Origin of the sequence: Parasynechococcus sp. (genome assembly GCF_045559935.1) — a bacterium.
Lineage (GTDB): Bacteria > Cyanobacteriota > Cyanobacteriia > PCC-6307 > Cyanobiaceae > Parasynechococcus.
Map to the genome: position 1 here is coordinate 1 of NZ_JBJLJL010000005.1, position 52,417 is coordinate 52,417.

Annotated in this window: 65 protein-coding genes, 1 tRNA gene and 1 pseudogene (1 of these 67 cut by a window edge); 35 read left to right on the plus strand and 32 right to left on the minus strand. The window is 65.9% G+C overall.

Translation table 11 applies throughout. The annotated features are described in order from the left end of the window. On the plus strand, positions 1-165 hold a 165-nt coding region (locus tag ACJ0G7_RS02270), incomplete at its 5' end, for a glycerol-3-phosphate acyltransferase (protein WP_407395106.1). Then, on the plus strand, positions 96-332 hold the full coding sequence (locus tag ACJ0G7_RS02275) for a hypothetical protein (RefSeq protein ID WP_407395054.1): 237 nt from the start codon (positions 96-98) through the stop codon (positions 330-332). The genes ACJ0G7_RS02270 and ACJ0G7_RS02275, both read left to right, overlap by 70 nt. On the opposite strand, the gene pyrF is transcribed toward ACJ0G7_RS02275, so the two are convergent. Beyond that, entirely contained in the window at positions 316-1,047 is a 732-nt protein-coding gene (pyrF, locus tag ACJ0G7_RS02280) for an orotidine-5'-phosphate decarboxylase (protein WP_407395107.1), read from the minus strand. The genes ACJ0G7_RS02275 and pyrF overlap by 17 nt on opposite strands. A 135-nt stretch (positions 1,048-1,182) precedes the next feature. Between pyrF and ACJ0G7_RS02285 the strand changes: the two genes are divergently transcribed. Beyond that, positions 1,183-2,121: a helix-turn-helix domain-containing protein gene (locus ACJ0G7_RS02285; RefSeq protein WP_407395056.1), complete on the plus strand. Its 939-nt coding sequence runs from the start codon at positions 1,183-1,185 to the stop codon at positions 2,119-2,121. A 3-nt stretch (positions 2,122-2,124) separates the two neighbouring features. Here the strand turns inward: ACJ0G7_RS02285 and tyrS are convergent, their stop codons facing one another. Both tyrS and ACJ0G7_RS02295 read right to left on the minus strand, forming a co-directional pair. Continuing rightward, positions 2,125-3,372: a tyrosine--tRNA ligase gene (tyrS, locus tag ACJ0G7_RS02290; RefSeq protein WP_407395057.1), complete on the minus strand. Its 1,248-nt coding sequence runs from the start codon at positions 3,370-3,372 to the stop codon at positions 2,125-2,127. Between the two features lie 81 nt (positions 3,373-3,453). After that, a complete protein-coding gene (locus tag ACJ0G7_RS02295; protein WP_043692536.1) occupies positions 3,454-3,783 on the minus strand; it encodes a DUF1825 family protein in 330 nt (109 codons plus the stop codon). Positions 3,784-3,919: 136 nt separating this feature from the next. Between ACJ0G7_RS02295 and ACJ0G7_RS02300 the strand changes: the two genes are divergently transcribed. The 7 genes from ACJ0G7_RS02300 (at position 3,920) to ACJ0G7_RS02330 (ending at position 8,499) form a co-directional block, all read left to right on the plus strand. After that, positions 3,920-4,621, plus strand: a complete 702-nt coding sequence (locus ACJ0G7_RS02300; RefSeq protein WP_407395059.1) for a LuxR C-terminal-related transcriptional regulator — start codon at positions 3,920-3,922, stop codon at positions 4,619-4,621. Then, complete coding sequence (locus tag ACJ0G7_RS02305; RefSeq protein WP_407395061.1) at positions 4,621-4,968, plus strand: hypothetical protein; 348 nt, start codon at positions 4,621-4,623, stop codon at positions 4,966-4,968. The genes ACJ0G7_RS02300 and ACJ0G7_RS02305 overlap by 1 nt, the downstream gene beginning before the upstream one ends. A gap of 54 nt (positions 4,969-5,022) precedes the next feature. Then, a complete protein-coding gene (locus ACJ0G7_RS02310; protein WP_043692539.1) occupies positions 5,023-5,571 on the plus strand; it encodes a hypothetical protein in 549 nt (182 codons plus the stop codon). Beyond that, positions 5,571-6,146, plus strand: coding sequence for a hypothetical protein (locus ACJ0G7_RS02315; RefSeq protein ID WP_043692542.1), 576 nt, complete (start codon positions 5,571-5,573; stop codon positions 6,144-6,146). Before ACJ0G7_RS02310 ends, ACJ0G7_RS02315 begins: the two co-directional genes overlap by 1 nt. Before the next feature lie 4 nt (positions 6,147-6,150). Beyond that, positions 6,151-6,633 carry a hypothetical protein gene (locus ACJ0G7_RS02320; protein ID WP_052378179.1) on the plus strand — a complete coding sequence of 161 codons (483 nt, stop codon included), beginning with the start codon at positions 6,151-6,153 and terminating at the stop codon, positions 6,631-6,633. 147 nt (positions 6,634-6,780) lie between these two features. After that, complete coding sequence (locus ACJ0G7_RS02325; protein WP_407395064.1) at positions 6,781-8,256, plus strand: leucyl aminopeptidase; 1,476 nt, start codon at positions 6,781-6,783, stop codon at positions 8,254-8,256. A 3-nt stretch (positions 8,257-8,259) separates the two neighbouring features. After that, positions 8,260-8,499 carry a hypothetical protein gene (locus ACJ0G7_RS02330; protein ID WP_043692549.1) on the plus strand — a complete coding sequence of 80 codons (240 nt, stop codon included), beginning with the start codon at positions 8,260-8,262 and terminating at the stop codon, positions 8,497-8,499. A gap of 22 nt (positions 8,500-8,521) precedes the next feature. Here ACJ0G7_RS02330 and ACJ0G7_RS02335 read toward each other — a convergent pair whose 3' ends face one another. From ACJ0G7_RS02335 to ACJ0G7_RS02375, 9 genes are all read right to left on the minus strand, one after another. After that, entirely contained in the window at positions 8,522-8,713 is a 192-nt protein-coding gene (locus ACJ0G7_RS02335) for a hypothetical protein (protein ID WP_043696880.1), read from the minus strand. Positions 8,714-8,864: 151 nt separating this feature from the next. Beyond that, positions 8,865-9,503, minus strand: a complete 639-nt coding sequence (gene msrA / locus ACJ0G7_RS02340; protein WP_043692551.1) for a peptide-methionine (S)-S-oxide reductase MsrA — start codon at positions 9,501-9,503, stop codon at positions 8,865-8,867. Continuing rightward, on the minus strand, positions 9,500-10,681 hold the full coding sequence (lpxB, locus tag ACJ0G7_RS02345) for a lipid-A-disaccharide synthase (protein WP_407395067.1): 1,182 nt from the start codon (positions 10,679-10,681) through the stop codon (positions 9,500-9,502). Before lpxB ends, msrA begins: the two co-directional genes overlap by 4 nt. After that, the gene (lpxA, locus tag ACJ0G7_RS02350; RefSeq protein ID WP_407395069.1) at positions 10,681-11,505 is read right to left on the minus strand and encodes an acyl-ACP--UDP-N-acetylglucosamine O-acyltransferase; all 825 of its coding nucleotides are present in this window, start codon (positions 11,503-11,505) and stop codon (positions 10,681-10,683) included. Before lpxA ends, lpxB begins: the two co-directional genes overlap by 1 nt. A 5-nt stretch (positions 11,506-11,510) precedes the next feature. Then, a complete protein-coding gene (gene fabZ, locus ACJ0G7_RS02355) occupies positions 11,511-11,966 on the minus strand; it encodes a 3-hydroxyacyl-ACP dehydratase FabZ (protein WP_043692560.1) in 456 nt (151 codons plus the stop codon). Beyond that, positions 11,963-12,787: a UDP-3-O-acyl-N-acetylglucosamine deacetylase gene (gene lpxC, locus ACJ0G7_RS02360; RefSeq protein ID WP_043692563.1), complete on the minus strand. Its 825-nt coding sequence runs from the start codon at positions 12,785-12,787 to the stop codon at positions 11,963-11,965. Before lpxC ends, fabZ begins: the two co-directional genes overlap by 4 nt. Next, entirely contained in the window at positions 12,787-14,976 is a 2,190-nt protein-coding gene (locus ACJ0G7_RS02365; protein WP_043692566.1) for a BamA/TamA family outer membrane protein, read from the minus strand. Before ACJ0G7_RS02365 ends, lpxC begins: the two co-directional genes overlap by 1 nt. A gap of 43 nt (positions 14,977-15,019) precedes the next feature. After that, positions 15,020-15,772, minus strand: a complete 753-nt coding sequence (gene purC, locus ACJ0G7_RS02370) for a phosphoribosylaminoimidazolesuccinocarboxamide synthase (protein ID WP_407395070.1) — start codon at positions 15,770-15,772, stop codon at positions 15,020-15,022. Beyond that, positions 15,769-16,638 (minus strand): hypothetical protein, encoded by an 870-nt coding sequence (locus ACJ0G7_RS02375; RefSeq protein WP_407395072.1) that lies wholly within the window; start codon positions 16,636-16,638, stop codon positions 15,769-15,771. The genes purC and ACJ0G7_RS02375 overlap by 4 nt, the downstream gene beginning before the upstream one ends. A gap of 57 nt (positions 16,639-16,695) precedes the next feature. On the opposite strand from ACJ0G7_RS02375, the gene purD reads away from it, so the two are divergent. Both purD and ACJ0G7_RS02385 read left to right on the plus strand, forming a co-directional pair. Continuing rightward, positions 16,696-18,003 carry a phosphoribosylamine--glycine ligase gene (purD, locus tag ACJ0G7_RS02380; protein ID WP_407395074.1) on the plus strand — a complete coding sequence of 436 codons (1,308 nt, stop codon included), beginning with the start codon at positions 16,696-16,698 and terminating at the stop codon, positions 18,001-18,003. Further along, positions 18,000-20,051, plus strand: a complete 2,052-nt coding sequence (locus tag ACJ0G7_RS02385; RefSeq protein ID WP_043692574.1) for an ATP-binding protein — start codon at positions 18,000-18,002, stop codon at positions 20,049-20,051. The genes purD and ACJ0G7_RS02385 overlap by 4 nt, the downstream gene beginning before the upstream one ends. Here ACJ0G7_RS02385 and kaiC read toward each other — a convergent pair. The 3 genes from kaiC to ACJ0G7_RS02400 form a co-directional block, all read right to left on the minus strand. Further along, positions 20,048-21,586 (minus strand): circadian clock protein KaiC, encoded by a 1,539-nt coding sequence (gene kaiC, locus ACJ0G7_RS02390; protein WP_043692575.1) that lies wholly within the window; start codon positions 21,584-21,586, stop codon positions 20,048-20,050. The genes ACJ0G7_RS02385 and kaiC overlap by 4 nt on opposite strands. A 65-nt stretch (positions 21,587-21,651) precedes the next feature. Further along, entirely contained in the window at positions 21,652-22,014 is a 363-nt protein-coding gene (gene kaiB, locus ACJ0G7_RS02395; RefSeq protein WP_043692576.1) for a circadian clock protein KaiB, read from the minus strand. Then, the gene (locus ACJ0G7_RS02400; RefSeq protein ID WP_043692577.1) at positions 22,011-22,889 is read right to left on the minus strand and encodes a circadian clock protein KaiA; all 879 of its coding nucleotides are present in this window, start codon (positions 22,887-22,889) and stop codon (positions 22,011-22,013) included. The genes kaiB and ACJ0G7_RS02400 overlap by 4 nt, the downstream gene beginning before the upstream one ends. A gap of 251 nt (positions 22,890-23,140) precedes the next feature. Here ACJ0G7_RS02400 and rplU point away from each other — a divergent pair, with 251 nt between their 5' ends. After that, complete coding sequence (gene rplU, locus ACJ0G7_RS02405; RefSeq protein WP_043696884.1) at positions 23,141-23,518, plus strand: 50S ribosomal protein L21; 378 nt, start codon at positions 23,141-23,143, stop codon at positions 23,516-23,518. A 42-nt stretch (positions 23,519-23,560) separates the two neighbouring features. Continuing rightward, on the plus strand, positions 23,561-23,827 hold the full coding sequence (gene rpmA, locus ACJ0G7_RS02410; RefSeq protein ID WP_043692578.1) for a 50S ribosomal protein L27: 267 nt from the start codon (positions 23,561-23,563) through the stop codon (positions 23,825-23,827). Positions 23,828-23,883: 56 nt separating this feature from the next. Here the strand turns inward: rpmA and ACJ0G7_RS02415 are convergent, their stop codons facing one another. Beyond that, positions 23,884-24,636, minus strand: coding sequence for a bifunctional 2-polyprenyl-6-hydroxyphenol methylase/3-demethylubiquinol 3-O-methyltransferase UbiG (locus ACJ0G7_RS02415; protein ID WP_043692579.1), 753 nt, complete (start codon positions 24,634-24,636; stop codon positions 23,884-23,886). Between the two features lie 57 nt (positions 24,637-24,693). On the opposite strand from ACJ0G7_RS02415, the gene truB reads away from it, so the two are divergent. From truB to ACJ0G7_RS02430, 3 genes are read left to right on the plus strand one after another with little or no spacing between them, the layout of a single operon-like run. After that, positions 24,694-25,578, plus strand: coding sequence for a tRNA pseudouridine(55) synthase TruB (gene truB, locus ACJ0G7_RS02420; protein WP_407395077.1), 885 nt, complete (start codon positions 24,694-24,696; stop codon positions 25,576-25,578). Between the two features lie 58 nt (positions 25,579-25,636). Further along, complete coding sequence (locus ACJ0G7_RS02425; RefSeq protein ID WP_043692582.1) at positions 25,637-26,389, plus strand: YebC/PmpR family DNA-binding transcriptional regulator; 753 nt, start codon at positions 25,637-25,639, stop codon at positions 26,387-26,389. A gap of 22 nt (positions 26,390-26,411) precedes the next feature. Continuing rightward, entirely contained in the window at positions 26,412-27,068 is a 657-nt protein-coding gene (locus ACJ0G7_RS02430) for a L,D-transpeptidase family protein (protein WP_043696887.1), read from the plus strand. 6 nt (positions 27,069-27,074) lie between these two features. Here ACJ0G7_RS02430 and ACJ0G7_RS02435 read toward each other — a convergent pair whose 3' ends face one another. The 4 genes from ACJ0G7_RS02435 to ACJ0G7_RS02450 all read right to left on the minus strand — a co-directional run bounded on the left by ACJ0G7_RS02435 (position 27,075) and on the right by ACJ0G7_RS02450 (position 29,795). Next, positions 27,075-27,242 carry a hypothetical protein gene (locus tag ACJ0G7_RS02435; protein ID WP_156957110.1) on the minus strand — a complete coding sequence of 56 codons (168 nt, stop codon included), beginning with the start codon at positions 27,240-27,242 and terminating at the stop codon, positions 27,075-27,077. A 70-nt stretch (positions 27,243-27,312) separates the two neighbouring features. Then, positions 27,313-27,552 carry a hypothetical protein gene (locus ACJ0G7_RS02440; protein ID WP_043692585.1) on the minus strand — a complete coding sequence of 80 codons (240 nt, stop codon included), beginning with the start codon at positions 27,550-27,552 and terminating at the stop codon, positions 27,313-27,315. Positions 27,553-27,587: 35 nt separating this feature from the next. Then, on the minus strand, positions 27,588-28,361 hold the full coding sequence (locus tag ACJ0G7_RS02445) for a glucosamine-6-phosphate deaminase (protein ID WP_407395080.1): 774 nt from the start codon (positions 28,359-28,361) through the stop codon (positions 27,588-27,590). Between the two features lie 15 nt (positions 28,362-28,376). Continuing rightward, positions 28,377-29,795 carry a SpoIID/LytB domain-containing protein gene (locus tag ACJ0G7_RS02450; protein WP_407395082.1) on the minus strand — a complete coding sequence of 473 codons (1,419 nt, stop codon included), beginning with the start codon at positions 29,793-29,795 and terminating at the stop codon, positions 28,377-28,379. 82 nt (positions 29,796-29,877) lie between these two features. On the opposite strand from ACJ0G7_RS02450, the gene rnz reads away from it, so the two are divergent. Both rnz and psbV read left to right on the plus strand, forming a co-directional pair. Then, the gene (gene rnz / locus ACJ0G7_RS02455) at positions 29,878-30,837 is read left to right on the plus strand and encodes a ribonuclease Z (protein WP_407395084.1); all 960 of its coding nucleotides are present in this window, start codon (positions 29,878-29,880) and stop codon (positions 30,835-30,837) included. A gap of 74 nt (positions 30,838-30,911) precedes the next feature. Then, the gene (psbV, locus tag ACJ0G7_RS02460; protein WP_043692594.1) at positions 30,912-31,424 is read left to right on the plus strand and encodes a photosystem II cytochrome c-550; all 513 of its coding nucleotides are present in this window, start codon (positions 30,912-30,914) and stop codon (positions 31,422-31,424) included. Between the two features lie 40 nt (positions 31,425-31,464). Here the strand turns inward: psbV and ACJ0G7_RS02465 are convergent, their stop codons facing one another. The 4 genes from ACJ0G7_RS02465 to serA all read right to left on the minus strand — a co-directional run bounded on the left by ACJ0G7_RS02465 (position 31,465) and on the right by serA (position 34,885). After that, entirely contained in the window at positions 31,465-31,857 is a 393-nt protein-coding gene (locus ACJ0G7_RS02465; protein ID WP_407395086.1) for a hypothetical protein, read from the minus strand. Positions 31,858-31,956: 99 nt separating this feature from the next. Beyond that, complete coding sequence (locus ACJ0G7_RS02470; RefSeq protein ID WP_043692601.1) at positions 31,957-32,256, minus strand: ferredoxin; 300 nt, start codon at positions 32,254-32,256, stop codon at positions 31,957-31,959. 140 nt (positions 32,257-32,396) lie between these two features. Continuing rightward, the gene (gene prmA / locus ACJ0G7_RS02475) at positions 32,397-33,299 is read right to left on the minus strand and encodes a 50S ribosomal protein L11 methyltransferase (protein WP_407395088.1); all 903 of its coding nucleotides are present in this window, start codon (positions 33,297-33,299) and stop codon (positions 32,397-32,399) included. Beyond that, a complete protein-coding gene (gene serA / locus ACJ0G7_RS02480; RefSeq protein ID WP_407395090.1) occupies positions 33,299-34,885 on the minus strand; it encodes a phosphoglycerate dehydrogenase in 1,587 nt (528 codons plus the stop codon). The genes prmA and serA overlap by 1 nt, the downstream gene beginning before the upstream one ends. A 101-nt stretch (positions 34,886-34,986) precedes the next feature. Between serA and ACJ0G7_RS02485 the strand changes: the two genes are divergently transcribed. From ACJ0G7_RS02485 to ACJ0G7_RS02510, 6 genes are all read left to right on the plus strand, one after another. Further along, on the plus strand, positions 34,987-35,487 hold the full coding sequence (locus ACJ0G7_RS02485; RefSeq protein ID WP_407395092.1) for a hypothetical protein: 501 nt from the start codon (positions 34,987-34,989) through the stop codon (positions 35,485-35,487). Next, entirely contained in the window at positions 35,484-36,263 is a 780-nt protein-coding gene (locus ACJ0G7_RS02490) for a photosystem II S4 domain protein (RefSeq protein WP_043692608.1), read from the plus strand. The genes ACJ0G7_RS02485 and ACJ0G7_RS02490 overlap by 4 nt, the downstream gene beginning before the upstream one ends. Before the next feature lie 81 nt (positions 36,264-36,344). Then, positions 36,345-36,416 (plus strand) — tRNA-Val (locus tag ACJ0G7_RS02495). Positions 36,417-36,441: 25 nt separating this feature from the next. Next, the gene (gene murD, locus ACJ0G7_RS02500; RefSeq protein ID WP_407395094.1) at positions 36,442-37,830 is read left to right on the plus strand and encodes a UDP-N-acetylmuramoyl-L-alanine--D-glutamate ligase; all 1,389 of its coding nucleotides are present in this window, start codon (positions 36,442-36,444) and stop codon (positions 37,828-37,830) included. Between the two features lie 84 nt (positions 37,831-37,914). After that, positions 37,915-38,361, plus strand: coding sequence for an EVE domain-containing protein (locus ACJ0G7_RS02505; protein ID WP_407395108.1), 447 nt, complete (start codon positions 37,915-37,917; stop codon positions 38,359-38,361). Next, positions 38,345-39,064, plus strand: coding sequence for a hypothetical protein (locus tag ACJ0G7_RS02510; RefSeq protein WP_407395096.1), 720 nt, complete (start codon positions 38,345-38,347; stop codon positions 39,062-39,064). The genes ACJ0G7_RS02505 and ACJ0G7_RS02510 overlap by 17 nt, the downstream gene beginning before the upstream one ends. Here the strand turns inward: ACJ0G7_RS02510 and ACJ0G7_RS02515 are convergent. From ACJ0G7_RS02515 to ACJ0G7_RS02530, 4 genes are all read right to left on the minus strand, one after another. Beyond that, the gene (locus ACJ0G7_RS02515) at positions 39,016-39,264 is read right to left on the minus strand and encodes a DUF2811 domain-containing protein (protein ID WP_043692619.1); all 249 of its coding nucleotides are present in this window, start codon (positions 39,262-39,264) and stop codon (positions 39,016-39,018) included. The two genes, ACJ0G7_RS02510 and ACJ0G7_RS02515, sit on opposite strands and share 49 nt — an antisense overlap. A gap of 314 nt (positions 39,265-39,578) precedes the next feature. Continuing rightward, positions 39,579-39,950, minus strand: a complete 372-nt coding sequence (locus tag ACJ0G7_RS02520; protein ID WP_407395098.1) for a DUF1818 family protein — start codon at positions 39,948-39,950, stop codon at positions 39,579-39,581. Positions 39,951-39,954: 4 nt separating this feature from the next. Then, the gene (locus ACJ0G7_RS02525) at positions 39,955-40,182 is read right to left on the minus strand and encodes a DNA-directed RNA polymerase subunit omega (RefSeq protein ID WP_043692626.1); all 228 of its coding nucleotides are present in this window, start codon (positions 40,180-40,182) and stop codon (positions 39,955-39,957) included. A 40-nt stretch (positions 40,183-40,222) separates the two neighbouring features. After that, complete coding sequence (locus ACJ0G7_RS02530) at positions 40,223-40,507, minus strand: hypothetical protein (RefSeq protein WP_043692629.1); 285 nt, start codon at positions 40,505-40,507, stop codon at positions 40,223-40,225. A gap of 63 nt (positions 40,508-40,570) precedes the next feature. On the opposite strand from ACJ0G7_RS02530, the gene ACJ0G7_RS02535 reads away from it, so the two are divergent. The 3 genes from ACJ0G7_RS02535 (at position 40,571) to ACJ0G7_RS02545 (ending at position 43,299) form a co-directional block, all read left to right on the plus strand. After that, positions 40,571-42,124: an Hsp70 family protein gene (locus tag ACJ0G7_RS02535; protein ID WP_407395109.1), complete on the plus strand. Its 1,554-nt coding sequence runs from the start codon at positions 40,571-40,573 to the stop codon at positions 42,122-42,124. 74 nt (positions 42,125-42,198) lie between these two features. Continuing rightward, positions 42,199-43,047: a hypothetical protein gene (locus tag ACJ0G7_RS02540; RefSeq protein WP_043692632.1), complete on the plus strand. Its 849-nt coding sequence runs from the start codon at positions 42,199-42,201 to the stop codon at positions 43,045-43,047. 30 nt (positions 43,048-43,077) lie between these two features. Next, positions 43,078-43,299, plus strand: coding sequence for a ferredoxin-thioredoxin reductase variable chain (locus ACJ0G7_RS02545; RefSeq protein WP_043692634.1), 222 nt, complete (start codon positions 43,078-43,080; stop codon positions 43,297-43,299). Here the strand turns inward: ACJ0G7_RS02545 and pyrR are convergent. Further along, positions 43,283-43,843, minus strand: coding sequence for a bifunctional pyr operon transcriptional regulator/uracil phosphoribosyltransferase PyrR (pyrR, locus tag ACJ0G7_RS02550; protein WP_043692637.1), 561 nt, complete (start codon positions 43,841-43,843; stop codon positions 43,283-43,285). The genes ACJ0G7_RS02545 and pyrR overlap by 17 nt on opposite strands. A 99-nt stretch (positions 43,844-43,942) precedes the next feature. On the opposite strand from pyrR, the gene gpmI reads away from it, so the two are divergent. Genes gpmI through ACJ0G7_RS02565 form a run of 3 tightly spaced genes read left to right on the plus strand, consistent with a single transcriptional unit; the run spans position 43,943 to position 46,661 of the window. Beyond that, a complete protein-coding gene (gene gpmI / locus ACJ0G7_RS02555; RefSeq protein WP_407395101.1) occupies positions 43,943-45,580 on the plus strand; it encodes a 2,3-bisphosphoglycerate-independent phosphoglycerate mutase in 1,638 nt (545 codons plus the stop codon). Positions 45,581-45,585: 5 nt separating this feature from the next. Next, positions 45,586-45,816 (plus strand): preprotein translocase subunit SecG, encoded by a 231-nt coding sequence (secG, locus tag ACJ0G7_RS02560; RefSeq protein WP_043692642.1) that lies wholly within the window; start codon positions 45,586-45,588, stop codon positions 45,814-45,816. Continuing rightward, positions 45,813-46,661, plus strand: coding sequence for a sulfotransferase domain-containing protein (locus tag ACJ0G7_RS02565; protein WP_407395102.1), 849 nt, complete (start codon positions 45,813-45,815; stop codon positions 46,659-46,661). The genes secG and ACJ0G7_RS02565 overlap by 4 nt, the downstream gene beginning before the upstream one ends. A 68-nt stretch (positions 46,662-46,729) precedes the next feature. Here ACJ0G7_RS02565 and groL read toward each other — a convergent pair whose 3' ends face one another. Both groL and groES read right to left on the minus strand, forming a co-directional pair. After that, a complete protein-coding gene (gene groL / locus ACJ0G7_RS02570) occupies positions 46,730-48,364 on the minus strand; it encodes a chaperonin GroEL (RefSeq protein ID WP_043692649.1) in 1,635 nt (544 codons plus the stop codon). 66 nt (positions 48,365-48,430) lie between these two features. Then, the gene (gene groES / locus ACJ0G7_RS02575) at positions 48,431-48,742 is read right to left on the minus strand and encodes a co-chaperone GroES (protein ID WP_043696901.1); all 312 of its coding nucleotides are present in this window, start codon (positions 48,740-48,742) and stop codon (positions 48,431-48,433) included. A gap of 223 nt (positions 48,743-48,965) precedes the next feature. Here groES and atpD point away from each other — a divergent pair, with 223 nt between their 5' ends. Beyond that, on the plus strand, positions 48,966-50,429 hold the full coding sequence (gene atpD, locus ACJ0G7_RS02580; protein WP_043692652.1) for a F0F1 ATP synthase subunit beta: 1,464 nt from the start codon (positions 48,966-48,968) through the stop codon (positions 50,427-50,429). Then, complete coding sequence (atpC, locus tag ACJ0G7_RS02585; protein ID WP_043692655.1) at positions 50,429-50,845, plus strand: ATP synthase F1 subunit epsilon; 417 nt, start codon at positions 50,429-50,431, stop codon at positions 50,843-50,845. The genes atpD and atpC overlap by 1 nt, the downstream gene beginning before the upstream one ends. A gap of 144 nt (positions 50,846-50,989) precedes the next feature. On the opposite strand, the gene ACJ0G7_RS02590 is transcribed toward atpC, so the two are convergent. Further along, entirely contained in the window at positions 50,990-51,517 is a 528-nt protein-coding gene (locus ACJ0G7_RS02590; protein WP_043692658.1) for a 30S ribosomal protein PSRP-3, read from the minus strand. 103 nt (positions 51,518-51,620) lie between these two features. Here ACJ0G7_RS02590 and ACJ0G7_RS02595 point away from each other — a divergent pair. Both ACJ0G7_RS02595 and ACJ0G7_RS02600 read left to right on the plus strand, forming a co-directional pair. Beyond that, positions 51,621-52,332 (plus strand): annotated as a pseudogene (locus ACJ0G7_RS02595) (TIGR01548 family HAD-type hydrolase). Beyond that, on the plus strand, positions 52,325-52,417 hold the 5' portion of the coding sequence (locus ACJ0G7_RS02600) for a calcium:proton antiporter (protein ID WP_052378181.1). Its footprint extends 1,074 nt past the window's final position; the window shows 93 of its 1,167 coding nt (coding positions 1-93); it begins with the start codon at positions 52,325-52,327; the stop codon falls past the right edge of the window. Before ACJ0G7_RS02595 ends, ACJ0G7_RS02600 begins: the two are co-directional and overlap by 8 nt.

Below are 52,417 nucleotides of genomic sequence, written 5' to 3' on the forward strand. Positions count from 1 at the left end.
GTGGTGGCCGCCCTCGGGCTGCCGCTGCTGATGCTGGCAGCCGGCCAGAGCAGCGCCTACGTGGTGGTGTCGTTGGTGGCCAGCCTGATGGTGCTGTGGCGGCACCGCAGCAACATCCAACGGCTGATCGCCGGCACAGAACCACGCATCGGGCAGAAATCCTGATCGCTGGAGCCGATCACGGTGCCCTGATCGAACTCGGCCTCGACTACACCACCTTCAACTTCACCGACACCTCCATGGGCGTCTACGCCCGCAGCGGAGTGGTGCTCTGGGGTGGTGATCGCGGCACCTCCTGGCAGGTGCAGGGCGGACTCAACTTCCGGTTCTGAGTTCAGCGCAGCAGGCGGCAAACGCAGCGCTGGGATCATCCGCCCTGGTGATCGGCCGCCCGATCACCAGCTGGCTCGCCCCAGCAGCCATCGCCTCCGCCGGCCCCATCACCCGGGCCTGGTCGCCCACCGCCGCTCCTTTGGGGCGGATCCCCGGCGTCACCAAGGCAAACGGCACGGGGTGCTGGGCCCGCAGCGCCGCGGCCTCCAGCGGTGAACACACACAGCCGCCGATGCCGGCATTCGCCGACAGCTGCGCCAACGCCGGCACCCGTTCGCCGATGCCCTGAGCAATGGCGAGTTCCCGTTGCAGTCGCTGCTCCTCCCAACTGGTGAGCACCGTCACCGCCAGCAGAGTGGGGGTGGGTTGACCGGCACGTTGCGCACCTTCCACCGCCGCGGCCTGGGCCGCCTTGAGCGCTTCGCTGCCGGCGCAGGCATGCACCGTGATCAGCTCCGCCCCCAGCGCCGCCGCCCGCCGGCAGGCCCCGGCCATCGTGGCCGGGATGTCGTGAAATTTGAGATCCAGAAACACCCGCAACCCCTGCTCGCGCAACCGGGCCACCACCTCAGGCCCCGCCTGCACGAACAGCTCCAGGCCCACCTTCACCCAGCGCAACCCCTCCACCTGAGCCGCAAAGGCCAGGGCCTGCTCCGGATCCATGCCATCGAGGGCCACGATGATCCGATCAGCGGGATCGCCAGAGCCACCCATCAGCGACAACGCAGGTCCATCCACCGCACTTCAGCCCTTGCCTTGATCCTGGCAAAGGGCCGATGACACTTCCATGACACGCATCAATCCATTCCTTAAGGAATGAATAAAGTCGAGTGCTGAAACCCGCAGCAGGTGAATCCACAACAACGATTCAGCTTTCGCTCCGCAGGCGAACTGGTCGACATCGTCAAGCGATTCGGCATTCACTGGCAGGTGGCCCAGATCAGCAGGGGGCCTCTGTTGGGCACCGTGTCGCTGCAGCGCCGCAGCGACATCGCCGTGCTGCAGCTCAGCACCAACCAGATCATCACGGTGTTGGGGGCCAGACCCAGTTCCATCACCTGCATCGCCCTCGAACGCACCAACCATCTGAGCGATCACGCCATCCGCGGCGAAGCCGTCACACCGTTCGCCATTCACGGCTTCACGCCCTCGATCACCGAAAGCTTCTTCAAGATCTCGGCAGGGGCCGAGATGACCATCCTGATGATGGGCCTGGAGCGATTCCTCAAACTGATCGCACTGGACTCCGCCAGCCGCCTGCCGGACACGATCAACAGCAACAACTCGCTCACCCTGCTGCCGGAGCAGTTCCAGCGGCTGATGAACCTGCTGGATCCCAACCAGGAGCTGCCGCCCGCTGATCTGCTGGATGCGCTGCTGGTGGAGTGCTTCAGCCGCGATGCTCACTTTCAAAGCCAGGGCGTGACGCTGTCCACCCGTGCTGCCCTGATGCGCGATCTGCTGGCGTGGGGCCTCGAGCATTCCGACACACCGATCAGCCTTGATCAGCTCACCAGCACCCTGTTCGCCTCACGTTCGTCGATCATTCAGGCCTGTCGTGAAACCTTCGGCGTCGGCCCGACGACCCTGCTCAAGCAGATCCGACTGCACGAGGTGCATCAGACCCTGCGCGATCCGCGCCGCCGCACCCACCTCAACGGCCAAGCCTCCGTTGGCACCATCGCCGGACTGCATGGCTTCAAGAGCCCGAACCACTTCGCCCGCGATTACCGCCTGATGTTCGGAGAGCTCCCCCGCAAGACCCTGCAGCGCGCACGCGCAGCCTGATCCTCAGCCCACCAGGCGACGGAACGTCTTCTTGCCCAGCTGCAGCACCTTGCCCTCCAGGTCCGCTGCGGCGGTGAACTCCTGGTTGGGATCGGTGATCTTCTCTCCCTCCAGCCGCACGGCACCACCCTTGATCTGACGCCGCGCGTCGCTGCTGCTGGCACAGATGCCTACGGCACTGAGCAGGTAGAAGGCCTTGGCCGGGAAATTCACCTCCGCCAGCGACGCCTCCGGCACCTCCGCCGCCGCGTCACCAGCTCCCCCCACCAGGGTGGCGGCATCGGTCTGGGCTTTCTCGGCCACGGCCAACCCATGGCGGCTGGCGGTGACCGCCAGGGCCATCGCCTTCTGCTTCTCGCGCGGATTCTCCGGCAACGTCGCCAGATCCAGATCCGTCAGCAACGTCACGTAGTCGTTGATCGCCGCATCGCCGACTTTCTCGAGCTTGGAGTACATCGACAGGGGATCCTCCTCCAGACCCACCGTGTTGCCGAGGCTCTTGCTCATCTTCTGCACCCCGTCCAGACCCACCAGGATCGGCAGCAGCAGCCCGAACTGGGTTCCCTTGCCGAAATGGCGCTGCAGGTCGCGGCCCATGGCCACGTTGAACTTCTGATCGGTGCCCCCCAGCTCCACATCGGCATTCACCGCCACCGAGTCGTACCCCTGCAGCAGCGGATAGAGAAATTCATGCAGCGCGATCGGTGTGCCGCTGCCGTAGCGCTTGGAGAAGTCGTCCTTGGCCAGCATCTGCCCCACCGTTCCGGTGCCCAGCAGTCCGATCACCGCCGGCAGATCCATCCCCTCCAGCCATTCGCTGTTGTATCGCACCTCGAGGCGTCCGGGGGTCTCGAAATCGAGCAGCGCCGTTTCCTTGGGCTGGTCCTGCCCCAGCTGACGCAGATAGGTGGAGGCGTTGGCGGCTACATCCGCCTTGCTCAGCTGCACCCGGGTGCTGCTCTTACCGGTGGGATCGCCGATGCGGGCGGTGAAGTCACCGATGATCAGCACCGCCGTATGGCCTGCGTCCTGAAACGCCCGCAGCTTGCGGAACAGAATGCTGTGCCCCAGATGGATGTTGCTGCCGGTGGGGTCGATGCCCAGCTTCACCCGCAGCGGCCGACCCTCGCGCTCGGCTGCGGCGAGCCTGGCCTCCAGGGCCTGGTCGGCATCCTTGGGATCCCCCGCCGGGAACAGATCGGCCATGCCGCGCGCCAGCCAGCTCGGCAGGGACGGGGTGGACTCCGGCATGGGGCGCTGAGGGCGTGCGCTGGCGATCGTACGGGTGCTGCGCCGCTGGCCTCAGCTGGGGCTGTTTCAGCTGGGGCTGTTTCAGCTGGAGGGCGGCAATTCGATCTGAGCCTTCATCCGCTCCAGCGTGGTGTGCATCTGCTCGAACATCTGCTCGGGGGTGATGCCGAACTGGCTCAGCTGCGTGCGCAGCTGCTCCACGGTGAGCTTCGCCTGGAAATCCTCCGACAACTCAAACCGCTTCATGAACACCCGGTAGCGCTCCATCAACTCCTCCATGGTGTCGATGAACTTCTTCTTGCCCTCGCGATCGAACTTGCCGTAATCACTGCCCAGCTGCATCAGCTGCTGGTAATCGCCGAACAGCCGCTTGGCCTCGTCCTGGACGATGTCGGAATCGAAGAAAGCCATCCCCGCAGATTTCATTCTTTAGAGGAGAATTCTGCAGACTTCCGGCAGTCCGTGGCAGTTCGGTTTCACTCCATGGGCAGGTTGCAGAAAGTGCGCATCGCCCCACGTTGTGAATCTCACCGGCCAGCTGCCGCTCATGCGTGAGCACCTTCACCGCAGTCGCCCTGTCCTGCGCCGACGGCGCACGGTGATCGCCAGCGCTGATCGGGTGCTGATCGCCGGTCTGGTGCATCTGTTTGATGACATTGGCCCGCTGGTGGGGGCCACCACCAGCGAACAGGACGCCCTCGCCTGCCTCGACAGCAGCCAGGCCGATCTGCTGATCTGCAGCGATCTGCTCGAGAGCGGCAGCGGGCCATCGCTGGTCGCAGCCGCCAAGACCCTCCAGCCGGAGCTGCACTGCCTGATGCTGATTCAACGCCCGTTGCTCAGCACGATCGAGGCGGCGATCGCCGCGGGCTGCAACGGACTCTGCAGCCGCGAACTGGTGGGCAACGGCCATCTGCTGCGCAGTGTGCAGGCGATGGAAAGCGACGGCATGGTGATCGATCCCACCATCAGCGGCGTGCTGCGCCACAGCCGCCTCAGCCGCGGCACCCCCAGCTCCCTCTCCGATCAGCTGAGTGTGCGCGAAGAGGATGTGCTGCGCGGTCTCTGCCGCGGCCTCACCAACCAGGAGATCGCCGAGCAGCTGCACCTCGCGATCGACACGGTGAAGCATGTGGTGAGTGCGGTGCTGCGCAAGCTCGACGCCCGCGATCGCACCCAGGCGGTGCTGATCGCCTTCCGCAATGATCTGGTGGACCTGCCCACCCCGATGCCCCGCTGGAGCTCCTGATGCGCTGCACAGCTTTTCGGTTCACAGCTCTTCCGTTCACAGCCATCGGTCTGCTGACCGCCCTGGCCATCGCCGGGCTGGCGGGCGGTTCCGTCAGGGCCCAGCAGCCGGATGCCACCACCATCTCCGTCGCCGTCGCCCAGGGCAATGCCCACTGCCTGATCAAGACCGGCACGATGAAACCGGAGAAAGCCCAGTCCATCGCCGATGGGTTCCTGGCTCAGCAACAGATCAGTCCTCAGGCCAGTGACGCGGTCAAGAACACCGCTGGCTTCAGCGATCTGATGAACGCCTACATCGCCGACCAGGGCGGATGCTCGGCGCTGGTGGAGGCTCTGCAGCGGTGACGACCGCATGGGCGCTGGTTAAGGTCGGCGCACGTCTCGAGTCCGAACGGCCCGATGCCCCGCAGCCACTGGTTGGATCCACTGGCGAGGAAGGTGCTGCAGGCCACCGGTCAGTTGCCCGCCAAGCCGCCTGCGGCCCCGCCTCCTGCTCCGGCCTGGACCATGGATGTGAACCGGGCCAGCCGCGAGGAGTGGCGTCAGCTGCCTGGCTGTCCTGAGGACACCGCCGATCTGCTGGTGCGTCTGCAGCGGGGCGGCGTTCAGTTCAGCGCCGCAGCCGATCTGTTTCAGCTGCTCGAACTTCCCGATGAGCTGCGCAGGCTCTGGGAGCCCCACCTGATCTTCCGCTGGCATGGCGACGCTCCGCCCCAGCCCGCAGCCGCCCCACTGGATCTGAACAACGCATCAACCGAGGAACTTCACAGCCTCCACTGGCCCGAGCAACGTCTGCAGGGCCTGCTGCGGGAGCGCCGCCGCGCCGGTTTCCGCGATCTGGCCGATCTGCAGGAGCGCCTCTGCCTTCCCGCCAGCGCTGTGGAAGCCCTGATCGGACGGGTTTGCTTCACGGCGCGCCGGTCCGGCCCCTCCCTGCCCCTCAACTGATGCAGGGGGATCTGTTTGCCACCACCGCCCTCGGCGGTTCTGGCCCCGATCCGGATCTGCCTCTTCAGCAGGATCAACTGCTGCGCTGGCAGCAGCAGTTGCACGCCCATCAGGCCCCCCTGTTCCGTGGGGAGCCGGCAGCGGCCGGGCAGGTGAGCCTGTTCCCGGACGCCCCCGCAGACAACGCCGCCGCCTTCGATCCGCTGGCCCTCACACCGCTGCCGCTGAGTTTCTGGCGCTGGCCGGTCAGCCCCCATCAGGGGGCTGCGATCTATCTGGTGCTCGACCGTCCCGCCAACCTTGAGCAGCCGCTCCTGCTTTACGTGGGCGAAACGATGGCAGCCGATCGCCGCTGGAAGGGGGAGCACGACTGCAAGGCCTACCTGGCCGCCTACGGCGAAGCTCTCCAGCGCTGTTCGCTCAGCCCCTGCCTCAGCATCCGATTCAGCAGCGATGTGCCCCGCAGCACCCGGGCCCGTCGCGCCCTCGAGCAGCAACTGATCCAGCGCTGGCTTCCCCCGTTCAACAAGGAGACCCGCCAGCGCTGGAGCACCCCCTTCACCGCAGAGGTCTGAACGGATGCGCCGCTGTGATCGCCTGATGCGGGCCCTGATCCCGCTCACGGGCCTGCTGCTGCTGCCGTTTCACGCGATCGCCCATGCCGCGACGATCGACGCGCTGCTGCAGACCCTGCAACGGCACGGCTTCCGCATCGAACAGCGCCATCCCCCGAACCGGACGGCCTACGGGCAGTTCATCGCCGCACGCAAACTGCTGCTGATCTCACCGCTGGCGACTGAACTCGGCGTCGCCCGGGCGGTGCTGCTTCATGAAGCTGTTCATGCCGCCCAGAGCTGTCCCAGCGGCCAGCTGCGACCCCTCGGGCTGACCCTCTCGGCAGCACCGGCCGTGGAAAGCAGAATTCGCTACCTGCTGACGCATCACTACGCCCAGAGTCAGGTGGTGCTCGAGGAAGAGGCCTTTCAGGTGCAGGCCCAGCCGAATGCCGTGGCGTTGATCATCGACGCTCTCAATCGCCGCTGTCAGGGTCCCGGGGGGTAGAGGATCACCCACACCAGCGGCGTCACCCCGATCAGCGCCGCAAGGGCGAGCAAGGCCACATTGGCGATCACATCAGCAGCCCACCTGTTGAAACGGTACCGGCATAAAGGGGATCGCTACGATCAATCTTTGTGCAGCGGGCGATTGATGCGGCTCTCCCTCTCTTCCTCCGGCCTGAAGAACTGGGACGGAGATGTGCTTGTGGTGGGTCTGCTGAAGGAGGAGTCGGAACCGCATCGCGCCGAACTGAGTGAACGCTTTCCAGGGCTGGAAGCGGTGCTGGAGCAGCAGGCGTTCCAGGCCAAGCCCTCCGATCAGGTGGTGCTGCATCCCCTGCAGGAGGGCGGCCCGAGCCGACTGATCGTGCTCGGACTGGGAGAAGCCGCCGCCCTCAGCCTCGATGGTCTGCGAGCAGCGGCAGCCCGGGCGGCCAAGGCCTCCATCGGCTGCAGCGGCAGCCTCGGCCTGCTGCTGCCCTGGGGGGATCTGGAGGCGGAAGCGGTCGCGCAGGCCACCGCCGAAGCTGTGCTGCTCGCCAGCTACAAGGATCAGCGCTTTCGCAAGGACCCGGAACCACGCCGTGTGCCGGAAGCCCTCGAGTTGCTTGGTCTGCCGGAGCAAGCCGCCTCGGGGCTGACACCGGTGGCAGCCAACTGCGCCGGGGTGGATCTGGCCCGTCAGCTGGTGGCTGCCCCCCCGAATGTGGTCACCCCGGCCGCCCTGGCGGACACCGCAGCGGAACTGGCCCGTGACTACGGGCTCGAACTCACCGTGCTGGAGCGGGCCGACTGCGAAGCCCGCGGCATGGGTGCCTTCCTGGCGGTGAGTCAGGGCTCCGATCTGCCCCCCAAATTCCTGCATCTGATCTACCGGCCCGCCGGTGAGGTGAAACGCCGGCTGGCCCTGGTGGGCAAGGGGCTCACCTTCGATTCCGGTGGATACAACCTCAAGGTGGGGGCGGCCCAGATCGACATGATGAAGTTCGACATGGGTGGCAGCGCCGCCGTGCTGGGCGCGATGCGCAGCATCGCCGAACGCAAGCCCGAGGGCGTGGAGGTGCACATGATCGTGGCCTCCTGCGAAAACATGGTGAACGGCTCGGCGGTGCATCCGGGCGACATCGTCACCGCGGCTGACGGCACCACGATCGAGATCAACAACACCGATGCCGAGGGGCGCCTCACCCTGGCCGATGCCCTGCTCTACGCCTGCGAGCAGCAGCCTGATGCCGTGGTGGACCTGGCCACCCTCACCGGCGCCTGCGTGATCGCCTTGGGCGATGAGATGGCGGGCCTGTGGAGCAACGACGATGATCTGGCGACAGCGCTTGACACCGCTGCCGGCACGGCTGGGGAAGGCCTCTGGCGCATGCCGCTGCGCAAGTCCTACAAGGACGGGCTCAAATCGCTGCTGGCCGACACCAAGAACACCGGTCCCCGTCCGGGAGGCTCGATCACCGCTGCCCTGTTCCTGCAGGAATTCGTGGCCAGCGGCACCGCCTGGGCCCACATCGACATCGCTGGTCCGGTGTGGAGTGACAAGGGCCGTGGACTCGATCCGGCCGGCGCCACCGGCTATGGGGTGCGCACGTTGGTCAACTGGGTCTGTCAGCAAGCCGCCTGATCGATGAGCAGCTCCCCCACCCGCTGGTACCTCAAGGCCCAGATCGGCGTGCTGCTGCTCCCTGTCGGCCTCTGCCTGTTCGGGGAGGCGGTCAGCCGCCGGGTCGTTCAGCTGCTGGGGCAGGACGGTGGCCCCTGGTTCTGGACGGGCACCCTCAGCCTGATCTGCATCAACGCCGGCATCGGCCTGATGATCGACAGCGGCATGAGTCGGGGTTTTCCAGGCCGGCAGCGCTCCTCCTGATCGGACGTCAGCGCCCTACCGCTCAGGATGCGATGGCATGGAAGCGGGAGGCTTTGCCGGCCCGCTCGGGGGTTTCCAGCGCGTGAATCTGCCAACGGGCACGCTCGGAGCATGTCTGGAGCACACGCTCGAGATCGTCGGACGCGTGCTTCGGTGACGGGTAGGGACCGATATGGCGAGTCCCCAAACCATCCTTAATGGTCAGCAGATACATACATCTTCCCCCCATCTCGATACAGATGGTACGCATGCCGGATGATGACACAACCCCCCCAGAACCCTTCTGTTCACTGAGAACTTCCTGAAACGACCGCCGCCGGTCTCTTAATCTTTTTCTCAGGTTGATGATCGGCTTCTTAAGGATTTCATTCGGAATTCCGTTGCGATCGCCACGGAACTCCACTGCGGGCCGCGCTGTTCCAGACCGCATCCAGGCGACGGTCCCGGCCGCAGCTGAGGCGATAGAAGTTGTACTTCAACGCATTGTTTTCGGCGTAGTTCTGGTGGTAGCCCTCCCCAGGCCAGAAGCGGGCTGCGTCACGCAGCTCCACCTTCAGGGCCGATCGGGGCTGCCCCAGTTCCCGCGCTGCGGCCTGGGCACTGGCTTCGGCCTCCTGAGCCTGTGCCGCATCGGCGGTGAAGATCACCGGCCGGTAGGAATCGCCGCGATCGCAGAACTGACCGCCCCCGTCCAGCGGATCCACGTTGCGCCAGTAACTGCGTAGCAAGGTGCTGTAGCTGATCCTGGCCGGATCAAAACGCACCTCCACCACCTCCTGATGGCCTGTGGTTTCGCTGCTCACCTGGCGGTAGGTCGGTTGGTCCACGTGGCCACCGCTGTAACCGCTGGTGGCCTCCACCACCCCCGGCAGATGCTCAAGATCGTGCTCCAGGCACCAGAAGCAGCCACCGGCCAGCACCGCGGTCTCGATCTCCGCCGCCACAGCTGCCGACGGCGCGATCGCCAGCAGCAGCACAAGAACCAACGCCAGCATCCGTTTCATTCGCTCACCTGATCCAGGATCGCCCGCGCCGCCCGGTCCGTGACGCCCGGCTGGCCCAGCGTGGTGCGCAGCCGTTGATAGCCATCCAGCATCCGCTGGCGCTCAGCCCCGCCCTCCAGCAGGGGCAGCGCCTGGGCCACCAGGGCTTCGGCACTGAGTTCGTCCTGAAGCAGCTCCGGCACCAGCCGCTCCTTCAGCAGCAGATTCACCGGGGAGATGTGGTCCACCTGGAAGCGCAGCAGGTGCCGGGCCACGAACGCCGTCATGCGGCTGACGCGGTAACCCACCACCTGAGGAACCCCCATCAGGGCCAGTTCCAGATTCACCGTTCCGGATTTGCCCAGAGCCAGATCCGCTGCCGCTCCGAGGGTCGTCTTCAGAGCGTCCGCCTCCTTAGCCGCGATCACCCGACCGCGGCGCACTCCCGCCTGCTCCAGGGCCTCGGCCAGGGGCTGCTCGAAGCGGTCCAGTCCTGCCGGCACCAACACCTGAAGCGAGGGATCACGCTGTTGCAGCAGCGCCGCCGCCCGGGCCAGGTGCGGCATCAGATAGCGCAGTTCCTGGGGCCGGGAGGCGGGCAGCAGCAGCAGAACCGACCCCTGCGGATCCAGCCCGAGCCGCTGGCGGGCCTCGAAGCGACTGGGCAGGTTCGTGACACTGTCCAGCAGCGGATGGCCCACCCAGGTGACCTCGGCGCCGCGGGCCGCATAGAACTCCGCCTCCGCCGGAAAGATCGAGAGGATGCGATCGGTGAAACCCAGCAGCTCGGTGGTGCTGCCGTCACCGAAGCGCCAGGCCCACTCCTGCGGGGCGATGTAATAAATGATGGGCAGGTCAGGATGCTGATGCCGCAGCTTGCGACCCAGGCGCACGTTGGCGCCCACGTAGTCGATCAGCACCACAGCATCGAGCGGGCGATCCTGCAGCAACCGGTCCACCCGCGCCTGCAGCTGCAGGGTCGGCAGGATCAGGGGCACGGCCTCCCACAGCCCGATCGCACCCATCGGCGCCGTGTCCGCCAGCAGCTCCGCTCCGGCGGCCTGCATCCGCGATCCCCCCAGGGCCAGCAGCTCCAGGGGCAGGCCCCGCCGCTCGGCCTCCCGCTTCAGCGCAGCGATGAGCAGGCTGCCCTGCAGATCACCGGAAACCTCTCCGGTGCTGATCAGCAGTCGCACCATCAGCGCGTTGTCAGGGCGGGCATCGGTCCCCGACGACCTCGACCGATCGACGCTTCCAGGAAGCTGCAGAGATGCTCCGCGGCAGGCAACAGGGTGTGGGTCCGGGCCTGCTTCAGCCCCTCGGCGATCACCAGGTCCGATCGGTAGATCAGGGTCCAGATCTCCTGCAGCTGCCGGAATTCCTGACCGTCGTGAAGATCAGCCAGTCCTCTGCGGCGCAGACCCACCTTGTTGAGCCCCCGCACCCGGCCGGGGTGCCCCTCCACCAGGCAGTACGGCGGCACATCGCGATCAACCCGGGTCATGCCACCCACCATCGCCATCCCGCCGATGTGCACGAACTGATGGATGCCGAGGCAGCCGCCGATCACCGCCCGGTCTTCGATGATCACGTGCCCGGCCACCTGGATGGCGTTGGACATCACGATGCTGTTGCCCAGCTCGCAGTTGTGCCCGAGATGGCAGTACGCCATCAGCAGGTTGCGATCACCGATGCGGGTGCATTCCCCTTCATCGGTGGCGCGGTTGATCGTGACGCACTCGCGGATCGTGTTGCCGTCTCCGATCACCACCTCGGTGGGGGCGCCGCGATACTTGAGGTCCTGCGGCTCCTGGCCGAGGCAGGCCCCGGGGAAGATGCGGTTGTCGCGGCCGAGGGTCAGCCGACCCTCCAGCACCACATTCGGACCGATCCAGCAGTTCTCGCCGATCTGCACGTCCGGTCCCACCACCGCACCGGGTCCGATCACCACGCCACTGGCCAGCTCCGCCTTGGGATCGACCACTGCCTGGGGATGAATCTGCACCGACCGGGTTTCGTTCATCTCTCTCAGTCCACCAGGGAGAACATCAGCTCACCGGCGCAGACCCGTTCACCCTCCACCGTCGCCTCGGCCTTCACCTTGCCGAAGCGCTTGCGTTTGAGGCTGAGAAGTTCGCAGTGAATCAACAGCTGATCGCCAGGCACCACAGGGCGGCGGAAGCGTACCCCGTCAATGCCGGCGAACACGAACAGGCCCTTGGGCAGATCGGGCATCTGGGTGACGATCAACCCACCCACCTGAGCCATCGCCTCAACGATCAGCACCCCCGGCATCAGGGGCCGCTCCGGGAAATGCCCCTGAAACTGCGGCTCATTGAGCGTCACGTTCTTGATCGCCGTCGCTGAAACACCCGGTTCATGGGCGATCACCCGATCCACCAGTGCAAAGGGGTAACGGTGCGGCAGCAGCCCGGCGATCTGCTCACTGCTGAGCACGACGGCGGAGGTGGGGGAATCAGTCACAGGGCAGCGGCGAGCTCGGTATGGAGCCCGTGAGAGCCCCGGTAGACCAGCACCTGTGCCTGTGGGAAGCCCACCAGGGCCAGATCGCCGATCAGGTCCAAGAGCTTATGGCGCACCGGTTCATCCTCGAACCGCAGCGGTGGATTCAGCCAGTGATCGCCATCGCAGACGAGGGCATTGTCGAGGGCCCCACCCTGAATCAGGCCAGCAGCCCGCAGCTGCTCCACCTGGTCTCGGAAGCCGAAGGTGCGGGCCGGGGCGATCTCCTCCACGAAGCGTTGCGGCGTCAGCTCGATCGCCAGTTGCTGCCGGCCGATGGCGGGTTGAGGAAAGTCGATCATGCCCACGAGGCTGAACCGCTCCGCCGGCGTGGCCGTGATCACGCTGCTGCCGCGATGGCGCACCAGAGGGGCGTCGAGAGTCGGGGCAGCCGGGCGTGGGGTGGCCGCGGGTTGCAAGCCGGCTTCGGCGATCGCCTCCACCCAGTTCAGAGCTGAACCATCCAGCAGCGGCACCTCCTCGCCGTTCACGCGGATCTCCACATGGCTGAGGCCGCAGCCGGCCAGGGCCGCCAGCAGGTGCTCAACCGTGGCCACACGCCGCTCGCCGAGCACCAGGGTGGTGCACAGCGGACTGTCGAGCACCTGATCCGGACGCAGACGGATCGGCTCATCGCCGTCCACACTCAGATGGAATCCAGGCCGTTCACTGGGACGCAGCTCCACGACGCTGTCTCCGCCGCTGTGCAGACCGATGCCTGAACGACCGGTCTCAGCAGCGAGGGTCCAGGCTCCCGTGTAGTCCTGCGGCCAGTTGGTCACTAGAACTTCCAGCCGACTCCGAGATTGAAACGCCAGTCGCCGGTGAAGTCCTTGCTGGCCACCTCCATCCGCAGGGGGCCCACCGGTGTCTTGACGATCACGCCCGTGCCCACCGAAACACCCGAACCGTCCTTGCCCAGCAGCAGTCCGGGCTTGCCGGGAACGCTGCTCTGGGTGTCGAAGTCGGTGCCGGCGTCCACGAACACCTCACCCTGGAAGATGCTGATGATCGGGAAGCGGTACTCGAGGGTGACTTCCCCGAAGGCTTTGGAGACGGCCAGATCACAGTCGTACCAACCGCGGATCGAGTTCGATCCGCCCATGCAGAAGGCTTCGTAGGCGGGCGCTTCACCAAGGATCTTGCCCCCCTTCACCTGGAAACCGATCGCCTGCGGGCAGTCGGCCTGCTCACCGGGCTTGGGACGGCAACCCTTGTGCAGCTTCAGCCAGTTCACCGGGAAGAAGCGGGTATAGCTGCCCCGAAGCCGGTTGAAGGTGGGGGAGTCTTCATTGACACCGATGAACTGTTCGGTGCTGAGGGTGAAGAAGCTGCCCTCGGTTGGATTGCGGGCGTCGTTGAGGTTGTTGTAGGTGGTGGCCAGGCGCAGGCCCACCAGATCATTGGAATCAGCGCAGTTGAAACCAACGCAGATGATGTCCTTGTTCTTGACCTTTCCGTTCTTGAAGTTGCTGGTCGACACGCCGTAAGGGCGGGACTCTCCGGCGAAATTGATCGGCCGCACATTGGCGATGGACAGTCCGGCCAGGGCACGCCATGGGGTCGACTTGAAGGGATCTCCGCCGTTCAGCGGACGGCTGAAGGAGAAGCTGCCGCCGATCCGCCGCAGGGCGACCGCATCACCTTCGTAATCGAACCAGCTGCGGTCGGGGAACTCCTTCTCAGCCTTGTTGACCGAGTTGAACGTGTCGTCCGCCGGATTGTTGTCCTGGTTGATGTTGTACGCGTACTTGTTTCCGTTATCGGCGTAACCGTCAACGGTGCGAATGTTGCCGCTGTCCTCGCTCTGGAACACCTGGGGCACCTGCTGACTGATGAACAGTGAGCCGCGGAAGGAGGTGCGGTGGCTGTCGCCGTAGATCCAGGGGTCGGTGAAGTTGACGTTGGCCAGTGCCCCGTACTGGCCGTAGGTGACATTCAGGCCCAGATTCCAGGCTCGGCCCAGCAGGTTGGTGTCCTGCAGCTGCACCTGACCGAACACACCCTGGCTCTGGCTGTAGCCGAGACCGCCGGAGACCTGGCCGGTGGACTGCTCGACAATGCCGAGCACGATGACGACGTCGCCGGGCTGCTCTGGCACAGGACGCAGAGACACCTTGATGTCACTGAACAGCTGGGTGCCGTAGAGGCGTTTGATGTCCTTCTCCAGCAGGTTGCGGTTGAAGGGGTCTCCCGGCTTGATCGAGATCTCCCGCGTGACCACCCAGTCCTTGGTCTTGCCGCCGATCGGGTTGCCGTTCTCGTCGGTGGTTTCGCCTTCCTTGTTGACGAACTCCACCTCGATGCCGGCCACCTCGCCCTGGGTGAGCTTCAGCGTCACTTCGCCTTCGGGACTCACCCGCTCCGGACCGGAGATACGGGCCAGGGAGTAGCCCTGATCGGAGAACCATTTCTGGAGCTCCTTCATCCGCTTCTGCAGATCGTTGAGGTTCAGCGTGCGGCCGTAATCGGCCCCGAAGGTGTCCTCGATCTGCGACTCCGGCAGGCCCTCGAAGTCGGGCGACAGCACCACGCTGCTGAGGGTGGGGAAGGGCTCCACCTGCACGACCACCCGAACACCCAGAGGGCTGTTCTCCGGGGTGATTCGAACATCGGAGAACCAGCCCGTCGCCTGCACCGCATTCAGGTCGCGCTGCAGTTCAGCGCGGGTGACGCGACGTCCGGGACGCACCTGCATCGCCTCGTAGGCCTCCACCTGCAGGCGTTCTTCCTCCGGATGCTCGCTGAGGCCGACGATCAGCACCTCGGAGATCAGCACCCGTGGCTCCTCGATCACCGTCGTCTCTTCAACCTCCACGGAGGTGACGGGATCCTCGGCGACAGGCACGGACTCCTCAACCGGAGTCTCCTGGGCCTGCAGAGGGGCCGACAGCAGCGGCAGCAACAGGGCCAATCCCACCACACCCTTCCGGACGGAAACCGAGGAGTGGCGGGGGAGGCGTCGGATCATCGAGGCGGGTTCCGGGCTGGAGCCACAAAAACGTCCGCCGAACTTACATGCAGTTGCGGGGGTCGGCGCAGGAGGCTTGGACCCGTTTGAGGACCTCCCCGTAGGCCTCCATCACACCGCCGAGGTCCTGTCGGAATCGATCCTTGTCGAGGATGCGGTCCTGGGCATCGCTGCTGCGTCGGTCCCAGAGCCGGCAGGTGTCAGGGCTGATCTCATCCGCCAGCAGCAGCTGACCCGCAGCGTTGAAGCCCAGCTCCAGCTTGAAGTCCACCAGCTGCAGATCCAAATCGGCGAACAACGGCTGGAGCACATCGTTCACACGGCGCGCGAGTTGTTCGATCGCTGACAGTTGCTCGGGTTCAACCACCCCCAGCAGTCGCACCCGGGCTTCGCTGAGCAACGGATCCCCGAGGCCATCGTCCTTGTAGTAGAGGTCGAGCAGGGCTGGATCGATCACCGTGCCCTCGGCGATCGGGGTCTCACGGCAGAGGGAGCCGGTGGCGATGTTGCGCAGCACCACCTCCAGCGGAATGATCGCGACCCGCTGGACCACCATCCAGGTGTCTGAGGCCAGACCCAGGTAATGGGTGGGGATGCCTTCGGCTTCCAGTCGCTCGAACAGCCGGGCTGAAATCTGACAGTTCAGTCGGCCCTTGTCCGCAAGCTGGGCCCGCTTCTGAGCATTGAAGGCGGTGGCATCGTTCTTGAACTCCACCAGCACCCGGTCCGGCTGGGAGGCCGCATACACCCGCTTTGCCTTGCCCTCATAGAGCAGATCTCCGTGATCAGGGGTCATGGCGCGGGGGCATCGCTGGTGTCTCCTACCGCAGCATGACCACCGCTCCGGCGGCGCCAATAGCCCTCGTGGTCATCCAACCGTGCCGTCAGCTGTTCCAGCCGCTGACGGGGACGGGCTCCATCCCCACCACCCGCCAGCTGCAGCCTCAGTTGCAACTGCAGCAGCTCCACCGCCAGGCTCCAGGCCTCCTCCGTGGCGGCCAGTTCGATCGCCTGCTCCAGCAGCTGGTCGGCCTGGCTGGCCTCCTCCTCCAGCGACTCCGTTTCCGCCAGCAACTCCGCTGCGCGGGCCAGCCGCCGTGCTCCGGCCAAACCTGTGCTGCTGCCGCTGAGCAGCACATCCACCGCCGCCTGCGGACGTCCGGACGCCGCTTCATGCTCAGCCAGTTGCACCAGGCCATTGCCGCCGGGAAGCGTCTCGCGTTCCAGAGCAGCCAGGTCTCCCTTCACCAGCCGCCGCAGTGCCAGCGCCGCCTGGCGGTGATCCAGCGCGGCCGAGGCCGCCTGCCAGCGCAGCAGCAGCCAGGGTCGCCATTCGTCTCCCTGGCCAGGGCTGTAGCGGTTGAGCACCACCCCGGCGCTCTGCGGCGAACGGCAGGTCATCAGGGCCCCGGCATTGGCCAGCACCAGCTCCAGCGTCTCGGGCGTGGGATGCAGCACGAGCAGTCGGTCGCGCAGCTGCTGCAGCCGTTGGTCGAGGCCGAAATCCAGGGCATCACGACAGGCCTGCTCCAGAGCGATCAGATCCCCCTCCAGCAGCAGCTGTTGAAACTCCGGCTCCGCCATCGGAGCGGCAGGCGCCGCCGGAACAGCAGGCACGGCCGCCATCAGCGTCAGAACCAGCGGCAGAGCGGGCATCCCCATGGCGGGCTGCGGTTTACAAAGGAAACCTACGAGGCCCTTCTCGTCCCCCCAGCGCCCATGGCCATGTCGACAGCCCGTCCCAGCACACTCCCCGAGCTGCAGCGCCTGCTCGTTGTCGGTGGAGGCGGTCGGGAACACGCGCTCGCCTGGGCCCTGGGGCGTTGCCCGGGCATCGAGACGGTCTGGGTCAGCCCCGGCAACGGCGGCAGCGGCCCCCATCAGGCGGCGGTGGCCGAAGACGACGCGGAGGGGTTGATCCACCACTGCCGGGAGCAGGCGATCGATCTGGTGGTGGTGGGGCCGGAGGCACCGCTGGCGGCCGGTGTCGCCGATGCCCTGCGGGCAGCCGGTCTGGCGGTGTTCGGTCCCGGGGCCGACGGCGCCCTGCTGGAGGCGAGCAAGGCGTGGGCCAAACAGCTGATGCAGGACGCGGGCGTCCCCACCGCCGGCCACTGGGCGGTGGACAGCGAAGCGCAGGCCCTCGCGGTGCTGGAACAGGTGAATCGTCCGCTGGTGGTGAAGGCCGATGGACTCGCCGCCGGCAAGGGCGTGACCGTGGCGGACACGGTGGCGGAGGCGGAGGCGGCGATCCGTGCGGCCTTCGCCGGCCGCTTCGGCAACGCCGGCTCCCATCTGGTGCTGGAAGAGCGGCTCAGCGGCCCGGAGGTGTCGGTGTTCGCTCTCAGCGATGGCGAGCGTCTGGTGCTGCTGCCGACGGCACAGGACCACAAACGGCTCGAGGAGGGAGACAAGGGGCCCAACACGGGCGGCATGGGGGCCTATGCACCGGCGCCGCTGCTGGATGCAACCGGCCTGGAGCAGGTGCGCCGCAGCGTGCTCGAGCCCACCCTCGCTGCCCTGCGCGCGCGCGGCATCGACTACCGCGGCGTCATCTACGCCGGACTGATGCTCACCGACGACGGACCGCAGGTGATCGAATTCAACTGCCGCTTCGGCGACCCCGAATGCCAGACGCTGATGCCGCTGCTGGGACCGGAGCTGGCTCGGGTGCTGCAGGCCTGCGCCCTCGGTCGTCTCGACCTGGCCCCCGAACTGAGCATCTCCGCCGCCTGCAGCGCCTGCGTCGTGGCTGCCGCTGCTGGTTATCCGGAGTCGCCACGCAAAGGCGACCCGATCCGGCTGAATCTGATCACCGATGAGCAGCGCCAGCTGTTTCATGCCGGCACCAGCCGCGACGCCGCCGGTGCCCTGCACAGCTCCGGCGGCCGGGTGCTGGCGGTGGTGGCCCAGGGCGACAGCTTCGATGCGGCCTTCGCGAAGGCCTACAGCGGGTTGGAGCAAGTGGACTTCGAGGGAATCACCTACCGTCGGGACATCGGTCATCAGGTGCGAACGGACGCATGAGCGACGGCAACGCAGCCATCGCGGACTGGGCCCTTCCCCCGTCAGGTGGGCCTCCCAAGGGTCCTGACACCTTCTGGCGGCGCATGTCCGACTGGTGGGATGAATTCAGCCTGCAGACCAAGCTGCTGGCGATCGCCACCCTGGTGGTGAGCCTGGTGATGACCGGCATCACCTTTCTGGCCCTCAACGGCATCCAGCGGGACGCCGTGATGAACGACACCCGCTACGCCCGCGATCTCGGTCTGCTGCTCGCCGGCAACGTCACCGAACTGGTGGCGCAGGAGCAGGACCGGGAACTCGCGAATGTCGCCGAGAAGTTCTGGCGGTCCAGCCGCAGCGTCCGCTACATCTTCTTCGCCGACCCTGATGGGGTCATCTACCTCGGCATTCCGATCAGTGCCACGCCCACCAGCGGGGAGGGGGAGCTCAGGCTGAGCCGTCGGCTGGAGTTGCCGGAGGAATTGCGCCGTCGCCCTCAGAACCCGCTGGTCAGGCAGCACCTCACCCCCCAGGGACGGGTGACCGATGTGTTCGTTCCGCTGATCCGCGACAACCACTACTACGGCGTGCTGGGGCTGGGCGTGAACCCCAACGAGACGGCCCTCGCCAGCGCGGCCCTCACCCGCGAAGTGACCGTGGCGGTGTTCATCTCCATCTGGGTGCTGGTGATCCTCGGGGCGGTGTTCAACGCCCTCACCATCACCCGCCCGGTGAAGGAGCTGCTGCGCGGCGTGCGCTCGGTGGCCGCCGGCAACTTCCAGGCCCGCATCGATCTGCCGGTGGCAGGCGAGCTGGGGGAACTGCTCACCGGATTCAATGCCATGGCCTCCCAGCTGGAGGCCTATGACGAAGCCAACATCGAAGAGCTCACAGCCGCTCAGGTGAAGCAGCAATCCCTGATCGCCACCATGGCGGATGGGGCCGTGCTGCTGGATGCCGCCGGCTGCATCGTGCTCGCCAATCCCACCGCCCGCCGCCTGTTCCGCTGGGAGGGCCGCAACCTGGAGAACCGGGAGCTGGTGGCGGAGCTTCCGGATCTTCTGGCGATCGAGCTGCATTCACCCCTCGATGCACTGCTCGCCGGCAACGTCGACAGCGAAGATCTGCGCTGCAGCGTCGGGGAGCCGGCCCGCACCCTGCGCATCGTGATGCAGGCCGTGCGCGATGCCAGCGGTGAAAGCCTCAAGGGCATCGCCGTCACCGTTCAGGATCTGACCCGCGAAGTGGAGCTGAACGCTGCTCAGAGTCGTTTCATCAGCAACGTCTCCCACGAACTGCGGACACCGCTGTTCAACATCAAGAGCTATGTGGAGACCCTGCATGACCTCGGCGATCAGCTGACTGAGGAGGAGAAAAAGGAATTCCTCGGTGTTGCCAATGCCGAGACCGATCGCCTCACCCGCCTCGTCAACGATGTGCTCGACCTCTCCCGTCTGGAATCGGGCCGGGCCATCCAACTCGAACCGGTGAACATCCGTCCGGCGATGGAGCAGACCCTGCGCACCTACCGGCTCAATGCCGACGACAAAGGCGTCAAGCTGGAGCTCGACGCCCGAGCCGACCTGCCGGAGGTGGTCGGGAACTGGGATCTGCTGCTTCAGGTGCTCGACAACCTGGTTGGCAACGCCCTGAAATTCAGCCGCAGCGGTGGTGTGCTGGCGATGCGCGCCTACCTATGGCCCGACACCTGTCAGGTGCGAGCGCTGAACGGCGTCACCGATGACGGGCCCACATGCCCGCTCAGTTCCCCACTGCCACGGCTGCGGGTGGAAGTGGCCGACACGGGCTGCGGCATCAGCGATGCCGACCAGGTGCGCATCTTCGATCGCTTCTTCCGGGTGGAGAACGCCGTTCACACAGAGGTGGGCACAGGGCTGGGGCTCTCGATCGTGCGCGGCATTCTCGAAAAGCACAGCGCCCGCGTGTTCATGGCCAGCGAGCTTGAGGTGGGCACCACCTTCTGGTTCGACCTGCCCCTGCAGCAGTCGGATCTCGACGAGCTCCAGCTGCAGGCCGATCGGCGCAGCAGCATGGAGCAGCTGGTCTAGTCCTCGCTGGAGACGCCGCGGGCGATGCGGGAGAGCTCACTGCGCTCATCGGTGCTCACCCGATGGGGGACACCCGAGATGATCCGCTCGAAGTTGGAGAAGGAATCCTTGATCTGCGGGCCGTTGCCTGTGATCACGAACTCGCGGATGCCCTTGTCGTGCCAGGAGCCGCGCATCTTGAACACGTTCAGGGCCCGGGCCATCTCACCGCGGATCTCCACGTACTGCAGCAGCAGGATCGTGTCGGTGATCGTGGAGATATGGGAGTCGGTGATCGAATGGCTTCCCATGAACTCCTCGGAGGTGTTCGTGAAGAAGCCGGCGATCTCCTCCTGCTTGGCGTAACCGGTCACGCCGATCACGAACTGGCGGAAGGCGTTGTGGCTGACACCGCGAGCCAGAGCGGAGAGCGAATCGATCGCCATCCGAGAGGGCTTGAACTGGCTGATCTCGGTCTTGATGATCTGGAGGTGATCCTCCAGGCCCGTGGATTCGGGATAGGCGCAGATGATCTTGAGCAGACCGTCCTGCTCCATCTGCTCGAAGTCGATGCCCCAGCTGGTGCCGTTACGCAGCAGCTGAGCCCGGGATTCCTCGTAGGCGAACAGGATCGCCCGCTCCTTGTTCCGGCAGGCATCCTCGATGAATTTCGAGACCAGCAGCGTCTTGCCGGTCCCCGTGGCACCGGTGGCGAGGATGATCGAATCCTTGAAGAAGCCGCCGCCGCACATGTCGTCGAGCCGCGGCACCCCGGAACTGACCCGCACGTTCGAGGAGCGCTGGGTGAGCCGCATCGCCCCGAGCGGGAAGACGCTGATGCCATGGGTCCCCATCGTGAAGGGGAATTCACCCTTCATATGGGTGGTACCGCGGAGTTTGAGGATCTCCACCGTGCGCCGCCGCCGCTCACCCTCCAGCACGTTGCGCAGGATCACCACATTGTCGGAGACGAATTCCTCGACCCCGTAGCGGGCGATCGGGCCGTATTCATCGATCCGTTCGGTGGTCATCACCGTGGTGACGCCGATCTCCTTGAGTCGTGCGATCAGCCGGAAGATCTCACGACGCACGACGAACACAGCGTCGTACTGCTGGAACACAGCCGTGATCGAATCGATCGCCACCCGCTTCGCCTTGTACTTGCGGATGGCGTAGTTGATCCGTTCGATCAGACCGGAGAGGTCGAAGCTGCCCGCCACATCCTGACCATCGGGGTCGGGGGAGGCATCGAGGATGAACAGCTTGTCCTGCTCCACCATCTCCTGCAGGTTCCAGCCGAAGCTGGCCGCGTTGCGCAGGATGTCGAGGGGCGACTCCTCGAAGGTGACGAAAATGCCGGGCTCGTCAAAGTGCTTGACGCCGTTGTGCAGGAAATGGAGCGAGAAAACGGTCTTGCCGGTACCGGAGGTGCCGCTGATCAGCGTGCTGCGTCCGATGGGGAGACCGCCCTGGCAGACATCATCGAAGCCCTCGATCCCTGTCGGGAGCTTCTGAACCTGCATCTGAGTCGAGCCGCTGGCTGGAGGGAACTGCATGGCTGGGACTTATGAACAGAACGTAGTGAGATCCAACCGGCGAAGGCGAGTGATCACCATCTCGCTTAAGAATCCACGCCGGATGTGACGTCGTTCTCATCGACGGTGTCGATCAATCCGGACCCGAGCGCGTTGTCGGTGAGCTCGTCGTACAGAAGATCGAGTCCGATCAGAACCCGCTCCCGGTCGGAGAGGTCACCGATGATGCGACGCACCGGTGGCGGCAGGATCTTCGACAGCGTTGGTGTGGCGAGGATCTTGTCCTCCTCCGCCAGCTGCGGATTCTTCAGCACATCAATCACCTTCAGGGCATAGACACCGCGGAATTCCGTTTCGAGGATGTTGCGCAGCGTCTTGAGCGCCCGCATCGAATTGGGCGTGTTGCCGGCGACATAGAGCTTGAGGATGTAGGTCTTGCGGGGACTCATGTCGACACCTCCGGCGCCTCAGGGAGATCAGGCTCCCGACGGAAGCGGGAGGATCCCGTACCGCTGAGAGGGATGTCCGGCGGGATGGAGCGCCGATACATCTCACAGAGATGGGCCATCACATCCAGAAGCGCAAGGCGGTAATCCTGTAGAAAGTCGTTCTTGTGGCCTTCCAGCCGCAGCTGTTTCCAGAACTCATCAATCAGATCCACGTGGATCTCCACCGTGCGGGTGATCGGCAGATCAATGAAGAACGCGGTGTTCACAAAGCTTTCCAAGGCCTGGTTGGCGGCTGCCGGATCGCTGAAGTAGCTGATCAGCAGATCCCGGTAGGTGCGTTGCAGCGACTCCAGCAGCTCATGCCGTTCGTCCGGCGGCAGGCTGCCGAGGAAGCGGGCAGGATCCCGCTTGTAGAAGACCCCCAGATAGCCGAGCCGCTCCTGCAGGCGACGGGACAGCGTTCCCACCGCCCGTGAAGCCGCCTCATCGGGCCGGCCATCCACCCGCGCCTGGCGCAGATAGCGGGAGATGGCGGCATCGATGTTGTAACCGAGCTGCGCCAGCTGATCACTGGCCAGATGCAGCTCCTCGGAGTGGTAATCCACACCCCCCTTCAACTCACCCACCACCACGGCGGGGAACAGCAGCCCCGTGCTCATCAGCTGGTCCCGGGTATCGGGATCGAGCAGCTGCTGCTCCACCACCACGGCATCAATCGCTTCCCGTTGCTGCTCGAGTCGGGAGACCAGATCGGCCTCGCCCTCCATCGGCAGCACCATCAACTCGTAACGGTTGCTGGGAAGCCACTGCCGACAGACATCGACCAGTTCCGAGGTCTTCAGAAGCAGTGCGATGGTGAGGGCCGGCCCGGCCATTCGTCGTCAGGATCATTTCAACATCGGAATCTTGACGGAGGGGACCTCCAAGCACGAGGATCTTTGTTTGTCTTTCGATTGCGGCTCAGGCCGAATCGGCTTCGGCCGAGCCTGACCGCGTCCTGCACTCCATGGCCGAGACCAAACCTGCTGCCGACGCAGCTGCGACGACCACCTCTGAAGAAGCACCGGTTTCTGCAGAGCGTCCTGAGATCCAGACGGAACCCACCGCCAAGAAGGCTGCTTCCAAGGTGAAGGCGGAATCCGCCGATGCCGAGGTCGCTCCCTCCTCATCCGATGCCTACGCGATCGTCGAGGCGTCGGGCACTCAGGTGTGGCTGCAGGCCAACCGTTACTACGACCTCGACCGCATCCATGCCGATGTGGACGCGACCATCACCCTGGACAACGTCCTGCTGGTGAAGAACGCCAAGGGCACCACCCTCGGGACGCCCTACGTGAAGGACGCCAGTGTCTCCCTGAAGGTCATGGCCCACCGCCGCGGCCCCAAGGTGATCGTCTACAAGATGCGTCCGAAGAAGAAAACCCGTAGCAAGAATGGTCACAGACAGGAGCTCACCCGGGTGATGGTTGAATCCATCTCCGTGGGCGGCAAGTCCATCAGCTGACGCTCCAACGACACCCCCCGCCCAACACCGCTTCCCCACCCCATGGCACATAAGAAAGGCACAGGTTCAACCCGCAACGGTCGCGACTCGAACTCCAAACGCCTCGGCGTCAAGGCCTACGGCGGCGAGACCGTCACGGCCGGTTCGATCCTGATCCGTCAGCGCGGCAGCTCTGTTCTGGCCGGCGTGAATGTCGGCACCGGCAAGGACGACACCCTGTACGCCCTGACCGACGGTGTGGTGAAGTTCGAAAGCATCCGCCGCGGCCTGCGCAACCGCAAGCGCATCAACATCACCGCGGCTGTCTGAGCGGATATCCGGATCGAAGAGCCCCAGCACCAGCCGGTGACTGGGGCTTCGTCGTGTCAAGCCGGTCTGTACAGACGGGCGGTGATCAACAGCGGATGGAACACCTCGAGGAACTGAGCCTGGAGGGTGCGGAAGAAGCGATCAACCAGCTCCGGATCATCGAAGTGGAAGGGGTATTCACCATTGTTCCCCTTGAAGAAATACCAGTTCAGCAAGGCGATCGCGTCGGGTGCCATACGCCCGTGAAATTCCAGCAGCTGCGCTGAGGGATCCGGCAGATGTTCCAGCACGTCGAGGCAGACCACCGTGTCGAACGCCACGTCACCGGTGCCGCTGAGGTCCCGGTGCACCGAGAGCTTGTGCGCCAGCCCCAGCGCTTCGGCCCGCTGCTGCACAAAGGCCTGGTTGTGGGGGTTGAGATCCACGAACCACACATGCTCCACCTGGGGCAACGCAGCCGCTGAGAGCGCATGGGTGCCGATGCCGCCTCCGAAATCCAGCACCTGCCCCCTGGCCGCCATCCCCTGGAGCCGCAGGGTGTCGGCGATGTAGTCCGCACTGGAGAGATGCCAGGCCGCCAGTTCCAGCAGATGACCGGTGCCGACCGTGTCCTCGTAGAACGTCGTCGCATCCTCGGCTCGAAACGCCCCGGGATGCAGATCAGCCAGGTCATCCGTGCTGCGCGGCAGCCGCTGCTCCACGACCTCCAGCGACAGATCCAGGTAGCGGCTCAGATGCTCCTTCACGGCCAGGGCGTCCTGGAGAAAGGAGCTGACGTCCACATCGCGGCTGCGACGAAGCTGAGGCATGGGGGCGGCGCACCGGCTGGATGCAACAGTCTGGAGTCACGCTGACCTGCAGCTCGGATGGCCCCTGTGGATGGTCCCTTCGGCTTCGTGGTGATCGACAAGCCGGCCGGTCTCACCTCCCATGCCTGTGTCGGTCGCCTGCGCCGCTGCTACGGCCTCCGACGCATTGGCCACGGCGGCACCCTGGATCCCGCCGTCACCGGCGTGCTGCCGATCGCCCTCGGACCCGCCACCCGCCTGTTGCCGTATCTGCCCGGTGACAAGACCTACCGCGGCCAGATCCAGCTGGGGACCACCACCAACACCGATGACCTGCAGGGCGAGCCGCTGCATCAGACGGCCTGGCCGGAGCTGCCGATCGCGGCCCTGGACGCGGCCCTGACGCCCTTCCGCGGAGCGATCCGGCAACGCCCCCCGCAGGTCTCGGCGGTGCACGTCGACGGGGAACGGGCCCACAACCGGGCCCGGCGAGGGGAGGTGATGGACCTGCCGGCACGTCCGGTGACGATCCATCGCCTGACGCTGCTGGCCTGGGATCCGGCGAACGGCCGACTCGAGCTGGAGGTGCACTGTTCCGCCGGCACCTACATCCGTTCGCTGGCCCGTGATCTGGGAGAGGCCCTGGGCTGCGGCGGCTGCCTCGCCCAGCTGCGCCGCACCCAGGCACTCGGTTTCCATGACCGGCAGGCCGTGGCGCTGCCTGAGCCGGACGACGCCCCCCCTGCGCCTCTCTCACCGCTGCAGGCGCTTGCCCATCTGCCCCGACGCGATCTGACCGACGCGGAACTGACCGACTGGCGCTGCGGCCGCCGTCTGTGCATGCCGGACGGCCCGGAGGAGTCCATCGTGGTCTGCGACGCCGACGGGGAGATCGTCGGCATCGGCCTGCGGGAGCCGGGGGAGCAGCTGCGTCCGAAGGTGGTCTTCGGCGCTGCCGGCTAGAAACGTGCCGAAGCCCTGAGTACCCTGCGCAACCAGCGAACGCTCCTGCTCTGCAGCGATGGCCGGCCACAGCAAATGGTCACAGATCAAGCGCACCAAGGCCGTGGTGGATGCCAAACGCGGCGCCGTGTTCACCCGGCTTGGGCGGGAGATCATGGTGGCGGCGCGGGACGGGGCGGATCCGGCCGGAAATTTCCAGCTGCGCACGGCGATCAGCAAAGCCAAGACGGCCGGGGTGCCGGCCTCCAACATCGAGCGGGCGATCGCCAAGGGCTCGGGGCAGGGTGCTGAGGCGGCCCAGTTGGCGGAGGTCCGCTACGAGGGCTACGGGCCCGGCGGTGTCGCGGTGCTGGTGGAAGCCCTCACCGACAACCGCAACCGAACAGCGGCGGATCTGCGCCTGGCCTTCAGCAAGAACGGCGGCAACCTCGGGGAAAGCGGCTGTGTTGCCTACCTGTTCGAACACCGCAGCGAGGTGACGATCAGCGCCGATGGCGACGTCGAGGAAGCTCTGCTGGAGAGCCTGCTGGAGCTCGACGCCGACGGCTACGACCTGATCGACGACGGTGTTGTGGTGCACGGCCCCTTCACGGTGCTCGAAGCCCTGCAGGATGGCCTGCGGCAGCAGGGCTGGACCGTGCGCGATTGGGGCCACAGCTGGCATGCGAGCACCAGCATCGACATGGCTGATGTCGACACCGCAGGTCAGTGTCTGAAGCTGCTCGATGCCCTCGATGGTCTGGACGACGTGCGCAGCGTCAGCTGCAATCTCGGGGAGATCCCTGAGCAGATCGGTGCGGGAGCGGCATGATGCGCGCAATGTCGTCGCCGTCATGGGTGCATCGCGCACGATCGCGCTGGCCGCAGCGCTGCTGAGCCTGGCCGGATGCCAGTCCGAGCCCTCCTCCCCTCCGGAACAGGCGGATCCGATCAGCAGGGTCCGGATCGAACTCGACGTCAATGCCCCGGCGAAGAGCACAGGGATTCTCAGTGGTGCCGGTCTCAACCACGCCTTCCACGTCGGCTACGGCAAATACGGCATCGCCTGTGAGGGATCGCGCTTTGAGGAGGGCGTCACGCCGCTCGGCACCTTTCGCGTCAACGCCGTGCTGAGCGACGACATCTTTGAGATGGAGCCGGAGCTGATCGAACAATCCGGACGCACCCGGGACAATCTCAAGAGCACGCTGTTCCGCAACATGAGCGCCATCGACTTCAAGGGCGATGGTGAAACCGGCGAATACGGCAACGGCTACATCAGTCTCGCGCCGGTCCCGGCCACGCCGCAGCCCTTCGAATTCAACGAGTACGCCGGTCAGTTCCGCTGGTACAGCTTCGCCATTCATGGCACCAACGACGAACGCCGTGTCGGCACCAAGGACACAGGTGGCTGCCTCAACGTCAGCGACAAGGATCTGAAGGTGCTGCTGGAGAATCTCTCCATCGGCGACGAAGTCGAGATCACCGCCAACGGCCCCTGCAGCAGCTGAGGGGCCTCAGCGGAACTCCTGCCAGATCGCTCGCAACTCCTCCGGTTCCACCGTGAGCAGGTGAATCCTGGCCTCATTGAGCACGGCCTTCAGGCGACGCTCCTGCCGGCACGGGAGCAGGTCCTCCATCCGATCGAGGATGTCGAGGTACATGGCAAAGGTGGAGACGTTCATGACAGAGACGGGCTGATCTCTGCAATCTCCCGACGCCGCCGCCGATTCACATCGCTCAGATGGGGGATCATCACTCCTCCGCCGGACGCTGGCGGATCATCGTCGCCAACATCTCAAGCTTGGAGTTTTCCGATTCCGAGGCCCGGTTCGCCATCCAGGAGTTGGCGGCTTTCTGCTGCGACAGCTGCTGCACGAGAGCCAGAGCGGCCTCCCGCAGCTGCTCGATGTCCTGACAGTCAAGGATGAAGCGGTTGAACCGCTCCATCTCGAAACTCTGCTCCAGGCGAGGCTCCAGCGGTTCGATGCTCATGTCAGGGCTGTCAGGCCGAGGTCTGAACGGCCCGATCAAGCTAGGGGGGGTGCCAGGGCTGCTGCATCAGCCCACAGCCAGACCCGCGAGTGACGCAGCAGCCAGGAGGCCGGCAGCTGCGGATCGGGCTGTGTCGCCGCCAGCAGCCGGCGCAGGATCGCCGCCTTCGCGGCTCCGGTGACCACCAGATGGATCTCCTCGGCGGCGAGGATCTCCCGCAACCCCAGGGTGATCGCCGACGACGGCACCGCTGCGGGATCCCCGCCGAACATCCCGGCGTTCTGCTGTCGGGTGGCGCTGGAGAGAGACACCACCCGACAGGGCAGATCCGCTTCGCAGGGGGGTTCGTTGAACCCCACATGACCGTTGCTGCCCAGCCCCAGAAGCTGCACGCCGATGCCACCGCAGCGAGCCAGTGCGGCGCCGTAGGCGGCAGCGGCTCCATCGCCATCGGCGGCGGAGCCATCCGGCAGCCGTAAGGCGGCATCCGGGATCTGCAGCGGCCCCCCGAGCTGTTCGGCCATGAAGCGGCGGTAGCTGCGCGGATCCGAGGCCGCCAGGCCTCGGTACTCATCCAGGTTGAAACTGCTCCAGCAGGCCTTCAGAGCGGCCAGCTCGTCCGTGCGCCAACCGTGCAGACGCCGCACCAGGGCGGCGTACAGCGGCTCCATGGTGCGTCCAGTGGCCAGGCCCAGAGGGCGATCGCCGCAGCGCCGTGCCCGCAGCTGATCCTCGAGCCGTTCCGCCAGAGCGTCACACAGGGCTTCCGCGGTGGAGCGCTGCTCCAGCTGATGGGGGAATCCCGACACGCCTGGGGGCCTGGCTCAACCTCTCCAGAGTGGCGCTGATGGCACCAGCTGCGCCATGGCGGGATCGTGATACGGCTGGAAGGGCACCACATCAGCCCCCCGGTAGTAGTGCCCGAGGATCGCGCGGAAATCCGCACCCTGCTCCGCCAGGCCATGGGCTCCCCACTGACTCATCCCCACGCCGTGCCCGAAGCCCTGACCGCGCACCAGCAACTGGCGGCCGGCCGCAGCAGGACGGGAGCGGGCGGCGGCGCCGAGCAGGTCCGGAGTCGAGGCCCTCAGCTGCCGCCTCGGCTGTGGACGTGACTCTTGTGGGTGTGACTCTCGTGGGCGTAACCCCGTCGGCTGACGAGCGACGCTGGCGGTGATCCGATCGATGCGGGAGCGACCGGAACCCGACTCTGCATCGGGGCTGGCGACCGCCGGCAGCGAAACAGGAGCCGGACGACTGCTGGCAGCGACCATCTCGAAGTTCACCAGCGTGCTCTTGAGGCCGAGGCGTCGGCGCAGCTCGTTCCCGGTGAGCATCAACGTGCCGCGGGGGCCACGCACCCGGGCCTGACGCACCCGGCCGCTGCGGCTGCGACTGAGCACCTCCACGCCATCCAGGCCGCCGGTCTCCGGCCAGGTGCGGCGCAGCATCATCGGATCGAAGCGTTCCTGCCAGCGGTGGACAGGGCTGTGCTGGTCGTGATCGGGAACACTCACCAGATAGGGCAGCTGGTTTCGCCACACCATGCCGCTGGCTTCCGTGACGCCGCCGGAACTGCTGTGGAACACCGCATCGATCAGCTTGCCGCCGTGCACGAGCACCAGGGAACGGGTGCTGGCCACCGCTTCACGGGTGCTGGCGGTCTCCGCCTCCACCCCGCTGTAGACCTGGCTGGCCACGGTGGCCTTCACATCCCAGCCACCGCCGCGGCTGCGCTGCTTCAAGGCATAGGTCCGAGCCGCCACCGCCTGGGCCTGCAAAGCGGCCAGGGGCCATGCATGGGGCATCTCGCTGCCCACCACACTCGCCAGATAGGTCTCGATCCCAAGCTCGTTCACCGCCCGCAGGGTGCCGCCGCGGCCACTGATGCGAAGTTCGCCCCGGTAGCGACGCTGACCGAGCCAGATGCCACGCGGGTCATCGTTCATCACCGACAACACGGCAGCAGCACCCAGCCAGCGCTCGTCGCCATCACAGTCGACCAGCAGGCGCCCCCCGCGCAGGCTCACCTCCAGACGCCTCCAGCTCCCCTCACCACCAGGCAGACCACGCACCCGCAGCAACTGCTCGCCATCAGCCCGCAGAAGCAGGCGCGGACCTTCATGCAGCAGCACCCGCATGCGCGGCTCCATCATCCGCGGCACGGCCACCGGCGGATGCAGCAGCGACAGTCCGGCAAGGCCTAACAGGGCGGCGGCGCCGAAGACTGGAGCGGAACGCACGGATCGATTCAGAGGCAGCCCAGTGTGCCCCGATCACCCCGGCGCTGCCAGATGGCAGCATGTCAACTGAGGATCAGCGGCCTTGCAGGTCACCTTTCTCGGTACGAGTTCCGGCGTCCCCACGAGGGCCCGCAACGTTTCAGCGGTTGCGCTGCGGCTGCCTCAGCGGGCTGAAATGTGGCTGTTCGACTGCGGTGAGGGCACCCAGCACCAGTTCCTGCGCAGTGACCTGCGGCTCTCCCAGCTGCGCCGGGTGTTCATCACCCACATGCATGGGGATCACGTGTTCGGCCTGCCTGGCCTGCTGGCCAGCCTCGGGCTGTCGGGCAGCTGCAACGAGGGAGTCGACCTCTACGGCCCCGATCCCCTGGAGACCTTTCTTCAGGGGGCCCTCAGCAGCAGCTCCACCCGCATCGGCTATCCGCTCCAGATTCACCGGGTGCGCCCGGCGGCTGAGCAGGGAACCCTCGTGTTCGAAGACGACGCCCTGACGGTGCGCTGCACACCGCTCACCCACCGGGTGCCGGCCTATGCCTACCGGGTCGAGCAGAAGCCACTCGCCGGCCGTTTCGACATCGAACGGGCCCGTGCCCTGGAGATTCCTCCCGGCCCGGTCTACGCGCGGCTCAAACGGGGTGAGACCGTCACCCTCGAGGACGGTCGGGTGATGGACGGCACCAGCCTCTGCGGCCCGGACCGCCCTGGGGTGAGCGTTGTGTACTGCACCGACACCGTCTTCTGTGAGGCCGCCGTGGAGCTGGCCCGCGGCGCCGATCTGCTGATCCATGAATCGACCTTCGCCCACGCCGAAGCGGAGATGGCCTTTCAGAAACAGCACTCCACCAGCACGATGGCCGCCCAGACCGCGGCGGAGGCTGGGGTCGGCCAGCTGGTGCTGACCCACCTGAGTCCCCGCTACGCCCATGGCAATCCGGTCACACCGGACGACCTGCTGGCGGAGGCGAGGGCGATCTTCCCGGAGACCCTGGTCGCCAAGGATTTCATGACCCTGGACGTGAAGCCCCGCTGCAACAGTTCGTGATTCCGCCACGGAGCGACTCTCCCCCGTGATACAAGGGCTTGGTGCGGTGAATCCGTCAGTCCCCGGCATCCTTCATGGCCTCTCCTTTCTCCTCTCTCCGACGGTCCCTCAGCGGACTGCTGATCCTGGTGCCGGTGCTGATCGGCCTTTTTGTCGCGGCACCCGCTGAAGCGGCCCGCTGGGATGCAGAAACCCTCACGGTCCCCAGCAGTCCCGACGGAGCTCTGGTGACCTTCAGCGAGCAGGAGATCAACGCCGGCCGCAAGGTGTTCAACACCAGCTGCGGCACCTGCCACGCCGGCGGCATCACCAAGACGAACCACAACGTCGGCCTCGATCCCGAGACCCTCGCGCTGGCCACCCCGGCCCGCGACAACGTCGATGCGCTGGTGGATTACATGAAGGACCCCACCTCCTACGACGGTGAATACAGCATTTCGGAACTGCACCCCAGCATGCGCAGCGCCGAGCTGTACCCCGCCATGCGCGACCTCGACGACGAGGATCTGCGCCTGATGGCCGGCTACATCCTCGTGTCTCCCAAGGTTCAGGGAACTGCCTGGGGCGGCGGCAAGATCTACTTCTGATCCGGCTGCGTTCAAGCTGATCGGCTGACCCCAGTGGCCCTCAGGCCGCTGGGGTTTTTGATGGCTCAGCAGGGGTGCAGTTGTCCGCCTGCATCGAGCGGGGAAGACGGCTGTACCACCACTCCTGCAGCTCGCGGCTGAAGGTCTGGGAGAACAGCGTCAGAACGGTGGCCGTGGGGCGCGAGCCCGGCTGAAGCAGCTCAACGGCATAGGAGGGGCAGCGACGGGCCGCCAGATCGGGGACAAAACGCCTGCCGACGCGGCGCCAGCTCGGCTCCTTGCTGCGCCACGCCAGGCGGCAGCAGGGCCAGGGCAGTTCTTCGCGATCGAACAGACGGCAGCAGGGCCCGATCACACGGAAGCTGTACTGGCCTCCCGGACTGGTGTGAACACTGCCGCAGGCCAGCAGCTCCTGGGCTTCAGAACGGCTCAAGTCGACAGCTCTGCGATGGACTCATGGAAGACGGACAGGCAACAAAAAACCACCCCCAAGGGGGTGGTTTTCCATCGGATCCCGATGGAGGTGAAGGGCTCAGTAGAGCTCTTCCTCGGCGTGGGTCTTGATGGTGCAATCGGAGGTGGGGTAAGCCACGCAGGTGAGCACGAAACCAGCTTCGATCTGGTCGTCGTCCAGGAAGCTCTGGTCGGACTGATCGACGGTACCGGCGGTCAGCTTGCCGGCACAGGTGGAGCAGGCGCCGGCGCGGCAGGAATAGGGCAGGTCGATGCCCTGCTCTTCAGCAGCATCGAGGATGTACTGGTCATCGGGCACTTCGATGGTCTTGTTCAGACCTTCGCTCTCGCTGACCAGGGTGACCTTGTAGGAAGCCATGATTGGTGAATGCGTACAGGTCCCCGGAGATCCGAGCCTGCAGGACCAGACGTTTTTACTGCAAATGGAGCCTCTTGCAGCCGCTTGAACCACTCGGCGGGGCAAGGTCCAATGGGAGGCCATACACAGATAAGCCAGGCTTATGGCGTCTCCGGGCTCCGGCGGCGGATGCACAGCAGCCCCCAGCGGCCCTGAGAGGCGCTTTCACTGACCTGCCATCCCAGCGCTGCCAGCACTTCCGTCAGCCGTGGCGCCTGGTCCACCAGCAGGCCGCTGAGCAGGGCCCGGCCACCGGGAGCGATCAGGCTCTCGAACCCCGGTGCCAGTGCCTCGATCACCGGCGCCAGGATGTTGCAGAGCAGCAGATCGGCCCGCTGGCTGCCGAGCAACTGCTGCAGGGTCTCCACCGAGCCGAGATCGACCGCCAGCTGCTCCGGCCTGCGCTGGTTCAGATCGCGGTTCTCTGCCGTGGCCCGCACCGCCAGGGAGTCGGTGTCGGCGGCCACCACCCGCTGCGCCCCGAGGTGGAGGGCCGCCAGACCGAGCACACCGCTGCCGCAGCCGAGATCTGCCACCAAGGCACCCTGGGGAGGCTGCTGCTCGAGGGCCTCCAGGCAGAGGCGGGTGGTGGGGTGACTACCGGTGCCGAAGGCGCTGCCCGGATCCATGCGGATCACCAGACGCTCACGGTGCTCGTCCGGCACCTCCAGCCACGCCGGCAGGATCAGCAGAGCGCGGCCCACGGGATCGGGCTGCCAGTGCTGCTTCCAACTCAGACTCCAGTCTTCGTCGTCGACCTCATCCCAGTGTCCCTGCGGCAGGCTGAGGCCGAAGGGATGGGCCAGGGGCGCCAGGCTCGCCAGCAGTTCGTGGCGATCGGTCTCCGGCCATTCCGGCTGCGGCAACCACAGCAGCAGCGTGCGCTGCTCCGGAGTCTCCGGAGCATGCTGCACCGCATGGCGATGAAGCCCGAGATCATCCAGCTTCCAGAGCAGCGATTCCTCGAGTTCCGCAGGACAGGGCAGCGACAGACGCCACCACATCAGAGCGTCACCGGATGGGCTTCCTGGATGCCCTCAATCGCCGTGATCGTCTGCAGCAGCGTCGCAGGAATCGGGTCATCGATGCTGAGCACCATCACCGCATCGCCGCGAACGATCTTGCGTCCCACCTGCATCGCCGCGATGTTCACGTTGTGCTCGCCGAGCATCGATCCCAGCTGGCCGATGATGCCGGGCATGTCCCGGTGGCGCGTGAACAGCATGTGGCTGCTTGGGGTCACGTTCACCGGGAATTCGTCGATGCTGGTGATCCGCAGATCTCCATCGGCGAACACGGTTCCTGTCACGCTGCGGCTGCCCTGATCACCACGACTGGTGATCTGCAGTGAGCCGCCGGCGAAATCGCGGCTGGCTTCGTCCTTCACCTCCAGCACGCGGATGCCACGGGCCTTGGCTTCGAGGGAGGCATTCACGAAATTGATGCTGTCCCCCAGCACCGCTCCCAGCAGTCCCTTCAGGGATGCGATCAGCAAGGGCTGCGAGGGATGGCTGGCGAATTCACCCTGGAGCCGGAGCTCCAGCTCCTGCACCTGACCGCCTGACAGCTGACTGACGAGCCGGCCGACGGTTTCCGCCAACTGCAGGTGGGGCTTGAGCCGCTCCATGATCTCGGCACTCAGGCCGGGAATGTTGACGGCGCTGCGAGCCGGCAGCCCCAGCAGCACATCCCGGATCTGCTCGGCGACATCCACCGCCACGTTCTCCTGGGCCTCCTCCGTGGATGCACCGAGGTGGGGCGTCAGCACCAGGCCGCGTTCCACCGCCCGCAGCGGCGAATCCTCCGCCAGGGGCTCGCTGGCATACACATCCAGGCCGGCGCCGGCGATCACACCGTTCTGAATGGCCTCGGAGATGGCCGACTCATCGACAACGCCGCCGCGGGCGCAGTTCACGATGCGGGCCGTCGGTTTCATCGTGCGCAACAGCTCCGCATTCACCAGGTTCTCGGTGTCCTTGGTGCGCGGAATGTGCAGGGTCACGTAATCCGCTGTGCGGAACAGCTCATCCAGATCGGTGAGCCGCACCTGCATCTGCTGGGCGCGGTCGGCGGCGATGAAGGGGTCGTAGGCGATCACCTCCATGCCCATGGCCCTGGCGACGCGGGCCACGTGGGAACCGATCTTGCCCAGACCCACCACACCGAGCGTCTTCTTGTAGAGCTCGTTGCCGACGTATTTCTTGCGGTCCCACTTGCCGGCCCGCATGCCCGCATGGGCCTGGGGCACATGCCGGGACAGCGAAAGCATCATCGCCAGGGCATGCTCCGCGGCCGCGATGGTGTTGCCCTCCGGCGAATTCACCACCAGGACTCCCCGCTGGGTGGCCGCGGGCACATCGACGTTGTCGACACCGACGCCGGCACGGCCGATGATCTTGAGCCTGGACGCCGCGGCGATGACGTCGGCCGTCACCTGCGTGCCCGAACGGATCATCAGAGCGTCGTAGTCGCCGATGCAGGCCTTCAAGTCCTCGGCCGACATGCCGGGGCGCTCATCCACCTGCGCCACCTGACTGAGAATGTCGATCCCGGCCTTGTCAATGGGATCGGAAACCAGAACTTTCGTCATGAAAGGGCGCTGAACAGCCGCGCCGAACTGTAGTGATCAGCACCCACACCCCCAGTCGTTCAAAGGACAGGGTTCAGAATTCAGCTTTCCGGTGTGAGGGGATGGCGATCTGTGTGGTGGTGCTGGCCGATCAGGCTGCGGCGGATCAGCTGACCGAGCAGCTGAACGACCCGCAGCTCCGTCTGAGCAGGAGCATCACCATCCCGCCCGAGGGGGACAGCATCGACCGGGTCGAACTGCTCAGTCCCAACCTCACGCGGCAGCGGCGGCAGAAGGCGATGGCCCGCTGGCTGATGCCCTTCGGATTCCTGGCGGGGGTGACCTTCACCAAGATCACCAACCTGACCACGTTCGCCAGCTTCGGTCCCTGGGGCGAGACCCTGATCGGCGGGCTGCTGGGCATGGGATCCGGCCTGATGGGCAGCTATGCGGCCGCCGCCAGCGTCAACTCCGAGAACGAGGACGGCGTTCGGATCCTGCGCAACCGCCGCGAGGAAGGTCGCTGGCTGCTGCTGCTGGAGACACCGACCGGCATCGATCTGCCCTGGCAGACGGTGCAGCGCTGCCGGCCGCTGCAGGTGGTGCGCCTGAGCGAACTGTGACGCTGCCGCGCGACCAACTGCTTGAGGGAAGTCAGGACCCGGAGGGGCTCGAGCCTCTGCTCGACCTGGCCGAGGAGGTGCTGCGCACCTGGCAACCCCGGTGGAGTGGATTTCTCTCCGCCCCGCTGCAGGAGGAGGCGCTCGAACGGCTCGGCCACCTGAGTGAACTGCAGTGGGAGCGCCAGGGCGGCCATGCCGGCGCCGAGCGCTGCCGACTGCTCTGTCACCGCCGCGATGCCGCTCCGGACGAGCCGTTGCCGATCGAGGGGCTGCTGATCGAGGGCAACTTCCTGTTCGACCCCCTCAGCCCCGCCGATCTGCGTCAGGCCCTGCAGGCGATGGGCGCACCGGCGGAGGGACTGGGGGACCTCTGGGTGCGCGGTGACCGCGGTGGACAGGGGCTGTGCACACCCCCCTGCGCCGAGCTGCTGGATGCTGGCCACGGCCAGGTGCGGGACGTGCCGATCCGGTGCGAGCGGCGTCCGCTGGAGCAGTTGCAACTGCCGGCCATCCGGGCGCCCCGGACGCTCAGCAGCGTGGAGGCCTCCTGTCGCCTCGACGCCATCGCCTCCGCCGGTTTTGGCATCTCCCGCTCGAAGGTGATCAGTCAGATCAAGGCCGGCCGGTTGCGGCACAACTGGCAGCCCATCCGACTCGCCAGCCGTGAGCTGGTGGTGGGGGACCGGCTGCAGCTTCAGGACCGCGGCATGGTCGAGGTGCTCTCCCTGACGCTCACCAAACGGGAGCGCTGGCGCGTTGAACTGAAGCGCACCTGAGCTGAGGACTGCGGACCGACTGCTACTCTCCTAACTCGATCAAACGTCGATCCGAACAGGGACGAATTGTTGATCAGCTGCGGGCGATTAGCTCAGGGGTAGAGCACTACATTGACATTGTAGGAGTCACTGGTTCAAATCCAGTATCGCCCACTCCCCAGTCAGGGAAACGTTTTTGATGGATCGCACGATCGTTGTGGGGCTGGGACGCTCTGGCATCGGTGCGGCTCGTCTTCTGCACCACAACGGCATTCCCGTCAGCGTGATGGAGCGGGGAAACACCCCGCAGGATCAGGAGCGGGCTGCACCGCTGCGTCAGCAGGGAATCGAGGTGACTCTGGGGCTGCCGCTGAAGCCGGAGAGCTTCCAGCCCTGGCACGGACGTTTCGACACGGTGGTGATCGGCCCCGGCATCGCCTGGGATCACCCCACCCTCCACAACCTGCGCTCGCAGGGCATCCGGGTGCGCGGTGAGATGGACCTGGCCTGGCAGGCCCTGCGCCACCTGCCCTGGGTGGGCATCACCGGCACCAACGGGAAGACCACCGTCACCCATCTGCTCAGCCACGTGCTCGAGTGCGCCGGGCTGCGCGCCCCCATGGGCGGAAACATGGGGGTCTCCGCCGCCGAGATGGCCCTGCAGCTCAAGCAGGCATCCGGGCCGGAGCCGGACTGGATGGTGATGGAACTCAGCAGTTATCAGATTGAAGCGACACCGGACCTGGCCCCCCGGATCGGTCTCTGGACGACGCTCACACCGGACCATCTCGAACGCCACGGCACCCTCGACGCCTACCGGGCGATCAAGCGCGGCCTGCTGGAGCGCTCCGAACTGGCGATCTTCAACGCCGATGACCCCGACCTGCGCCAGCAGCGCGACAGCTGGCAGCAGCGGGGGATCTGGGTGAGCGCCGCAGGGCCCCGTCCCGATGGACAGGACGCCGATCTCTGGATCGATGCCGAGGATCAGGTTCGCGCTCCAGACGGACCGCTCTTCCCCGCCACAGCACTGGCCATGCCGGGGCTGCACAACCGCCAGAACCTGCTGATGGTCACGGCGGCCGCCCGGCGCATCGGCCTCCCTGCCGCCGAGATCGAGGCTGCACTGCGCCGGTTCCCCGGTGTGCCCCATCGCCTCGAACTGCTGGGAACCGTGAACGGCCTGAGCGTGTTCAACGACAGCAAGGCCACCAACTACGACGCAGCGGAGGTGGGCCTGCGGGCGATGACGGCGCCGGTGGTGGTGCTGGCGGGGGGCGAGACCAAGCGGGGCGAAGCCGCGGGCTGGCTGGAGCAGTTGAAGCGGAGAGCCTGCGCCGTGGTGCTGTTCGGAGCCGGAGCCGAGGAGCTGCACGAGCTGATCAACGCCAGTGGATTCCCCGGTGTGGTGCACCGGTGCAGCGACCTGCCCGAGGCCGTTCCGCTCGCCCTGGCGGAGGGCTGCCGCCTGAAAGCCGCCAGCCTGCTGCTCTCCCCGGCCTGCGCCAGCTTTGATCAATACACCGATTTCGAAGCGCGCGGCGACCATTTCCGCCACCTGATTCAGGCATCCACCGGGGTGAACTGAGCCGGATCGACCAGAAATTCAGCAGGTCCCCCCTCTCGATCCGATGATGTCGACACCGACGCGGTTGTCGTGGCGTACTGGCTGATGAAGAGCGAGCCCGATGCCTACGGCATCGACGACCTGCGCCGGGAGGGCACCACCCTCTGGGATGGCATCCGCAATTACCAGGCGCGCAACTTCATGCGCACCATGACGGCTGGTGACAGGGCCTTCTTCTATCACTCCAATTGCAAGCCGCCGGGAATCGTGGGGCTGATGGAGGTGACCGAAACAGCTCTGGTGGACCCCACCCAGTTCGACCCCGCCGCCAAGTACTACGACGCCAAGTCCAGTCCGGACGCTCCGCGCTGGGATTGCGCCCGGCTGCGCTTTCTCGGCGCCTTCGAGACCATGCTCAGTCTCGATCAGCTGCGGGAGCTCTACGACGTCGATCAGCTGCCGGTGATCCGACGCGGCAATCGGTTGTCCATCCTGCCGGTGCCGGAGGAGACGGCCCACGACCTGCTGGAGCGGCTTGGCCCCTTCCACTGAGCTGCCACTGCTGCGGGCCCTGCCCCGGGCCTGGGTCGCCTTCGGCCGAGCACCGTGGCGCTGCGTCGGCCTGGCTTCCCTGGTGCTGCTCAGCGGCGCCGGCCTGGCGGTGATCGGCGAGGACCTGAGACGACTGGGGCTGGCACAGCTGGGTGATCTCGCCGTGGTGCTCAGCCTGCTGCTGCCGCTGCTGCCCCTGCTGGGGCTGCTGCAGCTGGCCGATACCCTGCTGCCCCCCCAGCAACCGCAGCGTCCAGCGGGTCGCCGCAGCTTTCTGCTGCGGCAGTCCCTGGCACTGCTGCTGATGGAGATCCTGCTGCCTCTGGGAGGCATCGCCCTGATTCAGAGCCTCAGCTGGGTGATGGGGCGGATCAGCACGACCCTGGCCGGACTGGTGGTGATCGGAGGTGGCCTGCTGCTGCTGAGCTGGTTGTTCAGCCAGGTGCTGGCCCTGCCGCTGCTGGTGCACCGCCGTTGCCGGGCCCTGCAGGCCATGGATCAGAGCCTTCAACTGGTCCGCAGCAACTGGCTCAAGGTGCTGGCTCTGCTCGGCCTGCTCGGGGGGTTGAATCTGCTGGGTCTGCTGGTGGCCAGTGTCGGGCTGCTGATCACCCTGCCCTTGAGCGCGCTCGTCCTGATGGCCTGCTGCAGGGCTCAGACGCCCGGCAGCAGCGATGCCCGGCGGAACATGTTGCCGACGTAGACGCGGGTGATCTCGCGGGAATCGACACCGTTCTGCACAAGAAAGCCGGCGAGCGCGGCCTGCACCAGGCGGTACTGGTCCCAGTTGGGGTGCTGCTCGATGAAGTGGAGCATCGCCTGCTGCAGGGGCAGCGGCAGTTCCGACTGAAAACTCACCACGCTTTCGCTGCTCACCTGAACTGAATCGAGCGTTGTCTGCATCACCCCTCTCCGGAACGTCCACTACTTCTCCACAACTCGGAGAGCGCGTCAAGGGTGTCCCAGACAACACCAGTCCAACCGATCTCCCCATGAGACTCCAGCTCTGACCGCACTCCTGCACAGGGAACTCAGGCGACCAGGCGGCAACTCAGGCCCCAGGGCCGCGCGTCAAGAGGAAGCCGCAGGACATCACCACTTTCCACAGCTTCAAGGGAGCGAGCCGCTTTCGCGGCAAACCCTGTGGAAAACCTGTGCAGAGCGTGCGCTGAGGCCGTGGAGCAATCAATGGAAGCGTTTTCCATAAGCCCCGCTGATCAAGCCATGGTGTCCAACAGGGTTCTCATGGCCGCGACCATCGCCGCGGCCGCCGGCGCGGGCCAATGGCCTTCCGCCCCGCGGTTCTGTAGCGGTGACAGCAGCACGGTCAGCGCCCAGCTGTGGCGATCACCACTCAGGCAGCCCCACCAGACGCCGCGTTCGAGCTCCAGCTCGATGGCCTCCTGCTCCATCAGTTGGTCCACCAGCTCGCGATGCTGACGCTCCAGATCCGACACGAGATTCCCCAGATCCCGCCACTCCGATTCGGTGAGCTCGATCGCCCACCCCTCTCCTCCGATGAGCACCGGGTAGGTGCCCCGGGAGGGATCCCTGGCCAGTCGCCAGCCGGGTCCCTCCTGCTGAACCATCGCCTCAGCCAGGCAGCAGGTCGGGCTGATCCTGCTCGTCGCTGAGCTCGACAATGGCGCGCTGCACAGGCTTCACGCTCGATTCCTCCAGCAGCCCGTCGAAGTCATCGAAACGGCGTTGCTTGGCCCGGAAAGCGATCCGAACGGTGGTCAGATAGCGGTTGCTGGACTGACGGATCAGGCTTTCTCCCCGCTTGGCGAGGTCCTGGGAATCCACTCCTGCAGAAATCACAGCTGATCCACGCGTTAATGAATGATTTTAAAGGTTGATCTCAAGCCAGCTGATCGCTGGTGAACGGAACGTGCATCGGGTAACTGCGCTGACGGGAACCGGGAACCCTGAGCACGATCTGTCGTCCCAGCCCGAGGGCAGCCAACGGCAACCGCAGGTAGGTCAGCAGATCACTCACCTCCTCCAGATGGGCCATGTCAAGACACTCGATCCGGATGCTGCCCCAGCTGCGACGCATGCGACAGTCCCGCAAAGGTTCCAGCAGCTCCTCCACACGGGGATCTTCGCGATAAAAGGAGAAGATCAGCTGCTGCAGACGGTCCATCTGACCCGATCCCCGTAATCTCGTTCTCACTTCAACGTGCCCATCAGCACGGCTCTCGCCTGCGTGGGAGAAGAAAAGCTTCAGAATTCAACCCTCGCGACCCTGGCCATCGATCTGGGGAGCACCACGACCGTGGTGGCCATCCAGCGTCAGGACGACCCACGCCCGCAGCTGCTGGACCTGCCACCCATCAGCCTTCGCCCCGGTGAGGTGCCCAGCCTGGTGTGGGCGGGTGAGCCCACGCCCCTGATCGGCCGGCAGGTGCTGGAGGCTGGCCTGGCGGACAGCACGGGGCCGGAGCTGGCCCGTGATTTCAAACGCGGCATCGGCGCCGGAGCGGTTCCGGGCGCAGCCGAACGGGCCGGGGAACAGCTGCTGTTGCAGATCTGGGACCGCCTGCCCCCGACCCTGACGATTCAACGCCTGGTGCTCACCGCTCCGGTGGAGACCTACCAGCCGTACCGAAACTGGCTGCTGCAGGCCTGCGCAGCCCTGCCTGTGCAGGAGATCGCCCTGGTGGATGAGCCGACGGCAGCGGCCCTCGGGGCGGGCCTGCCGGCCGGATCGCGATTGCTGGTGGTGGATCTCGGCGGCAGCACCCTCGACCTGGCGCTGGTGTCACTGGAAGGGGGCGAAGGCCGGGCTGCCCCGATCGCCCAGCTGCTGCGGCTCCACGGCCGCAGCCTCGGGGATCGCAGCCGCCAGAAACTCCGCACCGCCAGGGTGCTGGGCAAGGCGGGCCTGCGCCTGGGCGGCCGGGACATCGACCGCTGGATCGTGGCCGCCTGCTGCCCTTCATCCGCGCCGACCACAACCCTGCTGAATGCCGCCGAGCGGCTGAAATGCCGCCTGAGCGATCCGGATCTCGGCCTGGATCAGGACCTGCAGGAGCCCGCTGATGAACAGAGCCTGCAGCTCTCAAGGCGGCAGCTCGACAGGCTGCTGGAAGAGCGGGGGATGGACGACGCCTTGGAGCGGCTGCTGGAGGAGGCCCTGACCGGAGGGCGCCGCAACGGCTGCGATCTGGAGGATCTGCAGGGGGTGGTGGCCGTGGGCGGCGGTGCACAGCTGCCCTGGCTGCGCCGCTGGCTGCAGGAACACACGGCCCCGGCTCCGCTGCTCACCCCGCCACCGGTGGAGGCGGTCGCCCTCGGAGCCCTGCAGCTCACCCCGGGGGTGCAGGTGCGGGATGTTCTGCAACACGGCGTGTCCATGCGGACCTGGGATCAACGCAGTGGGGCGCACCGCTGGCACCCCCTGTTCGTGGCCGGTCAGCCCTGGCCCAGTCCAGAGCCCCTGGAACTGGTGATGGCGGCCAGCCGCAGCGGCCAGGAGCAGCTGGAACTGGTGCTGGCCGAGCCCCAGACCGAAGGGCGTCATGACGTGGTCTTCGTGGAGGGGATTCCCACCCTGCGCAGCAGCGACGCCGGGGAGGTCCGGCACCAGCCATGGCCCGGCAACCCTGCGGTGCTGCCCCTGGATCCACCGGGGGAAACGGGCCAGGACTGCCTGCGCCTGCGCATCAGCATCGACGCGGATGCGGGACTGATCGCCGAGATCCACGATCTGCGCAGCGGTCGCGAGCTCCCTGCCCTGCAACTGGGAACCGTCCGCTGATCACGCCGTCCACAGGGGATGGGAGCGACGCCAGGAGATCCATAGAACAGTGGCAGTGCGTGACCTTGAGATCCTTGGCGCCCCGACGCCACCTGCTGCTTCGGCTCTGGGTCGTTGCCACCGCCGGTGTCGTGATGGCCATTGCGGCCGGTGCGTACTGGTGGGAGGGTCAGCTGCCCGGAAAGCTTCGACAGGCTTCCCGTGATGGTGATCTGAACGCCTGCCTGCGCTACAGCGAGCAGTTGGCAGCCCTGCGCTGGCTGGGGAAGGGTGCTCCGGAGGAACAGGCCCTCTGCCGCCGTGAGCAGGCTCAGCGGTTGTGGGATCGGGGCGAGCGTCACGCTGCCCTCGCCCTGCAGCAGCAGCTGGTGCAGTCCGGCCACGGCGATGCAAGCCTGGATCGCAAGACCCTGAACCGCTGGCGCGACGACCTGCGTGAACAGGCACTGGAGCTGTTCCGCGACGGCGAGCTGGAGTCGGCCATCGCTCTGCTGGCCCCCCTCGACCAGGGCAGGCCCGCCGGCAGCGGACGCCTGGGTGAGCAACTGCAGGAGGTCTGGAACCGCAACCGTCTCGAGAACGATCGGCTGGAGCAGCTGATGGCCGATCAACGCTGGTGGGAAGCCCTCGACAGCCTCAACCGTCTCGATCACCCTTGGTGGCAGGACCAGGCCAGCGGCAGCCGGCGCACGATCGAAAGCGCCATCAACGCCCTGCGCAGCACCCAGGAACACCAGCAGCATGGCGCTTCCGATCCCGATGTGATCGCCGGCGCCGAACTCGATGAAGCGGTGCGCGACCGCCTCGTGAGCGGCATGGATCCCTGGGAAGCGTTCCAGGAAAGCTGCAGCAACCTGGGCGGAGCCGTGGAGGAGGACGGACCGGAGAGCTTCTGCCTGCGACGCCCTGCGGAGGGACCGTGACAAAATGCACGAACTGACGACGCGACGACCATGCAGGTGGGAGACAAGGTGACGGTCGACACATCGGTCGTGGTCTTCAACCACCCTGAACATCGCGGCGAGGCCTTCGACATGCAGGGCCAGAGCGGCGATGTGGTGAATGTGCTGAACGACTGGAAGGGGCGAGTGATCAGCCCGACGCTTCCGGTGATCGTGGCCTTCGGTCGCTACAAGGCCCACTTCCGCGCCGACGAGCTCAAGTCGGCCGGCTGAGCCGCCGCAGGAACACCCCTTCTTCCCCGTCCACATCCCGCAACCGCAGCTCGATCGTCTCGCTGCGTCGGGTGGGCACGACCCGACCGCAGAAATCGGGCTGAATCGGCAGCTCGCGGTGGCCCCGGTCGACGAGCGCCAGCAGCATCACCCGCTGCGGACGTCCCCAGTTCTGCAACGCCTCCAGGGACGCCCGCACCGTCCGTCCGGTGAAGATCACATCGTCCACCAGAACCACCTGGCGATCCTCAACGCTGCTGGGCAGGGTGGTGAGCTGGGGCAGACGGGTGCCGATCCGCTCCAGATCATCCCGATGGAACGTGGGATCGATCGCGCCCTGGGCGATGGCATGGCCACTGAGCCGCTCCAGCTCGCGGGCCAGCACACGGGAGAGCTGGACGCCGCGGGTGGGAATCCCCAGCAGCATCAGGGTGCGGCTGTCCTCCACCGTCTCCAGGATCTGCGTGGCCAGCCGTGCCAGGGTCCGCCCCAGCTCCCGCTCGGAAAAAATCTCGATCCGTTCGTTGTCGGCCGTGGAAGACATGAAACGGTGACGTTGTGGTGAATCCGGGAAAGTGAGGCCTGCAGACGGATGGAGCGTTAGGTTGATTCTGCAAAAGGTCTTAAGAACCCACCGTCACGGGTGAACGTGAACAAAAGCTCTACCAGCGGTTCAGGCCAGACCGGAACAGTCGCTCCGGTGGTCCTCACCATTCTTGATGGCTGGGGCCATCGGGAGGACTCCGACAACAACGCCATCCGCTCGGCTGAGACGCCGGTGATGGAGGCCCTCCGCCATGCCTATCCCAGCACTCTGATCCAGGCCAGCGGTTCCCACGTCGGACTGCCGGACCAGCAGATGGGCAATTCCGAGGTGGGGCACCTCACCATCGGTGCCGGCCGGATCATCCGCCAGGAACTGGTGCGCATCAGCGACACCGTTCGCGATGACCAGCTTCGTCACACCCCGGCCCTGAAGGAGCTCGCCGAGCGGGTGAAGAGCAACGGCGGCACCCTGCATCTTCTCGGTCTCTGCTCCGACGGTGGAGTGCACAGCCATGTGGATCACCTCTGCGGCCTGATTCGCTGGGCCGCCGACAGCGGCATCAGCCGCCTGGCGATTCACGCCATCACCGACGGCCGCGACACGCCCACTCAGAGCGCTCTGGGGTACATCAACCAGGTGCAGGCGGCGATCGACGCCGCGGGTGTCGGGGTCGTCGCCAGCCTCTGCGGCCGTTACTGGGCCATGGACCGGGACAAGCGCTGGGAGCGCACGGAAAAGGCCTACGACCTTTACACCGATCCCGATCGCCCTCGGACCGACAGCAGCCCGGAACAGGTGCTCAGCGCCAGCTATGCCGGCGGAACCACCGATGAATTCCTCGAGCCTGTGCGCCTGCAGGACGTGGTGATGCAGGACGGTGATGCCGTGCTGCTCTTCAACTTCCGCCCCGACCGCGCCCGTCAGATTGTTCAGACCCTGTGTCTGCCCTCCCACGACGGCTTCCAGCGCCGCCACACCCCGAAGCTCGATGTGGTCACCTTCACCCAGGTGGAGCAGGACCTGCCCGTGGTGGTGGCCTTCCCCCCCGAGCCCCTCGACGACCTGCTGGGTCAGGTGGTGGCCGGCCAGGGGCTGCGCCAGTACCGCACGGCTGAAACGGAGAAATACCCCCACGTCACCTATTTCATGAACGGGGGCATCGAGAAACCGCTGGCGGGTGAGGATCGCCACCTGGTGCCCTCCCCCCGGGTGGCCACCTATGACCTCTCACCGGCGATGTCCGCCGATCAACTCACCGACAGCTGCGTCACCGCCATCGAGAAGGGGATCTACACCCTGGTGGTGATCAACTACGCCAACCCCGACATGGTGGGGCACACCGGCGTGATGGAAGCCGCCACCGAAGCGATCGCCACGGTGGATCGCTGCATCGGCCGTCTGCTCGACGCCGTGGGCCGCATGGGAGGAACGATGCTGATCACCGCTGATCACGGCAACGCCGAACTGATGCAGGGTCCTGACGGTGCCGCCTGGACCGCCCACACCACCAACCCGGTACCGGTGATCCTGGTGGAGGGGGAACGGCGCAAGCTGCCCGGCCATGGCAATTCCATCCAGCTGCGCGGTGATGGTGGCCTGGCCGACATTGCCCCCACCCTGCTGGAGATCCTCAGCCTGCCTCAACCGGAAGCGATGACAGGCCGCAGCCTGATCGAGCCGATGGCTGGGGTCGACCGCGACGCCATCTCCGCCCGTCTCCCCCTGACCGTCTGAACGCGATGCTCATCACGATTCTGTCCTGGACCTGGATCGGCACCGGCCTGCTGCTCATCCTTCTCGTGCTGCTGCACAGTCCCAAAGGGGGCGGCATGGGCGGGCTGGCGGCGAGCGGCAGCTCGATGTTCAGCAGCGCCAGCAGCGCCGAAGCCACGCTTAACCGCGCCACCTGGACCTGCCTGGCGGTGTTCCTGAGCCTCGCCGTGATCCTCAGCGCCGGCTGGCTGGGTTGAGCCGCTGCGAAGCCGGCAAGATCTTCCTGCTCGGGGTGGGAGCCCAGAAATGCGGCACCACCTGGCTGGAGTCGGAACTGTCGGGGACCTCCTGGTTCAGCAACGGCGGGATCAAGGAATTCCACGTGTTCAACAAGCTGGTCGCCCAGCGCAGGAACAATCCGGCGAAGGCCATGATCCGGCGACGCCGCAAGGGAAAGCTGGACCTGATCCGGTTGCAGGAGGCGATGCGCCTCTCACCGGAGCTGTACTTCGACCATTTCGACTACCTGCATCTGCGGGAGGCCGCAGTCACCCATGTCGGCGATATCACCCCGGCCTACTCGATGCTTCCTCAGAGCAGCTTCGAGCTCATCCGCGAAGGGCTGACAGCCCGGGGATTCACGATCCGGGTGATCCTGCTGATGCGCGATCCCGTCGAACGGGCCTGGTCACAACTGCGCATGCGCAACCGGCTGCGGCATGAACGGCAGAACGCAGCCAGAGTCACAGCCGAGCAGGAAGTGAGCCAGCTGCGCAGCTTCTACCGCAAACCCAACTGCCGGTCGCGCACCACCTACGAGCAGATGGCCGAGACCCTCGAGGCGGTCTTTTCCTCGGAGGAGATCTTCTACGGCTTCTACGAAACATTGTTCCAACAGAGCGAGATCAACCGGCTCACCGACTTTCTCGAGGCTCCTGCCCTGACGCCTCAGTTCAGCCGCGTCGTGCATGCCTCACCCAAGCAGAGCGAAACAGTGGAGGGGCTGGATGCGGTGTTGAACGACATGCGCGCCTTCTTCGCCCCCACCTACGACTGGGCCCGCCGACGGTTCGGCCCACGCGTGCCCACGGGCTGGCGCTGACGGCCGCAGCCATGAAAAAAGCCCCCGCAGAAGCGGGGGCCGGATGATCACCAGGTTGATCGACTGGATCAGTAGTCGAAGTCGCCGCCGCCCATGCCGCCGCCGGCGGGAGCTGCGTCCTTCTTCTCGGGCAGGTCAGCCACGATGCACTCGGTGGTCAGCACCATGCCGGCGATGGAGGCGGCATTCTGCAGACCGGAGCGGGTCACCTTGGCGGGATCGACGATGCCGGCAGCCAGCATGTCGACGTAATCACCGGTGGCAGCGTTGTAGCCCTCGCTGATGGAGCGGGACTTGACGTTCTCGGCCACGACGGCGCCGTTGGCGCCGGCATTTTCAGCGATGCGCATCAGCGGAGCGGTGAGAGCCGCAGCCACGATGTTGGCGCCGATCAGCTCCTCACCGGAGAGGTTGCCGTTGGCCCACTCCTCGAGAGCTGGAGCCAGGTGGGCCAGGGTGGTGCCGCCGCCAGGGACGATGCCCTCCTCGACAGCCGCCTTGGTGGCGTTGATGGCGTCCTCAAGACGAAGCTTCTTGTCCTTCATCTCGGTCTCGGTGGCTGCACCGACCTTCACCACAGCAACGCCACCGGCCAGCTTGGCCAGACGCTCCTGCAGCTTCTCCTTGTCGTAGGTGGAGTCGGTCTCATCCATCTGCTTCTTGATCTGCTCGCAGCGGGCGCCGACAGCCACCTCGTTGCCCTCGGCCACGATGGTGGTGGTGTCCTTGTTGATGGTGATGCGGCGGGCCGTGCCCAGCATCTCCAGCTTGGCGTTCTCCAGCTTGAGGCCGGCGTCCTCGGTGATCAGCTGACCGTTGGTCAGCACCGCCATGTCCTCGAGCATGGCCTTGCGGCGGTCACCGAAACCGGGAGCCTTGACGGCAGCCACGTTCAGCACACCACGGATGCGGTTCACCACCAGGGTGGCGAGCGCTTCCTTCTCGATGTCCTCGGCGATGATCAGCAGGGGCTTGCCGGTGCGGGCGATCTGCTCCAGAACAGGCACCAGGTCCTGCACCAGGCCGATCTTCTTGTCGGTGAGGAGGATGTAGGGCTCGTCGAGCACCGCTTCCATCCGCTCGGTGTCGGTGGCGAAGTAGGGGGAGATGTAGCCCTTGTCGAAGCGCATGCCCTCGGTGACCTCCAGTTCGGTCTCCATGGACTTGCCCTCTTCCAGGGAAATCACGCCTTCCTTGCCGACCTTGTCCATGGCGTCGGCGATCATCTGGCCGACTTCCTCGTCGTTGCCGGCGGAGATGGTGCCCACCTGGGCGATGGCACCGCTGTCAGCGATGGGCTTGGCCTGCTCCTTGATCTTGCCGACCAGGAAATCGGAGGCCTTGTCGATGCCCTTCTTGAGGGTGATGGCGTTCGCACCGGCAGCCACGTTGCGCAGACCCGCCTTGACCATGGCGTGGGCCAGAACGGTGGCCGTGGTGGTGCCGTCACCGGCGGCGTCGTTGGTCTTGGAGGCGGCCTGACGGATCAGGGCGACACCGGTGTTCTCGATGTGATCTTCGAGCTCGATCTCCTTGGCGATGGTGACACCGTCATTGATGATCTGAGGAGCGCCGAACTTCTTCTCCAGCACGACGTTGCGACCCTTGGGTCCGAGGGTCACGGCAACGGACTCGGCCAGGATGTCGATGCCTTTTTCGAGAGCGCGGCGGGCGTTCTCGTTGTAAATGATGCGCTTGGCCATGGAAGGCGTGTCCTTATGAATGAAGTGGGGTGATCGGAAAGTGCTGGGCGTCAGCGGACAACCGCGTCAGCTGACGACAGCCAGGATGTCCTTCTCGGACAGGAGCACGTACTCGTCGCCGCTGAGCTTGATGTCAGTACCGGCGTACTTGCTGTAGAGCACCTTGTCGCCGACGCCGACCTCGGGGGCCTGACGACTGCCGTCGTCGTTGCGCTTGCCGGGACCCACCTGGACCACTTCGCCCACCTGGGGCTTTTCCTGGGCGGTGTCGGGCAGAAGGATGCCGCCGGCGGTGGTCTCTTCGGAGGCGGACACCTTGATGAAGATGCGATCACCGAGAGGCTTGACGGTCGAGACGCTGAGGGAAACAGCTGCCATGGGTTCTTGCAGGGGCAGGGACAGGGCGCCGCAGCGCCACACATCGACACGAGCTAGCACTCGATGCCAACGAGTGCCAACGTATTCATTCGCCCTGCCCCTCCACCAGCACCCTGACTGTGCGGGTGACCGAACCGGGGAGGGTCCACCACAGCAGTGGTATGGTTGCGCCGCTCCGAATGGGCCCGAGCGCGCTGCGCCTGCTCCCGAATCCCTTCTTCTTATGGTCGCTTCTGCTCCTGCATCCGCCGGCACCAAGGGCGTGGTTCGCCAGGTGATTGGCCCGGTTCTGGACGTGGAATTCCCAGCCGGGAAACTGCCGAAGATCTACAACGCTCTGCGCATCGAGGCGAAGAACACCGCCGGTCAGGACGTCGCTCTGACCGCCGAGGTTCAGCAGCTGCTGGGCGATCACCGCGTCCGCGCCGTTGCCATGAGCGGCACCGACGGTCTGGTGCGCGGCATGGAAGCCGTCGACACCGGCTCCCCGATCACCGTGCCCGTCGGAGAAGCCACTCTCGGCCGCATCTTCAACGTTCTCGGCGAGCCTGTTGACGAGCAGGGCCCCGTCAACGCCTCCGCCACAGCCCCCATCCACCGCGAAGCTCCCAAGCTCACCGAGCTGGAGACCAAGCCCCGGGTGTTCGAGACCGGCATCAAGGTGATCGACCTGCTGGCTCCCTACCGCCAGGGCGGCAAGGTCGGCCTGTTCGGTGGTGCCGGTGTCGGCAAGACCGTTCTGATTCAGGAACTGATCAACAACATCGCCAAGGAACACGGTGGTGTGTCCGTGTTCGGCGGCGTGGGTGAGCGCACCCGTGAGGGCAACGACCTCTACGAGGAATTCAAGGAGTCCGGAGTGATCAACTCCGACGACCTCTCCAAGTCGAAGGTGGCTCTCTGCTACGGCCAGATGAACGAGCCCCCCGGCGCCCGCATGCGCGTGGGCCTCTCCGCACTGACCATGGCGGAGCACTTCCGTGACGTGAACAAGCAGGACGTGCTGCTGTTCGTCGACAACATCTTCCGCTTCGTGCAGGCCGGCTCCGAAGTGTCCGCTCTGCTGGGCCGCATGCCGTCCGCTGTGGGCTACCAGCCCACCCTCGGCACCGACGTCGGCGCCCTGCAGGAGCGCGTCGCCTCCACCGTGGAAGGTTCGATCACGTCGATCCAGGCCGTCTACGTCCCTGCTGACGACCTCACCGACCCCGCTCCCGCCACCACCTTCGCCCACCTGGACGCCACCACGGTGCTCAACCGCGCCCTGGCATCCAAAGGCATCTATCCCGCTGTGGATCCCCTGGATTCCACCAGCACCATGCTGCAGCCGGCCGTTGTGGGTGATGACCACTACCGCACCGCCCGCGCTGTGCAGTCGACCCTGCAGCGCTACAAGGAGCTTCAGGACATCATCGCGATTCTCGGTCTCGACGAACTCTCCGAGGAGGACCGTCAGACCGTCAACCGGGCCCGCAAGGTGGAGAAGTTCCTCTCCCAGCCCTTCTTTGTGGCCGAGATCTTCACCGGCATGTCCGGCGTTTACGTGAAGCTGGAGGAGACCATCTCCGGCTTCAACCAGATCCTCTCCGGTGAGCTGGACCACCTGCCCGAGCAGGCCTTCTACCTGGTGGGCAACATCGATCAGGCCAAGGCCAAGGCCGAGAAGATCGCTGCTGAGGCCAACTGATGAGCGGTTCTCTGACCCTGCGCGTTCTGGCCACGGACCAGAACGTGTTTGACGGCAGCGCTGATGAAGTGATTCTGCCCAGCACCACAGGCCAGCTCGGCATCCTGCCCGGCCATATCTCTCTGCTGACGGCGATTGATGTCGGTGTTCTCCGCGTCCGCACCAACAGCGGCTGGAGTTCCATCGCCCTGATGGGAGGCTTCGCTGAGGTGGATGCCGACGAGGTCACTGTTCTGGTGAACGGCGCCGAACTGGGCAGCAACATCGACGGCAACTCCGCCGAGGCAGAGTTCCAGTCCGCCAGCAGCGCGGTGGCCGGCATGGAAGGGAAGCCCGCATCCCCCGAGAAGCTGAAAGCCCAGCAGCAGCTCAATGTCGCCCGCGCCCGCATGCAGGCCAGCAAGGTTGCTGGCTGATCGTCCTTGCGTTCATTGATCTTGTCCCCGGGAGCGTTGCTTCCGGGGTTTTTTATTGGCCAAGATGCCAAGCACAAAAAAGAGCACAAAAAAAACCGGTCCACTGCAACAGCGGACCGGTGAAAGAACGTTGATTGCAAAGAATCAAGCGGTACCGCAGAAGGTGACATCAGGGAACTTGAGCTTGGCCTCATCCAGGCTCTTGCCCTTGCCTTCCTCCTGCCAGTAGTTGATCACTTCCGTGGCCTTGTTGAGCACCTCAACGCGTTCGTTGTCGGTGATCCAGCTCTTGCCTTCGAGTTCGGTCTTCAGGGTCTCCCAGGCATCCTCACGGGGCCAGAAGAAATACGACGTCAGTGGGCTGGGACCACCGCCCACGATCTGATCGACCGCCAGGGCGACGTTGTCCGGCAACCAGAGAATCTTCAGGAGGAAGCGTCCTTCATCCGCCTTGGGGGTGTAGCCGGAGGGCACGCCATCGGCGTCGATGGTGGCGGATGCCAGCGCGGCATGCCCGCCCCGCAGCACAGGCCGGCTCTCGCCCTCGTTCTCGCCGGTCGGTTCCTTCTCTGTCGTTGCCTCCGCAGCAGCGGCCGTCTCGACAGCAGCCGTTTCAACCGCGGCCGTCTCGACGTCCTGTTCAGGGGTGGCGGCGCCTTCGGTGACCGTCATGCTGTCAGCGCTCAAAAGATCAGTACAAACAACTAACCTACCAGCCGCTCTTCCCTTGCAGGCCCTGGGTTCGTTCACCATCCTGCTGTTCGACATCGACGGGGTGATCCGCGATGTGGCGGGCAGCTACCGCCGTGCCCTGCAGGAGACGGTGGCCCACTACAGCGGCTGGCGGCCGGACGCCAGCGACATCGACCGGCTCAAGGCCGAGGGGTCCTGGAACAACGACTGGGATGCCAGCCTCGAACTGCTGCGCCGCCGCGGTGGCAGCGTGCCCGACCGCGACGCCCTGATCGAACGATTCAGCGGCTTCTACTTCGGTGGGGATCCAGAGGGAGACCCGGGCAACTGGCGTGGCTTCATCGGCGATGAGCCCCTGCTGGTGGAAGCGCAGCTGTTCGAAGACCTCAGCGCCGCCGGCATCCGCTGGGGCTTCGTGAGTGGCGCCGAACCTCCATCCGCCCGCTTCGTGCTGCAGCAACGGCTGGGGCTGGTGGATCCCCCTCTGATCGCCATGGGCGATGCCCCGGACAAGCCGGATCCGACCGGCCTGATCCGCCTCGCCGAGCGACTGGCTGCCGGCGAGCGGCCCGGACGGATCGCCTACCTCGGCGACACGGTGGCCGACGTGCGCACGGTTGTCCATGCCCGACTCGCAGCGTCCGGACTGGCCCTGGTGCAGCCTGGCGGTGGCACCACCGCATGTGACGGAGCGCGCCGCGTATCACGAGCAACTGCGGCAGGCCGGGGCGGACCACATCCTTGAGGCGAGCCGGGGCGTGCTGCCGTTGATCAAGGACCTGCCCCATGCCTGAGGCGGCCGCGCGCCGCGACCGCTCCGGCAGCCTGCTGACCCTGCTGCTGCCGCTGCTGATCGGCCTGGGAGCCCTGGCTGCGATC

What these genes read in the sequence shown, in the direction of transcription:
- lpxB (WP_407395067.1), bottom strand. Translation starts at nt 10,681, where the DNA reads ATGGTGCGACTGCTGATCAGCACCGGAGAGGTTTCCGGTGATCTGCAG.
- rpmA (WP_043692578.1), top strand. Translation starts at nt 23,561, where the DNA reads ATGGCACATAAGAAAGGCACAGGTTCAACCCGCAACGGTCGCGACTCG.
- ACJ0G7_RS02530 (WP_043692629.1), bottom strand. Translation starts at nt 40,507, where the DNA reads ATGGACCGTCTGCAGCAGCTGATCTTCTCCTTTTATCGCGAAGATCCC.
- ACJ0G7_RS02415 (WP_043692579.1), bottom strand. Translation starts at nt 24,636, where the DNA reads ATGCCTCAGCTTCGTCGCAGCCGCGATGTGGACGTCAGCTCCTTTCTC.
- ACJ0G7_RS02330 (WP_043692549.1), top strand. Translation starts at nt 8,260, where the DNA reads ATGAGCAGCTCCCCCACCCGCTGGTACCTCAAGGCCCAGATCGGCGTG.
- serA (WP_407395090.1), bottom strand. Translation starts at nt 34,885, where the DNA reads ATGACGAAAGTTCTGGTTTCCGATCCCATTGACAAGGCCGGGATCGAC.
- ACJ0G7_RS02375 (WP_407395072.1), bottom strand. Translation starts at nt 16,638, where the DNA reads ATGGGGATGCCCGCTCTGCCGCTGGTTCTGACGCTGATGGCGGCCGTG.
- groES (WP_043696901.1), bottom strand. Translation starts at nt 48,742, where the DNA reads ATGGCAGCTGTTTCCCTCAGCGTCTCGACCGTCAAGCCTCTCGGTGAT.
- ACJ0G7_RS02435 (WP_156957110.1), bottom strand. Translation starts at nt 27,242, where the DNA reads ATGAACGTCTCCACCTTTGCCATGTACCTCGACATCCTCGATCGGATG.
- pyrR (WP_043692637.1), bottom strand. Translation starts at nt 43,843, where the DNA reads ATGTCTTCCACGGCCGACAACGAACGGATCGAGATTTTTTCCGAGCGG.
- ACJ0G7_RS02365 (WP_043692566.1), bottom strand. Translation starts at nt 14,976, where the DNA reads ATGATCCGACGCCTCCCCCGCCACTCCTCGGTTTCCGTCCGGAAGGGT.
- ACJ0G7_RS02320 (WP_052378179.1), top strand. Translation starts at nt 6,151, where the DNA reads ATGCGCCGCTGTGATCGCCTGATGCGGGCCCTGATCCCGCTCACGGGC.
- ACJ0G7_RS02470 (WP_043692601.1), bottom strand. Translation starts at nt 32,256, where the DNA reads ATGGCTTCCTACAAGGTCACCCTGGTCAGCGAGAGCGAAGGTCTGAAC.
- tyrS (WP_407395057.1), bottom strand. Translation starts at nt 3,372, where the DNA reads ATGCCGGAGTCCACCCCGTCCCTGCCGAGCTGGCTGGCGCGCGGCATG.
- ACJ0G7_RS02440 (WP_043692585.1), bottom strand. Translation starts at nt 27,552, where the DNA reads ATGAGCATCGAACCGCTGGAGCCTCGCCTGGAGCAGAGTTTCGAGATG.
- ACJ0G7_RS02425 (WP_043692582.1), top strand. Translation starts at nt 25,637, where the DNA reads ATGGCCGGCCACAGCAAATGGTCACAGATCAAGCGCACCAAGGCCGTG.
- ACJ0G7_RS02295 (WP_043692536.1), bottom strand. Translation starts at nt 3,783, where the DNA reads ATGGCTTTCTTCGATTCCGACATCGTCCAGGACGAGGCCAAGCGGCTG.
- msrA (WP_043692551.1), bottom strand. Translation starts at nt 9,503, where the DNA reads ATGAAACGGATGCTGGCGTTGGTTCTTGTGCTGCTGCTGGCGATCGCG.
- secG (WP_043692642.1), top strand. Translation starts at nt 45,586, where the DNA reads ATGCTCATCACGATTCTGTCCTGGACCTGGATCGGCACCGGCCTGCTG.
- ACJ0G7_RS02335 (WP_043696880.1), bottom strand. Translation starts at nt 8,713, where the DNA reads ATGTATCTGCTGACCATTAAGGATGGTTTGGGGACTCGCCATATCGGT.
- ACJ0G7_RS02300 (WP_407395059.1), top strand. Translation starts at nt 3,920, where the DNA reads ATGCGTGAGCACCTTCACCGCAGTCGCCCTGTCCTGCGCCGACGGCGC.
- atpC (WP_043692655.1), top strand. Translation starts at nt 50,429, where the DNA reads ATGAGCGGTTCTCTGACCCTGCGCGTTCTGGCCACGGACCAGAACGTG.
- groL (WP_043692649.1), bottom strand. Translation starts at nt 48,364, where the DNA reads ATGGCCAAGCGCATCATTTACAACGAGAACGCCCGCCGCGCTCTCGAA.
- murD (WP_407395094.1), top strand. Translation starts at nt 36,442, where the DNA reads ATGGATCGCACGATCGTTGTGGGGCTGGGACGCTCTGGCATCGGTGCG.
- kaiB (WP_043692576.1), bottom strand. Translation starts at nt 22,014, where the DNA reads ATGAGTCCCCGCAAGACCTACATCCTCAAGCTCTATGTCGCCGGCAAC.
- atpD (WP_043692652.1), top strand. Translation starts at nt 48,966, where the DNA reads ATGGTCGCTTCTGCTCCTGCATCCGCCGGCACCAAGGGCGTGGTTCGC.
- ACJ0G7_RS02385 (WP_043692574.1), top strand. Translation starts at nt 18,000, where the DNA reads ATGAGCGACGGCAACGCAGCCATCGCGGACTGGGCCCTTCCCCCGTCA.
- ACJ0G7_RS02305 (WP_407395061.1), top strand. Translation starts at nt 4,621, where the DNA reads ATGCGCTGCACAGCTTTTCGGTTCACAGCTCTTCCGTTCACAGCCATC.
- purC (WP_407395070.1), bottom strand. Translation starts at nt 15,772, where the DNA reads ATGACCCCTGATCACGGAGATCTGCTCTATGAGGGCAAGGCAAAGCGG.
- ACJ0G7_RS02590 (WP_043692658.1), bottom strand. Translation starts at nt 51,517, where the DNA reads ATGACGGTCACCGAAGGCGCCGCCACCCCTGAACAGGACGTCGAGACG.
- ACJ0G7_RS02325 (WP_407395064.1), top strand. Translation starts at nt 6,781, where the DNA reads ATGCGGCTCTCCCTCTCTTCCTCCGGCCTGAAGAACTGGGACGGAGAT.
- lpxA (WP_407395069.1), bottom strand. Translation starts at nt 11,505, where the DNA reads ATGAACGAAACCCGGTCGGTGCAGATTCATCCCCAGGCAGTGGTCGAT.
- ACJ0G7_RS02485 (WP_407395092.1), top strand. Translation starts at nt 34,987, where the DNA reads ATGGCGATCTGTGTGGTGGTGCTGGCCGATCAGGCTGCGGCGGATCAG.
- ACJ0G7_RS02505 (WP_407395108.1), top strand. Translation starts at nt 37,915, where the DNA reads ATGAAGAGCGAGCCCGATGCCTACGGCATCGACGACCTGCGCCGGGAG.
- purD (WP_407395074.1), top strand. Translation starts at nt 16,696, where the DNA reads ATGGCCATGTCGACAGCCCGTCCCAGCACACTCCCCGAGCTGCAGCGC.
- pyrF (WP_407395107.1), bottom strand. Translation starts at nt 1,047, where the DNA reads ATGGGTGGCTCTGGCGATCCCGCTGATCGGATCATCGTGGCCCTCGAT.
- kaiC (WP_043692575.1), bottom strand. Translation starts at nt 21,586, where the DNA reads ATGCAGTTCCCTCCAGCCAGCGGCTCGACTCAGATGCAGGTTCAGAAG.
- psbV (WP_043692594.1), top strand. Translation starts at nt 30,912, where the DNA reads ATGGCCTCTCCTTTCTCCTCTCTCCGACGGTCCCTCAGCGGACTGCTG.
- ACJ0G7_RS02515 (WP_043692619.1), bottom strand. Translation starts at nt 39,264, where the DNA reads ATGCAGACAACGCTCGATTCAGTTCAGGTGAGCAGCGAAAGCGTGGTG.
- ACJ0G7_RS02310 (WP_043692539.1), top strand. Translation starts at nt 5,023, where the DNA reads ATGCCCCGCAGCCACTGGTTGGATCCACTGGCGAGGAAGGTGCTGCAG.
- prmA (WP_407395088.1), bottom strand. Translation starts at nt 33,299, where the DNA reads ATGTGGTGGCGTCTGTCGCTGCCCTGTCCTGCGGAACTCGAGGAATCG.
- ACJ0G7_RS02545 (WP_043692634.1), top strand. Translation starts at nt 43,078, where the DNA reads ATGCAGGTGGGAGACAAGGTGACGGTCGACACATCGGTCGTGGTCTTC.
- truB (WP_407395077.1), top strand. Translation starts at nt 24,694, where the DNA reads ATGGCCCCTGTGGATGGTCCCTTCGGCTTCGTGGTGATCGACAAGCCG.
- ACJ0G7_RS02400 (WP_043692577.1), bottom strand. Translation starts at nt 22,889, where the DNA reads ATGGCCGGGCCGGCCCTCACCATCGCACTGCTTCTGAAGACCTCGGAA.
- ACJ0G7_RS02315 (WP_043692542.1), top strand. Translation starts at nt 5,571, where the DNA reads ATGCAGGGGGATCTGTTTGCCACCACCGCCCTCGGCGGTTCTGGCCCC.
- ACJ0G7_RS02520 (WP_407395098.1), bottom strand. Translation starts at nt 39,950, where the DNA reads ATGGTTCAGCAGGAGGGACCCGGCTGGCGACTGGCCAGGGATCCCTCC.
- ACJ0G7_RS02430 (WP_043696887.1), top strand. Translation starts at nt 26,412, where the DNA reads ATGGGTGCATCGCGCACGATCGCGCTGGCCGCAGCGCTGCTGAGCCTG.